This is a genomic window from Mesorhizobium sp. M4B.F.Ca.ET.058.02.1.1 (assembly GCF_003952505.1).
Lineage (GTDB): Bacteria > Pseudomonadota > Alphaproteobacteria > Rhizobiales > Rhizobiaceae > Mesorhizobium.
In genome coordinates, this window is record NZ_CP034450.1 from 4,968,464 (window position 1) to 5,025,128 (window position 56,665).

52 protein-coding genes, 1 tRNA gene and 2 pseudogenes (1 of these 55 only partly in view) are annotated in these 56,665 nt (G+C 62.9%); 43 read left to right on the plus strand and 12 right to left on the minus strand.

Annotated features, from left to right (window positions below):
- Positions 1-98: 98 nt before the first annotated feature.
- From trbG to EJ073_RS24100, 3 genes are read left to right on the plus strand one after another with little or no spacing between them, the layout of a single operon-like run.
- Positions 99-1,124 (plus strand): P-type conjugative transfer protein TrbG, encoded by a 1,026-nt coding sequence (gene trbG, locus EJ073_RS31740; protein ID WP_127232321.1) that lies wholly within the window; start codon positions 99-101, stop codon positions 1,122-1,124.
- Positions 1,121-2,335, plus strand: a complete 1,215-nt coding sequence (locus EJ073_RS24095; RefSeq protein WP_126057785.1) for a TrbI/VirB10 family protein — start codon at positions 1,121-1,123, stop codon at positions 2,333-2,335. Before trbG ends, EJ073_RS24095 begins: the two co-directional genes overlap by 4 nt.
- Positions 2,336-2,347: 12 nt before the next feature.
- Positions 2,348-2,590, plus strand: a complete 243-nt coding sequence (locus EJ073_RS24100) for a DUF2274 domain-containing protein (protein ID WP_126057786.1) — start codon at positions 2,348-2,350, stop codon at positions 2,588-2,590.
- A gap of 235 nt (positions 2,591-2,825) precedes the next feature.
- On the opposite strand, the gene hemN is transcribed toward EJ073_RS24100, so the two are convergent.
- Entirely contained in the window at positions 2,826-4,175 is a 1,350-nt protein-coding gene (hemN, locus tag EJ073_RS24105; protein WP_126059321.1) for an oxygen-independent coproporphyrinogen III oxidase, read from the minus strand.
- Between the two features lie 152 nt (positions 4,176-4,327).
- Between hemN and EJ073_RS24110 the strand changes: the two genes are divergently transcribed.
- The 13 genes from EJ073_RS24110 to EJ073_RS32560 all read left to right on the plus strand — a co-directional run bounded on the left by EJ073_RS24110 (position 4,328) and on the right by EJ073_RS32560 (position 18,092).
- Positions 4,328-5,071, plus strand: a complete 744-nt coding sequence (locus EJ073_RS24110; protein WP_126057787.1) for a Crp/Fnr family transcriptional regulator — start codon at positions 4,328-4,330, stop codon at positions 5,069-5,071.
- A 496-nt stretch (positions 5,072-5,567) separates the two neighbouring features.
- Positions 5,568-7,187 (plus strand): cytochrome-c oxidase, cbb3-type subunit I, encoded by a 1,620-nt coding sequence (ccoN, locus tag EJ073_RS24115; protein WP_126057788.1) that lies wholly within the window; start codon positions 5,568-5,570, stop codon positions 7,185-7,187.
- Complete coding sequence (gene ccoO / locus EJ073_RS24120) at positions 7,187-7,918, plus strand: cytochrome-c oxidase, cbb3-type subunit II (protein WP_126057789.1); 732 nt, start codon at positions 7,187-7,189, stop codon at positions 7,916-7,918. Before ccoN ends, ccoO begins: the two co-directional genes overlap by 1 nt.
- Before the next feature lie 11 nt (positions 7,919-7,929).
- Entirely contained in the window at positions 7,930-8,079 is a 150-nt protein-coding gene (locus EJ073_RS24125; protein ID WP_024502864.1) for a cbb3-type cytochrome c oxidase subunit 3, read from the plus strand.
- A 2-nt stretch (positions 8,080-8,081) separates the two neighbouring features.
- Complete coding sequence (gene ccoP, locus EJ073_RS24130) at positions 8,082-8,945, plus strand: cytochrome-c oxidase, cbb3-type subunit III (protein WP_126057790.1); 864 nt, start codon at positions 8,082-8,084, stop codon at positions 8,943-8,945.
- A gap of 166 nt (positions 8,946-9,111) precedes the next feature.
- Entirely contained in the window at positions 9,112-10,671 is a 1,560-nt protein-coding gene (ccoG, locus tag EJ073_RS24135; RefSeq protein ID WP_126057791.1) for a cytochrome c oxidase accessory protein CcoG, read from the plus strand.
- On the plus strand, positions 10,668-11,165 hold the full coding sequence (locus EJ073_RS24140; protein WP_126057792.1) for a FixH family protein: 498 nt from the start codon (positions 10,668-10,670) through the stop codon (positions 11,163-11,165). The genes ccoG and EJ073_RS24140 overlap by 4 nt, the downstream gene beginning before the upstream one ends.
- Positions 11,162-13,435 (plus strand): cation-translocating P-type ATPase, encoded by a 2,274-nt coding sequence (locus EJ073_RS24145; protein ID WP_126059322.1) that lies wholly within the window; start codon positions 11,162-11,164, stop codon positions 13,433-13,435. Before EJ073_RS24140 ends, EJ073_RS24145 begins: the two co-directional genes overlap by 4 nt.
- Before the next feature lie 5 nt (positions 13,436-13,440).
- Positions 13,441-13,596, plus strand: a complete 156-nt coding sequence (gene ccoS, locus EJ073_RS24150) for a cbb3-type cytochrome oxidase assembly protein CcoS (RefSeq protein ID WP_081714250.1) — start codon at positions 13,441-13,443, stop codon at positions 13,594-13,596.
- Between the two features lie 612 nt (positions 13,597-14,208).
- On the plus strand, positions 14,209-14,553 hold the full coding sequence (locus EJ073_RS24155; RefSeq protein WP_126057793.1) for a hypothetical protein: 345 nt from the start codon (positions 14,209-14,211) through the stop codon (positions 14,551-14,553).
- Between the two features lie 280 nt (positions 14,554-14,833).
- Positions 14,834-16,015, plus strand: coding sequence for a 5-demethoxyubiquinol-8 5-hydroxylase UbiM (gene ubiM, locus EJ073_RS24160; protein WP_185928959.1), 1,182 nt, complete (start codon positions 14,834-14,836; stop codon positions 16,013-16,015).
- Positions 16,016-16,269: 254 nt separating this feature from the next.
- Positions 16,270-17,433, plus strand: coding sequence for a GGDEF domain-containing protein (locus tag EJ073_RS32555; protein WP_245455339.1), 1,164 nt, complete (start codon positions 16,270-16,272; stop codon positions 17,431-17,433).
- Complete coding sequence (locus EJ073_RS32560) at positions 17,427-18,092, plus strand: EAL domain-containing protein (protein ID WP_245454739.1); 666 nt, start codon at positions 17,427-17,429, stop codon at positions 18,090-18,092. Before EJ073_RS32555 ends, EJ073_RS32560 begins: the two co-directional genes overlap by 7 nt.
- A gap of 1,453 nt (positions 18,093-19,545) precedes the next feature.
- Here the strand turns inward: EJ073_RS32560 and EJ073_RS24170 are convergent.
- Both EJ073_RS24170 and EJ073_RS24175 read right to left on the minus strand, forming a co-directional pair.
- Positions 19,546-20,868, minus strand: a complete 1,323-nt coding sequence (locus EJ073_RS24170; protein ID WP_126057794.1) for an integrase — start codon at positions 20,866-20,868, stop codon at positions 19,546-19,548.
- A gap of 114 nt (positions 20,869-20,982) precedes the next feature.
- Positions 20,983-21,072 (minus strand) — tRNA-Ser (locus EJ073_RS24175).
- Positions 21,073-21,466: 394 nt separating this feature from the next.
- Between EJ073_RS24175 and EJ073_RS24180 the strand changes: the two genes are divergently transcribed.
- The 3 genes from EJ073_RS24180 (at position 21,467) to EJ073_RS24190 (ending at position 23,229) form a co-directional block, all read left to right on the plus strand.
- On the plus strand, positions 21,467-22,150 hold the full coding sequence (locus tag EJ073_RS24180) for a 50S ribosomal protein L21 (protein ID WP_126057795.1): 684 nt from the start codon (positions 21,467-21,469) through the stop codon (positions 22,148-22,150).
- A 101-nt stretch (positions 22,151-22,251) separates the two neighbouring features.
- Complete coding sequence (rpmA, locus tag EJ073_RS24185; protein ID WP_126057796.1) at positions 22,252-22,521, plus strand: 50S ribosomal protein L27; 270 nt, start codon at positions 22,252-22,254, stop codon at positions 22,519-22,521.
- A gap of 120 nt (positions 22,522-22,641) precedes the next feature.
- Positions 22,642-23,229 (plus strand): GNAT family protein, encoded by a 588-nt coding sequence (locus tag EJ073_RS24190; RefSeq protein WP_126057797.1) that lies wholly within the window; start codon positions 22,642-22,644, stop codon positions 23,227-23,229.
- A 178-nt stretch (positions 23,230-23,407) separates the two neighbouring features.
- Here the strand turns inward: EJ073_RS24190 and EJ073_RS24195 are convergent, their stop codons facing one another.
- Entirely contained in the window at positions 23,408-24,271 is an 864-nt protein-coding gene (locus tag EJ073_RS24195; RefSeq protein ID WP_126057798.1) for an endonuclease/exonuclease/phosphatase family protein, read from the minus strand.
- Between the two features lie 294 nt (positions 24,272-24,565).
- Between EJ073_RS24195 and obgE the strand changes: the two genes are divergently transcribed.
- Positions 24,566-25,594 carry a GTPase ObgE gene (gene obgE / locus EJ073_RS24200; protein WP_126057799.1) on the plus strand — a complete coding sequence of 343 codons (1,029 nt, stop codon included), beginning with the start codon at positions 24,566-24,568 and terminating at the stop codon, positions 25,592-25,594.
- A 2-nt stretch (positions 25,595-25,596) separates the two neighbouring features.
- Positions 25,597-26,718, plus strand: coding sequence for a glutamate 5-kinase (gene proB, locus EJ073_RS24205; protein ID WP_126057800.1), 1,122 nt, complete (start codon positions 25,597-25,599; stop codon positions 26,716-26,718).
- A gap of 85 nt (positions 26,719-26,803) precedes the next feature.
- On the opposite strand, the gene EJ073_RS24210 is transcribed toward proB, so the two are convergent.
- The gene (locus EJ073_RS24210; RefSeq protein ID WP_126057801.1) at positions 26,804-27,319 is read right to left on the minus strand and encodes a hypothetical protein; all 516 of its coding nucleotides are present in this window, start codon (positions 27,317-27,319) and stop codon (positions 26,804-26,806) included.
- Here EJ073_RS24210 and EJ073_RS24215 point away from each other — a divergent pair.
- The 4 genes from EJ073_RS24215 to EJ073_RS24230 all read left to right on the plus strand — a co-directional run bounded on the left by EJ073_RS24215 (position 27,302) and on the right by EJ073_RS24230 (position 31,369).
- Entirely contained in the window at positions 27,302-28,582 is a 1,281-nt protein-coding gene (locus EJ073_RS24215; protein WP_126057802.1) for a glutamate-5-semialdehyde dehydrogenase, read from the plus strand. The genes EJ073_RS24210 and EJ073_RS24215 overlap by 18 nt on opposite strands.
- Before the next feature lie 22 nt (positions 28,583-28,604).
- The gene (locus EJ073_RS24220; RefSeq protein WP_245455340.1) at positions 28,605-29,237 is read left to right on the plus strand and encodes a nicotinate-nucleotide adenylyltransferase; all 633 of its coding nucleotides are present in this window, start codon (positions 28,605-28,607) and stop codon (positions 29,235-29,237) included.
- Positions 29,234-30,004 carry a galactosyltransferase Lgt5 gene (locus tag EJ073_RS24225; RefSeq protein WP_126057803.1) on the plus strand — a complete coding sequence of 257 codons (771 nt, stop codon included), beginning with the start codon at positions 29,234-29,236 and terminating at the stop codon, positions 30,002-30,004. The genes EJ073_RS24220 and EJ073_RS24225 overlap by 4 nt, the downstream gene beginning before the upstream one ends.
- 75 nt (positions 30,005-30,079) lie before the next feature.
- On the plus strand, positions 30,080-31,369 hold the full coding sequence (locus tag EJ073_RS24230) for an MFS transporter (protein ID WP_126057804.1): 1,290 nt from the start codon (positions 30,080-30,082) through the stop codon (positions 31,367-31,369).
- Positions 31,370-31,384: 15 nt separating this feature from the next.
- On the opposite strand, the gene EJ073_RS24235 is transcribed toward EJ073_RS24230, so the two are convergent.
- Positions 31,385-32,242: a mechanosensitive ion channel family protein gene (locus tag EJ073_RS24235; RefSeq protein WP_126059325.1), complete on the minus strand. Its 858-nt coding sequence runs from the start codon at positions 32,240-32,242 to the stop codon at positions 31,385-31,387.
- 243 nt (positions 32,243-32,485) lie between these two features.
- Between EJ073_RS24235 and rsfS the strand changes: the two genes are divergently transcribed.
- The 8 genes and pseudogenes from rsfS (at position 32,486) to EJ073_RS24275 (ending at position 41,021) form a co-directional block, all read left to right on the plus strand.
- On the plus strand, positions 32,486-32,863 hold the full coding sequence (gene rsfS / locus EJ073_RS24240) for a ribosome silencing factor (protein WP_126059326.1): 378 nt from the start codon (positions 32,486-32,488) through the stop codon (positions 32,861-32,863).
- A gap of 63 nt (positions 32,864-32,926) precedes the next feature.
- Complete coding sequence (gene rlmH, locus EJ073_RS24245; protein ID WP_126057805.1) at positions 32,927-33,409, plus strand: 23S rRNA (pseudouridine(1915)-N(3))-methyltransferase RlmH; 483 nt, start codon at positions 32,927-32,929, stop codon at positions 33,407-33,409.
- 124 nt (positions 33,410-33,533) lie between these two features.
- A complete protein-coding gene (locus EJ073_RS24250; protein ID WP_126057806.1) occupies positions 33,534-34,880 on the plus strand; it encodes a murein hydrolase activator EnvC in 1,347 nt (448 codons plus the stop codon).
- 1 nt (position 34,881) lies between these two features.
- Positions 34,882-36,207: a S41 family peptidase gene (locus EJ073_RS24255; protein WP_187331394.1), complete on the plus strand. Its 1,326-nt coding sequence runs from the start codon at positions 34,882-34,884 to the stop codon at positions 36,205-36,207.
- A 188-nt stretch (positions 36,208-36,395) separates the two neighbouring features.
- Complete coding sequence (locus EJ073_RS24260; RefSeq protein ID WP_126057807.1) at positions 36,396-37,583, plus strand: divergent polysaccharide deacetylase family protein; 1,188 nt, start codon at positions 36,396-36,398, stop codon at positions 37,581-37,583.
- 258 nt (positions 37,584-37,841) lie between these two features.
- On the plus strand, positions 37,842-38,357 hold the full coding sequence (locus EJ073_RS24265; protein ID WP_126057808.1) for an RNA pyrophosphohydrolase: 516 nt from the start codon (positions 37,842-37,844) through the stop codon (positions 38,355-38,357).
- Between the two features lie 82 nt (positions 38,358-38,439).
- Positions 38,440-39,584 (plus strand): annotated as a pseudogene (alr, locus tag EJ073_RS24270) (alanine racemase).
- A 180-nt stretch (positions 39,585-39,764) separates the two neighbouring features.
- Entirely contained in the window at positions 39,765-41,021 is a 1,257-nt protein-coding gene (locus EJ073_RS24275; protein ID WP_126057809.1) for a D-amino acid dehydrogenase, read from the plus strand.
- A 67-nt stretch (positions 41,022-41,088) separates the two neighbouring features.
- On the opposite strand, the gene EJ073_RS32565 is transcribed toward EJ073_RS24275, so the two are convergent.
- The 4 genes from EJ073_RS32565 to EJ073_RS24290 form a co-directional block, all read right to left on the minus strand.
- On the minus strand, positions 41,089-41,571 hold the full coding sequence (locus EJ073_RS32565; protein ID WP_245455341.1) for a phosphatidylserine/phosphatidylglycerophosphate/cardiolipin synthase family protein: 483 nt from the start codon (positions 41,569-41,571) through the stop codon (positions 41,089-41,091).
- The gene (locus tag EJ073_RS24280; protein ID WP_245455342.1) at positions 41,568-43,253 is read right to left on the minus strand and encodes a phosphatidylserine/phosphatidylglycerophosphate/cardiolipin synthase family protein; all 1,686 of its coding nucleotides are present in this window, start codon (positions 43,251-43,253) and stop codon (positions 41,568-41,570) included. Before EJ073_RS24280 ends, EJ073_RS32565 begins: the two co-directional genes overlap by 4 nt.
- Entirely contained in the window at positions 43,250-43,690 is a 441-nt protein-coding gene (locus tag EJ073_RS24285; RefSeq protein ID WP_126057810.1) for a hypothetical protein, read from the minus strand. The genes EJ073_RS24280 and EJ073_RS24285 overlap by 4 nt, the downstream gene beginning before the upstream one ends.
- Before the next feature lie 104 nt (positions 43,691-43,794).
- Positions 43,795-44,676 carry a LysR family transcriptional regulator gene (locus EJ073_RS24290; RefSeq protein ID WP_126057811.1) on the minus strand — a complete coding sequence of 294 codons (882 nt, stop codon included), beginning with the start codon at positions 44,674-44,676 and terminating at the stop codon, positions 43,795-43,797.
- 222 nt (positions 44,677-44,898) lie between these two features.
- On the opposite strand from EJ073_RS24290, the gene EJ073_RS24295 reads away from it, so the two are divergent.
- The 3 genes from EJ073_RS24295 to EJ073_RS24305 all read left to right on the plus strand — a co-directional run bounded on the left by EJ073_RS24295 (position 44,899) and on the right by EJ073_RS24305 (position 47,569).
- Positions 44,899-46,395 (plus strand): CoA-acylating methylmalonate-semialdehyde dehydrogenase, encoded by a 1,497-nt coding sequence (locus EJ073_RS24295; protein ID WP_126057812.1) that lies wholly within the window; start codon positions 44,899-44,901, stop codon positions 46,393-46,395.
- A 308-nt stretch (positions 46,396-46,703) separates the two neighbouring features.
- The gene (locus EJ073_RS24300) at positions 46,704-47,009 is read left to right on the plus strand and encodes a hypothetical protein (RefSeq protein WP_126057813.1); all 306 of its coding nucleotides are present in this window, start codon (positions 46,704-46,706) and stop codon (positions 47,007-47,009) included.
- A 239-nt stretch (positions 47,010-47,248) separates the two neighbouring features.
- The gene (locus EJ073_RS24305; RefSeq protein ID WP_126057814.1) at positions 47,249-47,569 is read left to right on the plus strand and encodes a hypothetical protein; all 321 of its coding nucleotides are present in this window, start codon (positions 47,249-47,251) and stop codon (positions 47,567-47,569) included.
- A gap of 12 nt (positions 47,570-47,581) precedes the next feature.
- Here the strand turns inward: EJ073_RS24305 and EJ073_RS24310 are convergent, their stop codons facing one another.
- A complete protein-coding gene (locus EJ073_RS24310) occupies positions 47,582-48,241 on the minus strand; it encodes a GntR family transcriptional regulator (protein ID WP_126057815.1) in 660 nt (219 codons plus the stop codon).
- Positions 48,242-48,342: 101 nt separating this feature from the next.
- Between EJ073_RS24310 and EJ073_RS24315 the strand changes: the two genes are divergently transcribed.
- The 3 genes from EJ073_RS24315 to EJ073_RS24325 all read left to right on the plus strand — a co-directional run bounded on the left by EJ073_RS24315 (position 48,343) and on the right by EJ073_RS24325 (position 51,712).
- Positions 48,343-49,278, plus strand: coding sequence for a dihydrodipicolinate synthase family protein (locus EJ073_RS24315; RefSeq protein WP_126057816.1), 936 nt, complete (start codon positions 48,343-48,345; stop codon positions 49,276-49,278).
- Positions 49,279-49,293: 15 nt separating this feature from the next.
- On the plus strand, positions 49,294-50,610 hold the full coding sequence (locus tag EJ073_RS24320) for an FAD-dependent oxidoreductase (RefSeq protein WP_126057817.1): 1,317 nt from the start codon (positions 49,294-49,296) through the stop codon (positions 50,608-50,610).
- 100 nt (positions 50,611-50,710) lie between these two features.
- Positions 50,711-51,712 carry a 4-hydroxyproline epimerase gene (locus EJ073_RS24325; RefSeq protein WP_126057818.1) on the plus strand — a complete coding sequence of 334 codons (1,002 nt, stop codon included), beginning with the start codon at positions 50,711-50,713 and terminating at the stop codon, positions 51,710-51,712.
- Positions 51,713-51,733: 21 nt separating this feature from the next.
- On the opposite strand, the gene EJ073_RS24330 is transcribed toward EJ073_RS24325, so the two are convergent.
- Positions 51,734-52,621 (minus strand): LysR substrate-binding domain-containing protein, encoded by an 888-nt coding sequence (locus EJ073_RS24330; RefSeq protein ID WP_126057819.1) that lies wholly within the window; start codon positions 52,619-52,621, stop codon positions 51,734-51,736.
- Positions 52,622-52,795: 174 nt separating this feature from the next.
- Here EJ073_RS24330 and EJ073_RS24335 point away from each other — a divergent pair, with 174 nt between their 5' ends.
- The 4 genes and pseudogenes from EJ073_RS24335 to EJ073_RS24350 form a co-directional block, all read left to right on the plus strand.
- Complete coding sequence (locus EJ073_RS24335) at positions 52,796-53,182, plus strand: ectoine synthase (RefSeq protein WP_126057820.1); 387 nt, start codon at positions 52,796-52,798, stop codon at positions 53,180-53,182.
- A gap of 416 nt (positions 53,183-53,598) precedes the next feature.
- A complete protein-coding gene (locus tag EJ073_RS24340) occupies positions 53,599-54,501 on the plus strand; it encodes a branched-chain amino acid ABC transporter permease LivH (protein ID WP_126057821.1) in 903 nt (300 codons plus the stop codon).
- 4 nt (positions 54,502-54,505) lie between these two features.
- Positions 54,506-56,101 (plus strand): high-affinity branched-chain amino acid ABC transporter permease LivM, encoded by a 1,596-nt coding sequence (gene livM, locus EJ073_RS24345; protein ID WP_126057822.1) that lies wholly within the window; start codon positions 54,506-54,508, stop codon positions 56,099-56,101.
- Positions 56,101-56,665 (plus strand): annotated as a pseudogene (locus tag EJ073_RS24350) (ABC transporter ATP-binding protein); its annotated part runs 443 nt beyond the window's last position; the annotation flags it as partial. The gene livM and the pseudogene EJ073_RS24350, both read left to right, overlap by 1 nt.

Here is a 56,665-nt window from a genome sequence, read left to right on the forward strand (position 1 = left end):
CGCTCGGCGTCTTCATCAATGCCATTGACTGGTCACGCGAGCTCGACAGCGCCGTCCCAGCCCCCTTTCTCCGACGGAGTCCACCAATGAAAGGTAAAATGTCACCGATTCGTGCCGTGCTGATCCTATCGGTGTCGGCAGCGGTCGTTTCCGCTTGTGCATCGAAGAAGGTGCCGCCGCCTGAGATTTCCTATGACGCTGCCGACTTCAAACCGGCCGCGATCGAAAAAGCGCCGGAGAGGCCGATTAGAATTGTCGAGGTGCCAAAACCACTGCCGCTGCCTGGCCAAATGCAGCCCGAGCCCGGCAAGGCCGAGGACAAGCGCCCTCCTGAAGAACGCGTCGCTGATGCCAACAAAGCCGCGACCCAGCAACCCACCAAGTACGGGTATGTTAATGCAGTGCAAGTCTACCCCTTCACCGATGGCGCGCTTTATCAACTCTATGCCGCGCCGGAGCGCGTGACCGACATCGCTCTGCAGCCGGGCGAGAAACTAACCGCCGTGTCGGCTGGCGACACCGTGCGCTGGGTCATTGGCGATACCGCAAGCGGCACCGGTGACAATCAGCGCACCCATGTTCTGGTAAAACCCTTCGCGCCGGGTCTTGCCACCAATGTCGTCATTACGACGGACCGGCGGACCTATCATTTGCAGCTTCAAAGCACCGAGAAGACCGCAATGGCGGCAATCTCCTGGACCTACAGCCAAGACCAGATCATCGCGCTTCGCCAGCGCAATGCTCAAGCCGAGGCAGTTACACCGGTCGCGTCGAACATCGCGCTCGAAAACCTTCGCTTTCGCTACTCAATCAGTGGCGACACACCGCCCTGGAGACCGACGCGAGCCTTCGACGACGGCAGCAAGGTCTATATTGAGTTCCCTCGTCGCATAGATCAGGGCGAGGCGCCACCACTCTTCATCGTCGGCGCAGATGGGAGCAGCGAGCTCGTCAACTATCGCGTGCGCGGCAACTATTACATCGTCGATCGGCTCTTCGCCGCGGCCGAACTTCGCCTCGGCACCAAGCGGCAGCAGGTGATCCGCATCAGCAGGATTGACGGCAGGCAACCGCAACGGCGGATCTCGCTCTTTCGCGGCAGCCGGCGAGGTGAGGGCTCATGATCGAAAATTCCCGCTCTGGCATCCCGCCGAAACTGGATCCCGAGGAACTGCAGCTTCGGGCCTCTCCCCGCCGCGTGGTGCGGTTCAGGCGCGGTGTGATCATCGCTATCGCAGCGCTCGGATCCGGCGCTGTCTTCGGCGTTACCATGATCGCCCTCCAGGGGCCGGCCCTTCGCATCAGGGATCAGGCGGAAGATCTCTACAACACTGAGCGCAAACCAACCGCCGAGGGACTCGATACGCTTCCCCATGACTATTCCGGCATGAAGCCAAAGCCTCCCGTCCTTGGGCTACCTTTGCCGGGCGACCTCGGCCGCCCCATCCTCGAGCGGCAGCGCCAGCTCGGCATCGTGCCGGGCCAAGACATCTCGGCCGAGGAGCAGCGTCTAGCGCAGCAGGCGATCGAAGCGCGTGAATCGCGGGTGCTTTTCCGCGTCGAAAATCGAGCTCAACAGACAGATGTCGGAGAGAGCGTGCAAACTGCTCAGCATCCATTTGAGGCGCTTCCCCAATCCGAAGCAGGACGCGCGTCAGCCTCGGTGGCGGCGGCGGAAGGCGACCAGAACAATCAGCAGCGAAAGCTTGATTTTCTCAGCCAGCGGAGCACTGGCGGGATCTACAATCCGCATGCGCTTCAGACGCCGATCTCGCCATATCAACTGATGGCTGGCAGCGTGATTGCCGCCAGCCTGATCACCGGCATCAATTCCGATTTGCCGGGCCTTGTCGTCGCGCAAGTCACCGAAAATGTGCACGACACGGTCACGGGCAACATATTGCTGATTCCGCAGGGCTCACGTCTTATCGGCGTCTACGACAGCGTCGTCGCGTTCGGGCAAAAGCGAGCGCTGCTGGTCTGGCAGCGCATTCTGCTGCCCGACGGCTCGTCGGCCGAAATCGACAATCTGCCCGCGAGCGACACCGCCGGCTACGCAGGGCTGGAAGACAAAGTCGATTTCCACACTTGGCAGATGATCAAGGGAGTGGCGCTTGCCACATTGCTCGGTGTCGGCACAGAATTCAGCCTCGGCGAAAACGAGAGCGATCTGGTCAAGGCGATCCGGGAATCAGCCCAGCAGAACGCCAGTCGAGCCGGCCAGCGCATCACCGAAAAAAACCTCAATATCCAGCCCACCATCGTCGTCCGCCCAGGTTGGCCACTGCGCGTCATCGTGCACAAGGACATCGTGCTGCGGCCATACGCCAGTTGAGCAGGAGTTATCATGGCTGACCTGAAACTTGGAAAACTTCCGGACCGAACAGCTTCGAAGATCACCATTACCGTCAGCGCGGAGCTGAGCCAAACACTCAAGGAGTATGCTGCACTTTACCGTCAGACCTATGGTCAGTCTGAAACCGTGGCAGAACTCATCCCTTTCATGCTGGCGGCGTTTCTGGAAGGCGACCGAGCCTTTGCCAGGGCCAGAAAAGAACGTCTGCCGACGGAGCTTGCCGGAAAATCGTGACTCCTCCGCTAGGGCAGCTGGAACATTGCCTAGCTGTCGCGACCTACCTGCTCCTCGCGAAGCATAGGATCAAACCCCTTGGAATGTAGGTATGCGCAAGAGAGGATGTGGAAGGAGATACCGCGCAACAGCCTAAGTTTGCATTTTCGATTTGATGCGGTAGTCGCCTATGAGCGGTCAAAACGAACGCAGCTGGTTCGCCGATCGACCAAACGGCGAGCGCACTGTGCTTTGCTCAGACCGCCACCGAGTGCCTCGCCGTTCCCCCTTTGAAATATGTATCGAACTTGGCCGCGATGGTTCGAATGAAGGGGCGACTTTCAGTCCGTACGAGGAAACTGTCACCATCGAATTCAAGCGCTCGGGCAGGATCGTGGAGTGCGATGGACCTCGAGCGATGAAGGAGCTGCTCGCCGGCTTTGCCGAACCGCTCCACCAGATCGACTGCCGAGAAGGCAAAATCACACATCAGCCGCTCGATGATCCAGCCACGGACGCGATCGTCGTCGGAAAGGGCAACGCCGCGGACGGCAGCCAACCCGCCATCCGCAACCATGCGCCCGTACCCGGCAGTCGAAGCCATGTTTTGCACGTAGCCTTGGCGAAAACGACCGATGGACGAAGGGCCAAGTCCGATCAGTGTCGGGCAGCGATCCTCAGTGTAGCCCTGAAAATTGCGATGCAAAACCCCTGCGCGGGCCGCTATGGCCAGCGCATCGTCGGGCTTCGCGAAATGATCGAGTCCTATTGCCTCATATCCCTTGGCGACAATTGCCCGCGCCGCGAGTTGAGATTGGGCGAAACGCTCAGTGGGACTCGGCAGCCATGCCTCGTCGATCATCGTCTGATGCTTCTTGAACCAGGGCACATGTGCGTAGCCGAACAGGGCCATCCGGTCTGGCTCCAAGGTCAGTGCCTGCGCCACCGTGGAACAGATCGTCTCGCGTGTCTGATTCGGGAGCCCGTAGAGCAGGTCCAGATTGACCGATTCGACGCCCCGCGAACGAACCCCGTCGACGACTGCCTTGGTCTGCAAAAAACTCTGCTCACGATTAATTGCTTTTTGCACTTGCGGATCGAAATCCTGCACGCCGAGGCTCGCCCGGGTTACGCCGATTTGAGCAAGTGCATCAAGGCGCGCCTTGTCCATGTCGTTGGTTTCGATTTCGATGCTGACCGTAGCATCCGGGAGAAAGTCGAAGCTGTCCCGCAAGGCCGCTCCAAGAGCAACCATATCATCGGGCCTCAGAATAGTTGGCGAACCGCCACCGAAGTGGATTGCACGGACATGTGCCTTGCCGCTCAGCAGACCGGCAATCGTGACGATTTCGGCATTCAGCGAGCGCAGATAAGCGGCCACCGGCTCATATTGGTGCGTCTGCTTGGTGTGGCAGGCGCAGAACCAGCAGAGCTTGTCGCAGTAAGGAATGTGCAGGTACAGCGAGATTTCGTCGCCGCTTTCCAGCGTCTCCAACCAGCCACGGTAAATGGCAGCATCGATCCCCGAATGGAAATGCGGCGCCGTCGGATAGCTGGTGTAGCGTGGGACGTTCTCGCTGAGTTTGACAGCTATTTCCGATTGCATCTCGCGTTCACCGTGTTGCCCGCCGGAACACTGCACGCATCGCTGAAGCAGACCCTGATCTCGATCAGCCGCGCTCATGGACAAACCGCCGCAGGATTTCTCTACCCTGGATGGGTATCCTGCCGGCAGTTAGGATCGGGTAAGGCGAACGCATGACCTTTCGGCAAGACATTCATAGTTCCGGCATTCCTGTTCTTTGCTTCCCTTGCGAGGCACGGCGTCGCGGTGTCTGCGGTGCGCTCGATCCAGACAATTTGGTTGGGCTCGCCAAGACTTGCTCGCGTCGCCGGATCGAGTCAGGAATGGAGTTGACCGGCGAGGCACAGAACGTCGACAGCTACTCCAACGTGCTTTCAGGCGTTGTAAAGCTATCAAAGAGCCTGTCGGATGGGCGCCAGCAGATCGTCGGTCTCCAGTTTGCACCGGATTTTCTGGGACGTCCTTTCAAGGTGGAAAGCTCGATCAATGCGGAAGCGGCAACAGCAGTCACGCTGTGTTCGTTTCCGCGAGCGGCCGTCGAACGGATGATGAAGGCGTCACGGGAATTCGAGCATCGCCTGCTCAAACAGACGCTGAATGAACTCGATGAGGCGCGCGAGTGGATGGTGACGCTGGGGCGCAAGACAGCTCCGGAAAAGGTAGCGACTTTTCTCCTCATGATGGCCCGGAATATCGATTCCAGTCTCGATGCGGCTTCCGGGTCGGCGTCCTTCGATCTGCCGCTGACGCGTGTCGAAATGTCTGATTTCCTTGGAATCACCAACGAGACCGTGAGCCGCCAACTGACGCGATTGCGGGCTGACGGGGTGATTCGGATTGAGAACGCACGCCATGTGACGGTGGACAGCATAAGCCGTCTGGAGAAGCGCTGTGGCGGCGGACGCGAGCGGCCCTAAGCGGCGAGGCCATGTCGCATGACTCCGGGGCGGGCCGTGTTTGCCTTTTAATGCGATGTTGCCGCGCCTTCGACGAAGCGGCGTCACGGTCGAGACAAACAGCTTTCGGGCTTTGATAGGAACGTGACCAATCGCCAGGTGTGTTTCGGCACATACCGGCGAAGCATGGTCCTTAATCTGCCACGGCTCGGCGGAACGATCGCGTTCGTTTCCAATGGGATCCGAACAACGTTTGGCAGGGCATCGGCAATAGCATCCAACGCGCGCAGGGCCTCAGCTTTCGCCTCAGCGATCGCGTCTGCGCCCGCCCAACCCAGGGAACGCCTTCCATGAGGGGGGTGAGCCCGCGCTGCGTTCCTCGTTCATTCGCCACCTGCTGATTGCGCCGCCGACACAAAATCTTGCGGCCTGACATAGATCAGGGCGAGGGGGCGGCGGCTGCGCGATTAGTGCGCTGCGGATTTGGCATCCACCAGATTCGAGATCGGGATCTGCAATGAAATTCGGCACAGAGATCGTCCTTCTAAGCGTGTTCGCTTTTGCGGCCCTGGTGGCCGCCGGCTTCGGCGTGGATGAACCTTTCCGCCGACACATGTGGGTGTTGTTCTTCGCAGTGGCTGGTTTCACTGCGATCCTGTTGCGCAACACGGAGTTCAAGCCAGCAGCTCCGATTGACCCATCCGCTTACATGGATGGTCCGATCCGCTACGGCGCGATCGCCACCGTGTTCTGGGGTGTCGTCGGCATGCTGGTCGGCGTGGTGATCGCGCTGCAGCTCGCCTACCCCGATCTCAACATCCAGCCCTGGTTCAATTTCGGTCGTTTGCGGCCGTTGCACACATCCGGTGTCGTCTTCGCCTTCGGCGGCAACGCGCTGCTTTGCACGTCTCTGTATGTCGTGCAGCGCACCTGCCGCGCCCGCCTCTTCGGCCGTGATCTGGCCTGGTTCGTCTTCTGGGGCTACCAGCTGTTCATCGTCATGGCCGCGACCGGCTACCTGCTCGGCATCACCGAGGGCCGCGAGTACGCCGAACCCGAATGGTATGTGGATGTCTGGCTGACCATCGTCTGGGTCGCCTACCTCATTCTGTTCCTTGGCACGATCCTGAAGCGCAAGGAACCGCATATCTACGTGGCCAACTGGTTCTACCTGTCGTTCATCGTCACCATCGCGATGCTGCATGTGGTCAACAACCTGTCCATACCAGTCTCGTTCCTGGGCTCCAAGAGCTACTCCGCCTTTTCAGGGGTCCAGGACGCCTTGACGCAATGGTGGTACGGCCACAACGCGGTCGGCTTCTTTCTCACCGCCGGCTTCCTCGGCATGATGTATTATTTCGTGCCCAAGCAGGCGAACCGGCCAGTCTATTCGTACCGGCTGTCGATCGTCCATTTCTGGGCGATCATCTTTCTCTACATCTGGGCCGGGCCGCATCACCTGCACTACACCGCCTTGCCCGATTGGGCGCAGACGCTCGGCATGGTGTTCTCGATCATGCTGTGGATGCCGTCCTGGGGCGGCATGATCAACGGCCTGATGACGCTGTCCGGCGCCTGGGACAAGCTGCGCACCGATCCGATCATACGCATGATGGTGATGGCCGTCGCCTTCTATGGCATGTCGACCTTCGAAGGCCCCATCATGGCGATCCGGGCGGTCAATTCGCTGTCGCATTATACCGACTGGACGATCGGCCACGTCCATTCGGGCGCGCTCGGCTGGGTTGGCATGATCTCGTTCGGCGCAATCTACTACATGGTGCCGAAGCTCTGGAACCGGCAACGGCTCTACTCGTTGCGGCTGGTCACCTGGCATTTCTGGCTGGCGACACTTGGTATCGTTGTCTACGCCGCGGTGATGTGGGTATCCGGCGTCATGCAGGGCCTGATGTGGCGCGAATACGACGAGCAGGGCTTCCTGGTCTACTCCTTCGCCGAGACCGTCGCCGCCATGCACCCCTACTATGTCATGCGCGCCATCGGTGGGGCCATGTACCTCTCCGGCGCGCTGATCATGGCCTGGAACATCACCAGGACCATCCTCGGCCACCAGCGCGAGGAGGAGCCGATGCCGAGCCCCGTCGCCATCCGACCTGCGCGATCAGGAGCCAGGTAATGGGCTTGATGGACAAACACGCAATCATCGAGAAGAACGCCACGCTTCTTCTCGTTGGCTCGCTGCTCGTGGTGACGGTCGGCGGCATCGTCGAGATCGCGCCTCTCTTCTATCTCGACAATACGATCGAGAAGGTGGAAGGCATGCGCCCCTATTCGCCGCTCGAACTTGTCGGGCGCAACATCTATATGCGCGAGGGCTGCTACCTCTGTCATAGCCAGATGATCAGGCCGTTCCGCGACGAAGTTGAGCGCTATGGCCACTACAGCCTAGCTGCCGAGTCCATGTACGATCACCCCTTCCAGTGGGGATCGAAGCGCACCGGGCCGGATCTCGCCAGAGTTGGCGACCGCTACTCGAATGCATGGCATGTCGCGCATCTTACCGACCCGCGCTCGGTGGTGCCGGAATCGATCATGCCGAGCTATGGGTTCCTGAAAGACACGCCGATCGACGTGAAGGATTTCTCAACGCATCTGGTCGCCAACAGGCTTGTAGCCGTCCCTTACACCGATGACATGATCGTCCACGCCAATGCGGATCTGGCGGCGCAGGCCGATCCCAATGCCGACACATCAGGCCTTGAGGCGCGTTACCCAAAAGCCAAGATCGGCGACTTCGACGGCAACCCGCAACAGGTCACCGAAATGGATGCCCTGCTCGCCTACCTGCAGATGCTTGGCACACTGGTCGACTTCAAAAATTACGACGAAGCCGCCGGCTACCGCTGAGGAGAACGCTGATGACCTACAATTTGATGCGGGCGTTTGCCGACAGCTGGGGCCTGGTTGCGATGGCGCTGTTCTTCGTGGGGTGCATCGCCTTTGCCCTACGCCCCGGCAGCCGAAGGCTGGCCGACGAAGCGGCCCGCATTCCGCTCGAGGACGAGTGATCATGAGCGACGAGCATATCGATGAAATCTCTGGCGTCTCGACCACCGGCCACGAATGGGATGGCATCCGGGAGCTGAACAACCCGCTTCCCAGATGGTGGGTTATCACCTTTTACGTCACCATTGTCTGGGCGATAGGCTACACCATCGCCTATCCAGCATGGCCTCTGTTGCACTCGGCGACGAAGGGTGTGCTCGGCTATTCCAGCCGCAACGAGGTCAGGAACGAGCTGACTGCGGCTGAGGCCGCCAAGGGCAAATATATCTCGGCGGTGGAGTCCAAGAGCGTCTCGGAGATCTCCGCGGACGACGGCCTGCGCGAATTCGCAATCGCCGCCGGTGGCGCCGCTTTCAAGGTCAATTGCGTACAATGTCACGGCTCCGGCGCCCAAGGTTCCAAGGGCTTTCCCAATCTCAACGACGACGACTGGCTATGGGGCGGCAAGGCCGAGCAGATCCAGCAGACGATTACGCACGGCATCCGCTTCGCATCCGATCCGGACACGCGCCTGTCGGAAATGCCGGCCTTCGGCGACATCATTACCGCCGACCAGATCGCACAAGTCAGCGCCTACGTGGCCAGCCTTTCCGGCAAGGTCCGCGATGCAAGTCTGATCCAACCCGGCGCCAAGGTCTTTGCCGAGAACTGCGTCGCCTGTCACGGCGACAATGCAAAAGGCAACAGGGAATTCGGCGCCCCCGACCTGACCGATGCGATCTGGCTCTATGGATCCGGTGAGACAGCCATCGCCGCACAGGTCCGTGCGCCAAAACAGGGCGTCATGCCGGCCTGGGTTGGCCGTCTCGGCGAGATCAAGGTCAAGGAACTTGCAGTTTATGTCCATTCGCTTGGCGGCGGAGAATAGGAATGGAAGTCCTATTCTTCGGTCCCCCCTGCCAAGCGGACGAGGCCCGGCGTGAGCCGGGCCTCGACACCATCCCTAATGCGATCTGCACAACCCGGCAAGGCTATCCTACCGCGAGGCTTTACGACAGGTGCCCCTGACATTGGCTGGGAAAGTGGAGTTGCACATGCGTGATAAGACGCAGTTGACACGGCTCGAAACAGAAACTGTCAATTCCGCCAAAACCCGCAAGCCGCTTTATGCCGCGCGTCAAAAGATCTTTCCGAAGCGCGCCTCGGGCAACTTTCGTCGCTTCAAATGGCTGGTGATGACGATCACACTTGGCATCTACTACCTGGCTGCGTGGCTGCCTTGGGCTCGCGGTCCATTTGCCCCGGACCAGGCAGTCCTGCTCGATCTCGCGAACCGGCGCTTCTACTTCTTCTTCATCGAGATATGGCCCCAGGAATTCTTCTATGTGGCCGGCCTCCTGGTCATGGCGGGCGTCGGTCTTTTCCTGATCACCTCGACTGTCGGCCGTGCCTGGTGCGGCTATGCATGCCCTCAGACGGTGTGGGTCGATCTGTTCCTCGTCGTCGAACGTGCGATCGAGGGGGACCGCAACGCCCGCATGAAACTTGACGCAGGTCCCTGGACCGCGCGCAAGCTCATGCTGCGTGTGTCCAAGCACACCATCTGGCTGGTCATAGGGGCGGCGACTGGCGGCGCCTGGATCTTCTACTTTGCCGATGCACCGACGCTGCTCGGCGAGCTCTTCACCGGCACTGCGGCGCCCGTCGCCTACATCACTGTCGCCGTCCTGACGGCTACCACCTACACGTTCGGCGGTCTGATGCGCGAACAGGTCTGCACCTATATGTGCCCGTGGCCCCGCATCCAGGCGGCCATGCTCGATGAAAATTCCCTCACTGTCACCTACAATGACTGGCGCGGCGAACCGCGTTCGCGCCACGCCAAGAAGGTGCTGGCCGCAGGCCAGCCCGTGGGCGACTGCGTCGACTGCAATGCCTGTGTCGCGGTCTGCCCGATGGGGATAGACATTCGCGACGGCCAGCAGCTCGAATGCATCACTTGCGCGCTCTGCATCGACGCCTGTGACGGCGTCATGGACAAGCTCGGCAAGGAGCGTGGGCTGATCGCCTATGCGACGCTCTCCGACTACAACGCCAACATGATGCTGGCGACTGCAGGCGGGTCCAGCTCAGTCAATCCATCGCTGATCAGGACCGCTGATGGCCTGTTCTCCGACAAGGTGGCGCATTTTCACATCCGCAAGATCTTTCGGCCGCGCACCTACGTCTACATGGGCTTGTGGTCGCTGATCGGCCTCGGCCTGCTCTATTCGCTGCTGACGCGCGATCGGCTCGAACTGAACGTATTGCATGATCGCAATCCCCAGTTCGTCACGCTGACCGACGGATCCATCCGCAATGGCTATACCGTCAAGCTGCTCAACATGATCCCCGAGCCGAGGACGATCGTCGTAACCATGCAGGGCCTTGAAGGCGCTGACATGGTCGTCGTCGGCGACGACATCCCCGCAGGCCGTTCCTTCGCCATTCCGGTCGAACCCGACCGCCTGAAAATGCTGAGGGTCTTCGTTCGCCAGCCGGCGGACCAGATCCGCGCTCCGGCACAGACCTTCAAGTTCCGCGTCGAGGACAGAGCCAGCTTTGAGTCGAACGAGTACACCGCCACCTTCAACGCGCCGGAGCCCCTCAGATGACTGCCAATGTACAAAAGCCTCGTGAATTCACCGGCAGGCACATGCTGGTCATCATCCTGGCCTTTTTCGGCGTGGTCATCGCAGTCAATCTGACCATGGCAACGCTCGCCAGCACAAGCTGGACTGGCCTCGTCGTCGAAAACACCTATGTGGCGAGCCAGCAATTCAACAAGAAGGCCGAGGAAGGACGGGCGCAGGCAGCACTTGGCTGGACCGGCAAGCTGACCATCGCATGGGGCGAAGTTCGCTATGGCCTCGCCGACGTCGCCGGCAAGCCGGTTCCCTTGCACGGCGTCAAGGTGCTGTTTCGCCATCCCGCGTACGAGAAGGAGGACAAGTCGGTCACCCTCGCACCCGCCTCGGGCCAGGAATTCGCAGCCCAGCACATGCCGAAGGACGGCGTCTGGATTGTCGAAGTCGACGCCGACGCCGGTCTGGACAAACCGTATCGCGACGTCCGCCGGATCATGATTTCCAATGGAGCGCTGCAATGAGTTGTTGTGCACCGGGCGCCGAAATGGCGCTTGATCTGGTCAACACCGGATCGGTCCTGCCGTCCAGCCAGGAGATCAGGCTGGCGAGCCGATCGCTTGGCGATGATCTTCACCAGACCGATCTTTCAGTACCGACGGTTCATTGCGCAGGCTGCATCCAGACGATCGAGACGGCGCTGGGAAAGCTCGATCGCGTCGAGAGCGCCCGCGTCAACCTGTCGACGAAACGGGTCTCTGTCCGGTGGCGTGGTGACGAGGTCCCACCGTTCGTCGTCGCGCTTGGGCGGCTAGGCTACCAGGCGCATCTCTTCCCTTCCGAGGTCGGCGACAAGGACAGGACGTTATCGGATTTGATCCGCGCGGTCGCGGTTGCCGGCTTTGCGGCGGGCAACATCATGCTGCTTTCGGTCTCGGTCTGGTCCGGCGCCGAAGGTGCTACCCGCGACCTGTTTCACTGGGTCTCGGCGCTGATCGCCATTCCTGCCCTCGCCTTCGCCGGCGGCATCTTCTTCCGTTCGGCCTGGAATGCTTTGCGCCATGGCCGCATGAATATGGACGTGCCGATCGCGGTCGGTGTTTCGCTCGCCTACGCCATGAGCCTCTACGAGACGATCAACCATGGCGATCACGCCTATTTTGACGCGTCGGTATCGCTGCTGTTCTTCCTGTTGATCGGCCGCACGTTGGATCACGTGATGCGCGAACGTGCCCGGACCGCTGTGAAAGGCCTGTCCCAGTTGGCCGCACATGGCGCCATGGTGCTGCGCAGCGACGGCGCGCGCGACTATTTGCCGGTCGGCGAGATCGAACCAGGCATGCGGTTGTTGATCGCAGCCGGTGAGAGGATCCCCGTCGACGGCAAGATCATCCAGGGAACGTCGGATCTCGACTGCTCGCTGGCCTCAGGCGAAAGCACGCCGAAAAACGTGGCGCCGGGCGAAGCAGTTCAGGCCGGCGTGCTCAATCTTACCGGCCCGCTGACGATTGAGGCGACAGCCGCCGCGAAGGATTCGTTTCTGGCGGAAATGGTTCGTCTTATGGAAGCCGCAGAGGGCGGCCGCGCGCATTATCGCCGGATCGCCGATCGCGTTTCAGCGCTCTATGCCCCGGTGGTTCATCTCACAGCCTTCGCGACGTTCCTTGGCTGGATGGCGGTGACCGGCGACTGGCACCGGGCGATAACCATCGCCATTGCCGTTCTGATCATCACCTGCCCGTGCGCGCTCGGCCTCGCCGTACCGATCGTTCAGGTGGTCGCCGCGCGGCGCCTGTTTGAGAACGGCATCATGGTAAAGGACGGTTCTGCCATGGAGCGCCTGGCGACGATTGATACAGCGGTGTTCGACAAGACCGGAACGCTCACGCTCGGCCAGCCCCGGCTGGTCAATGCATCGTCGATCGATCCGGCCATGCTGGCAGTCGCGGGAGACATGGCTACGCATTCCCGCCATCCTTTTTCAAAGGCCATAGCCGGTTTTGCCCATCCCGGCGGGCAGTACAAATTTGATGCCGTCACCGAGCATCCAGGGTTTGGAATCGAAGCCACTGGAGCCGGAAGCACCTGGCGGCTAGGCCGACGCGGATGGGCTGGATGGAGAGCCCGGACCGGTGGTGAAGGCAAACATGGCGGAACCGTGCTGACAAAAGACGGGTTCATTGTCGCGACCTTCGATTTTGAGGACGCGCTGCGCGCAGACGCCAAGGCGGCGATCGGGCAATTGAGCCATGCCGGGGTGTCAGTGGAAATGCTGTCGGGCGATACTGCGGGTGCCTGCGGTGAAGTCGCAGAAATGCTGGGTGTCAAGGACTTCGTTCCGTGCCTGCTGCCATCCGGCAAGGTCGAGCGCATCGAGACCCTGGCGAAAGACGGACACAAGGTTCTGATGGTTGGCGACGGCCTCAACGACACGCCGGCGCTCAGCGCGGCGCATGTCTCGATCGCTCCAGCTACCGCCGCCGACATTGGCCGCAATGCCGCCGACTTCGTATTCCTGCGCGAAAGCCTTCTGGCAGTGCCTCTCGCGCTGGACGTCTCGCGCAAGGCGGGACACCTGATCCGCCAGAACATCGCGATTGCGATCGTCTACAATGCGGTGGCAGTACCAATCGCCATCCTCGGGCACGCCACGCCTTTGTTAGCGGCGATTGCCATGTCTGCCTCATCGGTGCTTGTTATTGGAAACGCATTGCGCTTGCACGGCTTCGGGGCGAATGCGACGCTGCAAGTTATTCAAAAAGTCGGACGCTCCGCAGTCAGCTATTCGGCATAATCCTCGTGACGACGTTGCTCTATCTCATACCAGTGGCCCTTTTTCTGGGTGCACTGGGTGTGTCCGGCTTCGTCTGGGCATTGCGAAGCGGTCAATACGAAGATCTCGACGGAGCCGCCGAGCGGATACTAATTGATCGGGACGACAAACCGGAACGCTGATTTCAATCCGCTGTGCATAAGATGCGCGGATCGCGCTCGTCAGTCGAGCCGGCTCGGTCGGGAACAAGCTGTCCATGCTCCATGCTCCATGCTCCATGACCATCTTGACCTAAGCTGCACACTACATTTGTGAAAAGCCTCTGTCGTGCGAAGGACTGCCTCCCATTGCACCCAGTATGAGGCGGCTGATGCCACGAGAGTACCTCGCGTGGCCGGACGAGAGCTTGGCCATGTGCGCACGGGTTCCAAAGTGGAACGTCACGGTCGATCACCTGACCGTGAACCGCCAGTGCCGATTGGTCATGTCTGGCTGATCCAGATCAGGGTCATACTCATCGGTGTGTTCTATTGACCAGTCTTCGACGGAGAAATGCATGACTTACGGAAAGATTGGTCGTCATTATCAGCACCTTCACGGTTCTGGGTTTTCTGTCGTGTGGTCGGCCATGCCTTGTGCTTACGGCGCAGCCATTAGCTGACCGGCGTCGTGTGTATCTCGCTTGCTGGCTGACCATCCGCGTGGCTGCGCGGACACGGGGGCCGATCAACAGCTTTCGCCTTTGATGGGTTGTGTGCGTCGAAAGTGGCCTTCTTTGGGCTGACTTCGTAGAAATGTTCCAGGGCTCGCATCCAGCGCCGAAGATCCTCGTGATGTCAACGTGCTGCGGAGCATCATCGGGGTTGGGACGTGCGTTTTCGAGATCGATCAACCGTCCGAAGTTGATCATTGGTTCGAGTGACGCGCGCTATTTCGACGACTATGTCGCCGCGTGGGCTTTGCTCTATCGGCGACTGAATTGCAAGGACATCGACATCGAAGCCATGCAGCAGGTTCTTGATGAGATATGCGCGGTCGTGGATAAAAGTTTCCGCTACCTTGGCTGGGATGACGAGAGAGAGCGCTACGTTCGATACCCTCGCAAGAGAGCCCGCTTCGACGTCGTGGAGCGTGAGTAGTATGCGCAAGGGTTCCAGGTGGAATGTGGCGATCGATGCGGCGCGGCCGTGGCTGACCAGCGTCGCGAGTGTCTCGCTTGCTGGCGGCGATCTGCGCGGCTGCGCGGCCAAAGGGCGGGATCGGTTAGCCGCATCCACCTCTGAGCGCTTTGAGTGCTTCGTTGCCGATCGATGCGAATCTCCCGGCCCAGCGCCTTTAGGCAATGCGGCGGCCACGGAGCTCATGTCACTCGGCTCAGTTCCACCGTTACACGAGGATAGGCGACCGGATGGCGGCACGCTGATGGGCTCTGACGATAATTTTGACATCGTTGTCGTTGGAGCCGGCCCGGTCGGCCTTTCGTTCGCTGCGTCGCTTGCCCAAAGCGAACTCAAGGTGGCAGTTGTTGAACAGAACACATTCGATAGTCTGGCGAATCCGGCTTTCGATGGTCGCGAAATCGCGCTGACCAACGCTTCGATCAGAACCCTTCGCGAGCTCGGCGCCTGGGATGTCATCCCGGCTTCGGACAAATCAGCACTTCAAGGCGCGCGCGTGCTCAACGGCTCGAGCGCATTCGCTCTTCGTTTCGATCCTCCCAGCAACTCTGGAGAACCGCTGGGGGTTTTGGTTCCAAATTGCCGGATCCGCGAGGCGCTGTTCAAAATCGTCCGCTTGCAGGATCGCGCCCGGCTGTTGTGCGGCCACTCGGTCGTCGATGCAACAAACAGCCAAGAAGGAGCAGTCGTAACGCTCTCTAATGGCGCGCGTTTAACTGCTCGGCTGGTTGTTGCCGCGGATTCGCGTTTGTCCGCCACGCGTGATCTGCTAGGCATCGGCGCCGATATCAACCGGCTTGGCCACTCGATGCTGATTTGCCGAGTGAGGCACGAGCGCGCCCACCACCAGATCGCCATCGAATGGTTCGATCACCATCAGACGATAGCGATGTTGCCCCTCGCGGAGGGCATGTCGTCGCTGCTGCTCACATTGCGCTCAAACGAGGCCTATAGACTGCTTGCCTTCGATGATGATTTGTTCCTGTCGGAGTTGACGAAACGGTGTCGAGGGCGCCTTGGAAAAATGACCTTGGCAAGCAAGCGCCACACCTATCCGCTGGTCACGACCTGGGCGCACAAATTCCGGGCGCCGAGCGCCGCACTCATCGGCGACGCTGCCATCGGCATGCACCCGGTGACCGCTCACGGATTCAACATCGGTCTCAGCAGCCAGAAGCAACTCGCCCGTGGAATCATGACTGCGTGCCGCGACGGCCGCAATGTTGGCGACCCCGACATGCTGCATATATACGAAAGGCGGCTGCGCCTGTCGGCGGCGCCGCTCTACCATGCAACGAACATATTGATTGGACTCTACTCCAGAGACCACCTGGCGGCACGGCTTGCAAGGCATCTGGGGCTTCGCTTTGCCCAACATGTTCCCCTTGTCCGGCATGGGATATCGGCGGAGCTCCAGCGGTGATACTGCACCAGCAGTCGCATTTTTGCGCGTGCTGGGCGAGCGATGGGAGAGAGTGCATGATGCACCGGAGTAATCCTGCTCCCCGACGCTGATCTCCGATTGAAGAATTAACCCGTCCTTCAGGGGGGCTGCATAGGCTGCGGACAAGCAGGAGTAAGCAAGCTGACCCGTCCAGCCTTGGAAAAGAAGATCCGCTGGAGGCGAGAATCCTTCAGGACCAGCTCGCTGATCTGAGGGCAGGCCTTTTCGTCTCAATGCCGATAAGCATTGTGCTGTCCGGGCTGATTTTGACCGTGCAGGCCCTTTCCGGGAACGGTCTTGCTGGCGCGGCCTGGTTTTCGGTCGTTAATGCGATAAATGCCGCCCGCCTTGCACTCGCCCGTCATCAGCTGAAGGAACCCGGAGTCCAGGATGATCTGACACGGGTTTGGCTGCGGCTTCGCTGGTTTGGCAGGCTTGCTCTTCTGGCGGGATTCACCTGGTCATTCCTTGCCATCCTAACGGCTGGATACACGACGTCTCAAGCATCGCTGCATCTAATAATTCTGGCGGGCATTTCAGCTGGCGCGGTCACGTACGGCAGCTCATATGCTGCGGCAGCGATATGCTTCATCACACCGCCACTCCTCATTGCCGCCGCATGTTTGCTGACGAAGGGAGCCCCGGAAAACTACATTCTGGCTTTTGCCGTCCTGCTTTTCGAGGGCGGCCTGGTTCGATCCTCGTTCGTTGGACAAGCGCGCTTCCGTGACGCGAGCCGCCTGAGACATCAAGCCGAGCGGCTTGCCGCGGAAATGGAGCGCAATTCCAGGGAGGACCATCTTACCGCGCTCCTCAACAGGCGGGGCCTCGAACATGCAATCGATCAGTTTGAGAACACCGATGGACCCTTTGTGGCCATGCTGATTGATCTGGACGGGTTCAAATCTGTCAACGGTACCTACGGTCACAGAACGGGTGACGAGCTGCTTGCCAGGATCGCCCGCCGAATAGAGGAAGAAGCACCGGAGGGCTCAACGCTCGCCCGCATCGGTGGGGATGAATTCGTGCTGGTTTTTTCTTCGCGAAAGAATTCTCCTTCTCCCACCAATCTCGCGTCCAATCTCATAGCCAAGCTTGCTCGCCCCTATCCTGGGATCGCATCCGTCCGCATTGGAGCGTCTATAGGAATCTACTTGGCTGAAAACCCCGGACTGACGGAAATGTTGTTGCGGGCCGACATCGCCCTTTACACAGCTAAGCGCCGCGGCAGGAATGAATTTTGTCTGTTCGGTGCCGAGCTAGCCCGGGAACTGCAACGCCGCCAGTCAATCGAACGCGATCTTCATTCGGCGATAACGATGAGAAGCTTGGTCGCTTGGTTTCAGCCAATCGTAAGACTCGAAACTGAAGCGTCGTCGGTTTTGAAGCCTTGCTAAGATGGTCTCACCCGCTTCACGGTCCCATTTCTCCGCCCGAGATCATGACAGCGGCACGCGAAACTGGAATGCTTCAGCTGCTAACTCAAACGGTATTCGCCGACTGTTGCGCTCTTATCGAGGGCTTGGTCAAAGCTGACCGTCGTGATGTTCGTGTGGCGATGAATGTTTCACCGCGCGAGTTGGAAGCTGGCGATATTGACGAGATGATTCTTAATGGTCTGGCGGCAAAAGACCTCCCTGCAACGATGTTCGACATCGAGATTACCGAAGAAGCCCCAGTGGATCCGGACAGAGTGGATGAAAAGCTCGGCCAGCTTTCACATGCTGGCATTTCTATCGCGCTCGAGGACTTCGGCACCGGTTTTTCGACGTTGGCATCGCTCAAGGACAGTCGGATCAGGAAAGTGAAAATAGATCAGGGCTTCATTCGCGGCTTAGCCAAGTCCCGGGAGAATCGGCTGCTTGTCAAAGCGGTGATTGACCTTGGTAGGACGCTCGGGATCGAGGTCATGGCCGAGGGCGTTGAAACAGAGGCAGATCGGCAAACTCTGTACAAGCTTGGCTGCAGAACCGCGCAGGGCTTCCTGTTCTCTAAGGCAGTGCCTCTCCATTTGGCACTTGATTCGGTAGTAAAAGAGCACGCGAAGGAGTTGTGACCGGCCTCTCCGTCCGTGCTGCTCGCGGAACTTTCATGTGGGGTGGACCTGACGCGCGAAAGCCGTTTCGGACGGTAGAGTTATTACGGGGGCGAAACTGAGCACGTGGTTTGGATAGCAGCAATCCGGTCCACCGGCGCACATGCAGCGGCTTCATACAAGCGTTCAAGTTGCGAGATGAGCTTGAGTGAACGACGTCGGAGAATTGCGTCCCTTGGACGCTGGTTTCGCGGTTCCCGTAGGATTCGATTACGGGAAGCGTTCTTGGCTGCTTCTCGGCTCAGCGCTCATCTGGATGAACAACGTACCCGCGGTCAAGGTTTTCGCGACCTCAACCCAGTCACCATCCCGCAACAGCAGCGGTCGGGTCCTGATCAAGCGCTCAGCCTCAGCACAGGTGCTGGAGCAACGGTAGAGCGCGGAAAACGTGTATCGGAATGCGCTGGCTCACCATAGGAAGCTGCCACGGCATGTCGAATGTCCCCAGGGGCGGGACCGTTCCCTTGCATTTGTCTCGATGACGGGCTCTCAAAGCTAAAGCCAAGAGAGCTTTATAAAAATCGCACCCGATCGGCTGCGCAACGACGACCAGCTGAGGCCCGATCGGGTGCTAAGGTCGTGCCAAAAAAGGCGCGTCACTGTCGCATTTCTAGCCGGCTTGCGATCGGACGTCATCTCTTGGCGATCGTTGCCCCTTCTCTCAAATGCGCTTAGCGGCGCCGACGGCGAATAGCGCAAGCTTTTCCACCCGTTTCTACTCCACTACCGAGACTCGTCACCAACCTCCTTTTATTCGCTTCCATATGGCCCATCCTGTCTCCAATCGAGGAGGAGCGCGAACATGGGCCAAGCCGTAGAACGTCTCAGTCTCGGGAATTCTTCTGCTCGCCAAACTGCCGTTGTCACCGGCACCATATTTGGCAGGGTGACAGTGAACGACAAGATATCAGGCGTTCTTGTCTGGGCTGAACTATGCTTGCAAGCCATAACCCAAAAATCGCCGATCCCTTTGAATTCGAGCCGGATGAATGGGTGTTTCAAAATTTTTGGCGGTTTTAGGCAGAACCCTCCGATGGCCCGCGTACCGGTCAAGCTTCGTGAGCACTTTAGGTTCGTCGATCAGGCATAGGTTTGTATCCCATGCCACATGCTGGCCGTTTGCCTAGTTCGGAAGCCCTCGAGAGGCGTTGCTCGTCTTGGTATGGCGTCGCCCCTTTTTCCGATCCATCGGCCACGGAGCTAGAATGCTGTCTAGCTGTTGCCGCCTACTTGGTCATCCGGCATGGAGATGCCTATATACCGACCTTCGAAAGGCTGGAATACGAGGTCGAACAAATGCGGCGGAAGCTCGGAAATCGCGAGCGAGCGCAGCGCGTGCTGGCCACGCTCAACCTAAATGGCTCGGACAGCTGGAGCCGTGAGGTTGGTTCTCAAGGCCTGGATGGCGCCGCAATCACATTCGCCCGGGCGGGGTAAAAGCGATTTTTTGAAGCCACTCGCGCTTTTGCGCTAACGAAGGTCCCGCGCCGTATTTGGGCCGGATCCATTTGTGGCCCATCAGAGAAGCAATTACCTTCTCCGGCGCCTCAACTGCCGTCAGCCGGTCCTCGAAAGTGTGTCGCAGGCTATAAAGACTATGCTCGGAAGTCGGCAGAAGTTCCTTGCTGGCGAGCACCTTGTTGACGAGCGCTGAAAGTGACGCGGCCTTGTCGCGATAACGAGGAAAGCCGTCCGGATGGAGCTTGATGGCTGCAAGTGCGCCGCCAACCAAGGGAATGTCACGGGCTGAATGACCGGTCTTCAAGCGACGGCCATTGGGGCGCACCCGCACATGCGGGATTTCTTGATCGAGGTGGATTGTTTCGGTGGTGAGGTTTGCCGCTTCAGAAAGCCTGAGTCCGGTATCGGCAATCACATAGATTAGATGGCGGGCTTCGTCATTGAGTCCGTCGAGCGCGCCTTCAGCGAGTATCTTCTCCTGAATGAACTCCGCTGTGAACGCAGCGCGTTGCCCGGGGACGGCGCCGGAAAGACGCAGGTTTCGAAAAACCGGCTCCAGCTTGAGCTGGTGAGTCAGATCGACGACGCGCAGCATTTTCGAAACATGGCCGATGTCCTTGTTGGCCGTACCGATATCAAGTCCATCCTCAACGATCCGCTTTTGCCACCACTCGCGGAACGCGATTGCGTCGTCCCGAGTGAGGCTTGCGATCTCCTTGTCGCCAATGACTCCAACCAGATTGGCAACTGCGCGCTTTTTGGGGTTACGCCATTTCTTGATTTGGTTAGGCGACATGGTCAGCAAGTTCTGTTGCTCGATCGTCTCGAATTCCTTGATAAGACCGCTCAGGCGGACCGCTGGCCGCTTCTCCCCACCCATGACGGCCGAGACGTCCTGCGCGTCCTCGATCGATTTTTTGTCGAGGAGCAGCTTGATACGGGCCATGAGTTCGTCGAGCGGCCCCGCTGCTAGTTCCTCGTTAGAGCGATAGGCCAATCCAAATGACCGCGCGCGCTTCCTCGCGGCTTCGAAACGCAGCCCCGCCTCGGCGGATTGGCCTTCCCGCAGTCTACGCCAATACGCCTCCAGCCCCGCGCCGAGGCTTTGCACTGCATCTCGCGCCCGTACACCGCGGGGATCGTCAGCCACGGCGACGCCCGTGGAAATGCGTACTAGGCAGCGGCGATCAAACGCCGCGAATTCCTTCGGCACCCTGCGGACGAGATACCAGATGCCTTCACGTTTATGCGGCTTTGGCGCTGCGGAACGTCGCATTATCTTTCTCTAATGTTACACAGTTTGTTACACAGTCTAAGATAAGTTTCGCTTCGCGCTGGTCAAGCGCAACAAGGAAGCTTTTGAAAGGAAACGATTATTATGGAAGCTAAATGGCGGAGAGGGAGGGATTCGAACCCCCGATGCCCTTGCGAGCATGCCGCATTTCGAGTGCGGTGCATTCGACCACTCTGCCACCTCTCCGCGGTCATGGTCGGCCGTTGCCGGCGCGGCGCACTAGATAACGACTGGACGTAAAGGTTACAAGGCCAAATCTGCCGGATGAGCGGCTTCTTTGACGCGGTGTCGATTTGGTCACGGCCAGGCGGCTCCGACGGGCCGGCAGACGGCCAGTCCGCGAGCGTCATGGTCCGCCTCGCATGCGGGCGGCAGCCGGCCCGGGCCTCGCGAACTGCCGGACGTTCATGGTGTCGGCTGCTTGCCTTGACTTTGACCGGACCTTCGGTTAGGGAACGCGCGCAATCGGCGTGGAGGGTTCTTCCGCGCCGCTTGTTTTTTGAACCCGCAGACTGACAAAAAGACGGCCGATCCGCTCGATGCGGCTCATCGAGGCCGACCGAACAGCGAAAGGCAAAAAATGTTCGCAGTCATCAAAACGGGCGGCAAGCAGTACCGCGTCGCCGCCAACGATCTCCTGAAGATCGAGAAACTCGAAGCCAAGGTCGGCGACATCGTCGAGATCGGCAATGTGCTGGCGCATGGCGAGGGCGAGAACGTCACCTTCGGCGCGCCGTTCGTCGATGGCGCTCTGGTCACGGCCGAAGTCGTCGAACAGGGCAAGAACCGCACCGTCATCGCTTTCAAGAAGCGCCGCCGGCAGAATTCGCGCCGCAAGATCGGCCACCGCCAGCTTCTGACCACCGTCAGGATCGCCGAGATCCTGCTGGGTGGCGCAAAGCCGGCGAAGAAGGCCGCCGCCAAGCCGGAAGCCAAGGCCGAGGCTGCTGTCGAGGCGAAGGCCGAAGCCGCTCCGAAGGAGGCCAAGGCCAAGAAGGAAGCTGCTCCGAAGGAGGAAGCCAAGGCCGAAGCCGCTGCTGCGCCGCTGTTCAAGGCGCCGAAGGGCGAGCCGGACGACCTGACCGTGATCAAGGGCATCGGCCCGGTCGCCGCCAAGGACCTCAACGAGCAGGGCATCATCACCTTCGCGCAGCTCGCCAAGCTCTCCGACAAGGATGTCGCCAAGATCGACGAGCACATGCCGTTCAGCGCCGACCAGATCAAGGACTGGCGCGAGCAGGCCAAGGAGCTGGCGAAGAAGTAAGGCGCATCCGGCGAAACGATCGCCGGATCGGACTTGAAACGGAACGCGAACGCGTTCATAAGACCATTCAAACGCCCTCGCGGCGTATCGGAGTTAGTTAGATGGCACACAAGAAAGCTGGCGGTTCGTCGCGCAACGGTCGCGACTCGCACTCCAAGCGGCTCGGCGTGAAGAAGTTCGGCGGCGAAGCCGTGATTCCGGGCAACATCATCATTCGTCAACGCGGCACCTCGTGGCATCCGGGCACCAACGTAGGCATGGGCACGGACCACACCCTGTTTGCGCTCGAAGCCGGCGCAGTCGCCTTCAACAAAAAAGCCAACGGCCGAACCTACGTCTCGGTGAACCCGATTACCAAAGCAGCGGAATAGCCGGTTTCCGCACCACAACACCGGCACCCATCTCGGGAACCGGTGTCTGGCCAGGCCAGGAAAAGGATCAGGGGAGATGGGTTTCCATCTCCCCTTTTTTCTTTGCCTGGAGGACTGAAAATGGTTGCCGAAGCGGAAGACACGGACGACGAAAGTTACGCGATAGACTGCCCGGTGCTGGCCACCGAGCGGCTGGTGATGCGCGCCCCGCGCGACAGCGACATCGGGCAACTGGTGGCGCTCGCCGACAATCGTCACGTGGCCGAGATGCTGGTTCGCATGCCGCATCCCTACGGCGAGGCCGAGGCACGCGCCTTCCTCGCCATGGCAGCGTCGCGCCGCGCCGGCATCGTCTACGCGCTGACGCTTGCCGGCACCGGCACCTTCGTCGGCTGCGCGGGGCTCAACACCACCGATCGCGGGCTGGAGCTCGGCTATTGGATCGGTGAACCTTACTGGAAGCGTGGCTACGCCACGGAAGCGGCGCACGCGCTGGTCGACCTCGCCTTCCAGAGGACCTCGATCCAGGTGCTGCAGGCCTCGACCCGGGTCATTAACCCGGCCTCTCGCCGGGTCATTCACAAGTGTGGCTTCCAGTATGCCGGCCAGGGCATGCTGAACTCGATCGTCGCCGGCCAGGTGCCGGTCGAGCGCTACCGGCTCGATCGCAAGACGTGGACCAGCTTGCGCAACTGGGTCCACTTTTGATGTGTGCCGATATTCAGGTGAGGCCGGTCTGCAAACGTTGGTTTCCTGTGCTTCCGGTGCTCACGTGCCTCAAGCACGCTCCGCTCCGGTTCTCGGAAACCAGCGTTTTCGACTCGGCCTGACCTGAATCTCGACACACATCAGCGCATCGCTTCGACAGTTCGGAAAGTTTTCCAGGTCAATCCAATTCGGCCCAGACCGGCAGATGGTCCGAACCCACCGCTTGCCGGTCGACCCAGAGGCGCTTCAGCGATCTGGCGAGCGAGGCGCTGGTGAAGATGTAGTCGATGCGCTTGTGGCGGCTCGCATCGTCGGGCCGTTTCGGGTCGACCCAGGTGGCGAGATCCGGGACGCCGAGGCGCTCCGCGACATCGACAGCGAGATCGGCGGTGAGCGGCATGCCGAATTCGTGGTCCGGGCGGCCGGCAAGGTCGACATATTCGGGCGAGCCGGGCAGCATGTTGAAGTCGCCCATGACGATGAAGGCTTCCGGGTAGGGCAGATCCGGCAGGCCGATCTCGGGAATGCCGGAAAGGCCGCCGCCCTCCAGCGCATAGTTCAACAGGCGCTGACGCAGGAACCGGATCTGGCTTTGACGTTCGACAGGGCTGCGATGGTCGAGATGCGTGGAGTAGAAGCGGATAAAGCCGAGCGGTGTCTCGATCAGCGCCTCGAGCGCGCCACGCTGGAAATTCATCGCCTCCAGGCTGCGGCTGCGCGGAAGGAGAAGGTTGCGCGACAGATGAATGGGTGTCTTCGACAACACCATGTTGCCGAGCTGGAAGGTGGTCGTGATGGCGCGGCCGGCCTCCAGGCGCGAGCTGATATTGACCTCGAAATTGCTGCCATAGGCGGCAAAGTAGTCAGGCAGCGCCTCGCCGAGTTCGGCCACCATGTCGCGGTTGTTGTTCCTGGGGTTGTTGCGGGTGACCTCCTGCAGCGCGATCACGTCGGCGCCGCGCACGGCATCGGCGATGCGGGAAACATCGTAACGGTCGTCGAGACCTATGCCATACTGGATGTTGTAGGTGACAAGCTTCATTGCCGCGCCCCTTCAGTCCCGCCCGCCAACAGTGCTACCGCGTCCTTTGCAAAAGGGCATCCGGCGCTTTAGTCGCAAATCGGCCTCGCGCTGTGCCCCGCCTTGGTTTAAGGCATGTCGAGATTCAGGTGATGCCGGCCTGCAAATGCCGGTTTCCTGCGCTTCCGGTGCTCGCGTACTCAAATACGCTCCGCTCCGGTTCTCGGAACTCGCCATTTTCGGCTCGGCCTGACCTGAATCTCAACATGCCTTAGAGCAATCGCTCAAGGCCATCAGCAGAAACTCGAAACGACGATGAAATTTCTCGACCAGGCAAAGGTTTATATCCGCTCCGGCGACGGTGGCGCCGGCTCGGTGTCGTTCCGGCGCGAGAAGTTCATCGAGTTCGGCGGGCCGGATGGCGGCGATGGCGGCCGCGGCGGCGATGTCTGGGCGGAGGCGGTCGACGGACTGAACACGCTGATCGACTATCGCTATCAGCAGCACTTCAAGGCCAAGACCGGCACGCACGGCATGGGCCGCAACATGACCGGCGCCAAGGGCGCCGACGTCACGCTGAAAGTGCCGGTCGGAACCCAGATCTTTGCCGAGGACAATGAGACGCTGATCTGCGACATCACAGTGGTCGGCCAGCGCTTCCTGCTTGCCAAGGGCGGCAATGGCGGCTTCGGCAACCAGCATTTCAAGACCTCGACCAACCAGGCGCCGCGCCGCGCCAATCCCGGCCTGCCGGGCGAGGAGCTCAGCATCTGGCTGCGGCTGAAGCTGATCGCGGATGCCGGCCTGGTCGGCCTGCCCAATGCCGGCAAGTCGACCTTCCTCGCCGCCGTCACCGCCGCCAAGCCGAAGATCGCCGACTATCCCTTCACCACGCTCTATCCCGGCCTCGGCGTCGCCCGCATCGACGGCCGCGAATTCGTCATCGCCGACATCCCCGGGCTGATCGAGGGCGCGCATGAGGGCGTCGGTATTGGCGACCGGTTCCTCGGCCATGTCGAGCGCACGCGCGTCTTGCTGCATCTCGTCTCCGCCCAGGAGGAGAATCCTGGCAAGGCATACAAGACCGTGCGTGCCGAGCTCGAGGCCTATGGCCATGGGCTGGCCGAGAAAGTCGAGATCGTGGCGCTCTGCCAGATCGACATCCTCGACGCCGAGGCGCGCAAGAAGAAGACGGCCTCGCTGAAGCGCGCCGCCGGTCGCGCGCCGATGCTGTTGTCGGCCGTCACCGGCGAAGGCGTGGAAGCGGTGCAGCGCGCGCTGATGGCTGTCGTGGCCGAGGCGCGCGACGCGGTTCCCGCTCCCGTCGACACGCGCTGGCAGTGACCATGCAGTCGCTGAAGAAATACCGGCGCATCACCGTCAAGATCGGCTCGGCGCTGCTTGTCGACCGCGGCACGGGGCTGAAGCGCGACTGGCTGGATTCGCTGGCCGACGACATTGCGGTGCTTGCCCATGGCGGCGCCGAAGTGCTCGTCGTCTCCTCGGGCGCGATCGCGCTCGGCCGCACTATCCTCGGTCTTGGAAAGAGGGCGCTGAAGCTGGAAGAGAGCCAGGCCGCCGCCGCCGTTGGCCAGATCGCGCTCGCCGGTGCCTGGTCGGACGCGCTCGGCAAGGGCGGGCTGAAATCCGGCCAGATCCTGCTCACGCTCGGCGACACCGAGGAGCGCCGCCGCTACCTCAACGCCCGCGCCACCATCTCGACGCTGCTCAAGATGAAGGCGGTGCCGGTCATCAACGAGAACGATACGGTCGCGACCTCCGAAATCCGCTATGGCGACAACGACCGGCTGGCGGCGCGGGTGGCGACGATGATGGGGGCCGACCTTTTGGTGCTGCTCTCCGACATCGACGGGCTCTACACGGCGCCGCCGGCCAGGGATCCGCAAGCCAAATTCATCCCGGTGGTCGATCGCATCACCCCCGACATCGAGGCGATGGCGGGTGCCGCCGCCTCCGAGCTGTCGCGCGGCGGCATGCGCACAAAGCTCGACGCCGGCAAGATCGCCAATGCGGCCGGCACCGCCATGGTCATCACGTCGGGCACCAGGCTGTCGCCGCTGATGGCGATCGAACGCGGCGAACGCGCCACTTTCTTCAAGCCGAGCACCAATCCGGTGAAGGGCTACAAGACCTGGATCGCCGGGCAGCTCGAACCGGCGGGACGGCTCACCGTCGATGCCGGCGCCATCGGCGCGCTGCTATCGGGCAAGTCGCTGCTGCCGGCGGGCGTCAAGCTGGTCAGCGGCAATTTTTCGCGCGGCGATACGGTGGCGATCCTGTCGCCCGAGGGCCGCGAGATCGCGCGCGGGCTGGTTGCCTACGACGCCGCCGATGCCGTAAGGATCGCTGGCCTGAAGACGGCCGAGATCGAAACCGTGCTCGGCTATGAGGCACGCTCGGCGATGATCCACCGCGACGATCTGGTGGTGAGCGGCGCCGCCAACTGAGACGTGGCCCGCGATTATGGGCGCTCGGGCTCCGGCGGCCATTGGGGTGGATTGCGGTACCTTTCCTCAACATCGCGTTGCGTTTTCAGCAGCTCGCTGCAGCCCCCATCTCTGTTTCGATGCCGGCCTTGGCTCGTCGGTCGATCTCGGTTTGAGCAATGCCCGTATCGTCTCCGGCAACGGCGTCGCGAATAAGTTCGTCGGTTGTCGTTACTTTCGCGGGGGCATCGCCCTTCGCCCTCTTTTCCATCTCCGCTTCAAGCCGAGCGCGCGGCCCACATCCGTGAAATTCCTCGACAACGATGGCGATCCGAGAGGGCGGTGTCGCCGGCGCGCCGCAATAGCGCTCGGCAAGCGCCAGCTGCACCATCAAACTGTACATAACCATGGCCTTGCCGTCGGGGCTCTCCCCGGGCTCGAGCTTGTCGTCGCAGTAATCGGCGGCGCGTAGGGCTGTCGGCGCCAGCATCGCGCCGAGAGCAAACAGGATTATGGCGCTCTTCATGCTGCTCCCCCAAATTTGCAGCCATTGCCGCGAGGGCCGGCCGCGTGTAAATCCACCAAGCTTCACCGGAGCGGTCAAATGCTGAACAAACACCAAGGCGAAGATGTAGCCAGTTTGATGGCACGGACAGGCCGCCAGGCGCGCGCCGCGGCCCGACCGCTGGCCATTGCCACCACCGCCGCCAAGAACGCCGCGCTTGTCGCCATGGCCGAAGCCATTCTTCGCAACGAGCAGGCGATTCTCGACGCCAACGCAATCGACGTCTCGAATGGCGAGGAATCCGGCCTTTCCGGTTCCTTCATGGACCGGTTGAAACTGACACCGTCGCGCATCGAGGCGATGGCCGACGGCATTCGCGAGATCGCCGCGCTAAAGGATCCGGTCGGCGACGTGATCGCAGAATGGGACCGGCCGAACGGACTCCACATCGAGCGAGTGCGCACGCCGCTCGGCGTCGTCGGCGTCATCTATGAAAGCCGGCCGAATGTGACGGCCGATGCCGGCGCGCTCTGCCTCAAGGCCGGCAATCCGGTGATCCTGCGCGGCGGCTCGGATTCGCTCAATTCGTCGGCGGCGATCCATGCCTGTATGGTAGCGGGGCTGAAAGCGGCTGGCCTGCCGCAGGATGCCATCCAGCTGGTGCCGACCACCGACCGCGCCGCCGTCGGCGAGATGCTGAAGGGCCTCGGCGGCAATCTCGACGTGATCATTCCGCGCGGCGGCCGCAGCCTGGTCGAGCGTGTTCAGAGCGAGGCGCGGGTGCCGGTCTTTGCCCATCTCGAAGGCATCTGCCATGTCTATGTCGACCGATCGGCCGATCTCGACATGGCGGTGACGATCGCCGTCAATGCCAAGATGCGGCGCACCGGCGTCTGCGGCGCGGCCGAGACGCTGCTTGTCGACCGCGCGGCGGCGGCGACCCATCTCGTGCCCATCCTCGTAGCCTTGCGGGCGGCGGGCTGTGAGATCCATGCCGACGGAGAGGTGCTGAAGGCGTTCTCCGACGCTAGTCCCGCGACCGATGCCGACTGGGTGACCGAGTATCTCGACGCCATCATCGCGGTGAAGCTGGTCGATGGCGTCGCGGGCGCGATCGAGCATATCGAGACCTTCTCCTCGCACCACACCGAAGCGATTCTCGCCGAGGACACGCAGGCGGTGGAGCGCTTCTTCAACGAGATCGATTCGGCGATCCTGCTACACAATGCGTCGACGCAGTTCGCCGATGGCGGCGAGTTCGGCATGGGCGCCGAGATCGGCATCGCCACCGGCAAAATGCACGCGCGCGGGCCGGTCGGCGTCGAGCAACTGACCTCGTTCAAATACCGCGTGCGCGGGTCGGGACAGGTGAGGCCGTGACGTTTTTCGCCGGAAGAGCCTGATGCTGTCCTCTTCCGAGCCCGCCGTCCCATCGCACTATCTACGCATGCCGCATGCCGGCAAAGGGGTTGCGGTTGGCCTGTTCGGCGGCTCGTTCAACCCGCCGCATGCCGGACATGCGCTGGTCGCCGAGATCGCGCTCAGACGCCTGGCGCTCGACCAGCTGTGGTGGATGGTGACGCCGGGCAATCCGCTGAAGAGCACGCGCGAGCTGGCGCCGCTCGCCGAGCGCATCGAACTCTCCGAAAAGACAGCCCGCAACCCGAAGATGAAGGTCACCGCCTTCGAGGCCGCGCATCATTTCCGCTTCACCGCCGACACGCTGGCGCTGGTCAAGGCGCGCAATCCCGGCGTCGACTTCGTCTGGATCATGGGCGCCGATTCGCTGCGCGCCTTCCACCGCTGGCAGCGCTGGCGCCAGATCGTCATGACCTTCCCGATCGCCGTCATCGACCGCCCGGGCGCCACGCTCTCCTTCCTGTCCTCGGTGGTCGCCAAGACCTTCGACTATGCCCGCGTCGACGAGGGCGACGCGCCGCGCCTAGCCCGCATGAAGGCGCCGGCCTGGACCTTCATCCACGGCCCGCGCTCGTCGCTGTCGTCGAGCGCCATCCGCAAGCTGGCGAAGCCATGACCGATCCCGGACTGCCCGCGGTTCATGCTTTCTGGATCGGCGGGCCGCTCGGGGCAATGCACACCGCCTGCCTGAAGTCCTTCGTCAGGGCAGGCCACCGCACGCTGCTGCATGTCTATGACGACCCCGGCGACGCGCCGGCTGGCGTCGAACTCGTCGATGCGACAAGAATCCTGCCACGTGAGCGCATCATCAGGCATCGCAATGGCGGCCTGGCGCTGTTCGCCGACATCTTCCGCTACAAGCTCCTGGCCACCGGCGCCGAGATCTACATCGACTGCGACATGTATTGCGTGCGGCCGCTGTGCCGGCGACCCTATCTGTTCGGCTGGGAAAGCGAGACACGCATCAACAATGCGGTGCTGAGCCTTCCCGTTGGCTCGCCGATCCTCGCCGATCTGGTCGAGACGGTCGACCACCCTAAGCGGTTTCCCGAATGGTATTCGTGGACCAAGCGGCTGCGCTTCGGCGCTTTGCGGGCGCTCGGTAGGGTGAGGGGATTCCAGGACCTGCCGCATGCCTCGATCGGCCCACCCCTGCTGACCTATCTGGCGCGCAAGCACGGGCTGCTGGGCGAGGCTTCGCCGGTGGATGTGTTCTATCCCAATGTCGAGGGCGCTGGCACGCTGCTAGATCCCCGGAAATCCATCGCCGATGTGGTGAAGCCGGAAACGCTGGCGATCCATCTTTGGCACGGCTCGCTTTGGAAGCTGCGGCTGGCCGATGTGCCGCCGAGCTCGCCGTTGGGCGAAATTCTGGCCATGTGAGGTCGGCGCCGCTGCCCGTCCGGCGATGTCGCTTTTGCGGCGGCCTTTCGCCGTGCGGTGGGCGATGCTGCACGAATGCTTGAGAAGAACCGCACCACCATCGAGCGAGAGGATAGCAAGCAGCCGGCGCCGCTGATCGCCATTGCCAGCGTTGTCGTGTCGATGGCGCTGATCGCGATCGGCAACGGGCTGATGTTCGCCTTCATCCCGGTGCGACTCGGCGCCGACGGCTTCGATCCGACCTGGGCCGGGCTGATCGTCACCGGGCTGTCGGCCGGCGGGCTCGCCGGCTGCATCCTGACTGGCCCGCTGGTGCGCCGGGTCGGGCATGCGCGCGCCTTCATGGTGCTTTCGGCGCTGATCGCGCTCTCCAACGCCGCGATCGGCGCAGGGCCGATCCCGCTCATCTGGATCGCGGCGCGCGCGCTCTACGGGTTCGCCATATGCGGCCTGTTCATCGTCGCCCAGAGCTGGCTGAACGATGCCGTGGCCAATGCCATACGCGGCCGCGTCATGGCGGTGTTCTATGTTGCCTATGTCGCGGGCCTCGGTGTTGGCTATGCGACGCTCGCCGCCATCGACATCCGGACGTCGGCAGCGCCGCTGATCGGCATCGCCTTCACGGCGCTGTCGATCCTGCCGGTCGGCATGACGCGGCTGGCGCAGCCGCCACCGCCGCAGGCGGCATCCGTCGCGCTTGGTCGCGCTTGGCGGATCTCGCCGGTCGGCGTCGCCGGCATGCTCGCCGTCGGCGGCCTGTCGATGATCATCTCCGGTTTCGCGCCGATCCATGCCACCGCCAAGGGCTACAGCCAGGCGGATGTGGCGCTGCTGTTGTCGGCCATGCCGGTCGGCACGCTGATCCTGCAGATACCGCTCGGCTGGATCTCGGACCGGACCGACCGGCGCTATGTGCTGATCGGCGCGGCACTGCTTGCCCTCGTTGCCAGCCTGTTCGCCATCACCTTCGACGGCGGGGCGCTGGGCGTTCTGCTTGTGGTCTATCTGATCTGGGATGGGGCGTCGGAATCGATCTATTCGCTATCCAGCGCGCACGCCGCCGACCGCGCGGGCAAGGATGACCTGCTGGCCCTGTCGAGCTCGATGCTTTTTGCCTGGTCGCTGGCCGGGTTCGTGGTGCCGGGCATCGTGACGGCGCGTTCCGCGGTCTACGGCACCGGAACCTTCATCTATGTCGGGATCTTCATTGCCTCGGCGTTCTGCCTGTTCGTCTTGTGGCGGATGCTGGCGGCACGGCCGGTTCCGGCCACCGCGACCGGCAGCTTCGCGCCGATGTGCGCGCAGGCGCCGCTGCCGGTGGAGCTCGCCTTCGCGCCGGACGAGCAGCGTCGCTCCGGCAATTAGCGTTGAGCCTGCGTCCTACTGCCTGGTCACGGACGGTTCCTGGCTCGGCGCTTCCGGTGGCGGCGCCGGGACCGAAATGCCTTCGGCGTCGAAGGCCTGCTTGGCGCGTTTGGTAAGATCGATCTGAGTGGCGAAGAAATCGGCGGCCGAGGTCCAGTAGCGCAGGCTGATGGCGACGCCGCTGTCTCCGACGGTGGAGACGAAGGCAATCGGGACCGGCTCGCGCCTGACGCGCCGCTCTGTGGCGGCGACGCCGAGCATCACCTTTTGCGCCAGGTCGATGTCATTCCAGGAACCGATGGTCAGCGTGACATCGCCACGCCGCACACCGTTGCGCGTATAATTGCGCACCGGCTGGTTCCAAAGCGTCGAATTGGGCGCCAGCACATAGACGCCGTCGACCGTCCTCAGCCTGGTGGCGAACAGGCCGATCTCCTCCACGGTGCCGGAGATGGGGCCGACCTCGACATATTCGCCGATGCGGAAGGGTCTCAGCGCAAGCAGCATGATGCCGGCGGCGATGTTCTGCAGCGTGCCCTGCAGCGCCAGCCCGATGGCGAGGCCGATGGCGCCGATAGCGGCAATGATCGAGGCCGTCTGCACGCCGAACTGGCCGAGCACCATGATGACGACGAGGATCAGGATGGCGTAGCGCACAATCTTCGAGAAGAAGTGGCGCAGCGTCGCGTCGAAACCATGGATATGGCCGAGCCCGGCAAAGATCGAGCGTTCGGCAAGGCCGGCGACGAGATAGCCGACGACCAGCAATATGACGGCGCCTATGGCCGAGAAGGAGTAGGAAACGATCAGACTGCTGAGCTGCGCAAGGCTTGCCTGCACGGCGAGGAGGGTATCCTGGGGATCGATCGGCATCATGGGAAATCCGGTTGGTGGGCGAGCCGATAACCCATGCGGACGCGATGGGTTCCCGATTTTTCCCGGCCAGCGGAACCAATCGGAAGAGGTCGCGTTTGCGGCGGCACGGGTCGCCGTCTTGAAACTGCAACGGAACTCTGCCTATCTAAGTGGTGTCGCCCTGATTTGGCGGGTGATTTGGTTGTTCTTGCTGCGAAAGGAAAGACACTGAGAACAGCACTGCGGAAGAAGGCCGACATCGTGCCTTCGCCGGCCGGGATCAGCGGAAACGACGCCGTGTCCCGCGCCATCAAGACAGTCCTTGCCAGTCTGGAAGACTCCAAGGCCGAAAACATCGTCTCAATCGACATCCAGGGGAAATCGAGCCTCGGCGACTACATGGTCGTCGCCTCGGGCCGATCGCACCGTCATGTCTCGGCTGTCGCCGATCACCTCCTCAAGGCGCTGAAAGATGCCGGACTCGGCATGGCGCGCGTCGAGGGGCTGGCCGGCGCCGACTGGGTCCTGATCGATTCGGGCGATATCATCGTCCATGTCTTCCGTCCCGAAGTCCGCGAATTCTACAATCTCGAAAAGATGTGGCAGGCGCCGGACCTCGAGGAAGAGACCCTTCACTGAGCCGTATTTGGTGCGTGTCCCCCATCCCTGGGTGACATGCATTTGCGGCTCTTCGAGGCAGGGATGAAGATCACTGTTCATGCCGTGGGCCGGATGAAAGCCGGCCCCGAGAGAGAACTCGCCGACCGCTATTTCGAGCGCTTCGCCAAGAGCGGCCCGGTGGTGGGGCTGGAATATGCCGGCCTTGTCGAGATTGGAGAAGGCCGCGCCCAGACCGCCAATGAGCGCCGGCGCGAGGAAGGCCAGAAGCTGCAGACGATGCTGCAGCAAGGCACGGCGCTGGTCCTGCTCGACGAGCGCGGCAAGAATTTCTCCTCCGAGGATTTCGCCGGCCGCCTCGGCTTGCTGCGCGACGGCGGCCGGAAGGCGTTGGTGATCGCCATCGGCGGCGCCGACGGCCACGACCAGTCGCTGCGCGACCAGGCCGATCTGGTTCTGTCCTTCGGGGCGCTGACTTGGCCGCACCAGCTGGTGCGGGTGATGCTGGGCGAACAGCTCTATCGGGCGGCCACTATCCTTTCCGGGCACCCCTACCATCGTTCGTAGAGCGAAGGCTGTGGATCGGCGCGGGCCCGCCCGGATTTTCGCCCCATTGCGGGACAAGGCTGCCCGCGGTCGCCGAACATGGTTGATGGTTCGTTAACGAAGCCGCAGTTAGAGTCGACGCCTGATGTCTGAAGGCTGGAAATCGAAAACGAGCTCCTGGCGCGCGCGCTGTGGTTTGACCGCGGCCGCGATCGTGCTGTCGCTGGGCCCCGTGATGGCCGAGAACACGCTCGACCCGGCGCCCGATCCCGACCAGAGCCGGGCCGAATATGAGCAGGTCTCGAAGGAAATCACGCTTTCTTCCGAGCGGCTGGCCAAGCTCGCTGCCGACATAGCGGCGGTCAAGAAGGATCATGCCTCGATCACAGCGGCGCTGATCCAGTCGGCGATGACCGAGCAGAAGCTCGGTCAGGACATCGAGGATATCGGCGCCAAGCTGGAAGGGCTGAAAAGGGAAGAGCAGAAGATCCGTGCCTCGCTGGCGGCGCGACGCGACGTGCTGGCCGAAGTGCTGGGCGCGCTGCAGCGCATGGGACTCAATCCGCCTCCGGCGATCCTGGTCAAACCGGAGGATGCGCTGTCGTCGGTGCGCAGCGCCATCCTGCTCGGCGCGGTGGTCCCGGAATTGCGCGAGCAGACCGAAATGCTGCTTGCCGACCTCAAGGAGCAGACGCGGGTGACGGCCTCGATCGAGGCCGAGCGGGCACGGCTGACCACGGCGGTCGGCGAACAGACGGCCGAAAAGAAGCGGCTGAGCATGCTGCTCGAGGCCAAGCAGAGGCTTCAGGCCGACACCGAGACGGAGATCGCCGCCGAGAAGCAGCGCTCGCAGGCGCTGGCCGCCAGGGCGGGCAGCCTGAAGGAGCTCATCGCCTCGCTGGAAGCAGACAAGACACGCAAGGCGGCGGACCAGGCCAAGGCGGCCGAGCGGAAATCGGCTGATGGCGACCAGGCGGCACCGAACGGGGCGCCGGCCTCGACGGAACTCGCTTCGCTGCCGGTGCCGGAAGGCAACCGACTCACGGCCGCGGCGCCGTTCTCGGCGCTGCAGGGACAGATCGCGCTGCCGGTCACCGGCAAGATCAAGCGGCGCTTCGGGGCCGATGACGGTAACGGCGCGGTGATGCAGGGCGACATGGTTGCGACACAATCGGGAGCCATCGTCACCGCGCCGGCGGATGGAAATGTGCTTTATGCGGGGCCGTTTCGCTCTTATGGTCAACTCTTGATCCTCAATGCCGGCGACGGGTATCATGTCGTCCTGGCTGGGATGAGCAGAATCAGTGTCGCGACTGGCCAGTCGGTGCTCGCAGGAGAACCGGTCGGCGCGATGGGAGAGGCCCGGGTGGCGAGCACCTCGGCCTCGCAGAATGGAAATGCCACGCCGGAGCTCTATGTCGAGTTCCGCAAGGATGGGAAACCCGTCGATCCGACCCCATGGTGGGCGGACCGTTTTTCTGGAAGGACGTGAAATGATGCGGAAACTTTCGCTTCTGTTCGCCGGCGCGCTGATGGGCGCGTCAGCGATGAGCCTGGTCTACGGCGCGCCAGGCTCGACGGCGAACGCAGCGGGCTCCGAGACTTACAAGCAGCTGGCGATCTTCGGCGATATTTTCGAGCGTGTGCGGGCGCAATATGTGACGCCGCCGGACGACAAGTCGCTGGTCGAGAACGCCATCAACGGCATGCTGGCCTCGCTTGATCCGCACTCGTCCTACATGAACGCCGAGCAGGCGCAGGACATGCGCGTGCAGACCAAGGGCGAGTTCGGCGGCCTCGGCATCGAGGTCACCATGGAGAACGACCTGGTCAAGGTGATCACGCCGATCGACGACACGCCGGCCGCCAAGGCCGGCGTGCTGGCAGGCGACTACATCGCCAAGATCGACGGCGAGGAGGTGCGCGGCCTGACCCTCAACGACGCCGTCGAGAAGATGCGCGGACCGGTCAACACGCCGATCAAGCTGACCATACTGCGCCAGGGCGCCGACAAGCCGATCGAGCTGACGGTGGTGCGCGACATCATCAAGGTCAAGGCGGTCAAGTTCCGGGTCGAGAACGACGTCGGCTACATGAAGATCACCTCGTTCACCGAGAAGACCTATGACGATCTCGAGAACGCCATCGACACCATCAAGAAGCAGGTGCCGGCCGACAAGCTCAAGGGCTATGTGCTCGATCTGCGCCTCAATCCGGGCGGCCTGCTCGACCAGGCGGTGAGCGTGTCGGATGCCTTCCTCGACCGCGGCGAGATCGTCTCGACGCGCGGCCGCGATCCGAAGGACGTCACCCGCTTCGACGCGAGGGCGGGCGACGACATCGGCGGCAAACCGCTGATCGTGCTGGTCAATGGCGGTTCGGCGAGCGCGTCGGAAATCGTCGCCGGCGCGCTACAGGACCTGCGCCGCGCCACCGTGGTCGGCACGCAATCCTTCGGCAAGGGCTCGGTGCAGACCATCATCCCGCTCGGCGAGAACGGCGCGCTCAGGCTGACGACGGCGCTCTATTACACCCCGTCCGGCAAGTCGATCCAGGGCAAGGGCATCACGCCTGACATAAAGGTCGAGCAGCCGCTGCCGGCGGACCTGCAGGGCCGGGACCTGACGCGCGGCGAATCGGACCTCAAGGGCCATATCAAGGGCGCCGACGAGAGCTCGACCGGCTCCGGCTCGGCCGCCTATGTGCCGCCGGATCCGAAGGACGACTTGCAGCTGATCTATGCCGAGCAGCTTTTGCGCGGCCAGAAGACCGATCCGGCGTTCCCGCCGAATCCGCAGAAGGCCGTGCTCAACCAGTAAGGATTCGGCGGACCAGACCAAGGGGTCTGGCTGCGATGCTGCCGGGACCGCGAGGTTCCGGCAGTTTGATTCGGGGACGCGGCTGGCGCGCCGCGCCCGAGGCGTGGCAGGCGCCGAGAAGGCTTGGATTGGCGTTGGCGTTCCGGGAGGTGACCCACCTGCCGGTCCCAATGCATCGGGGTTGCGGCTTGGTGGACATCGGCAAGGACATAGAACGACCACTCGGGCAGGCTCTCAGGCCGCAGCGTGTTGCGTCGCGCGGCATCAGCACCGGCGCGGTCGCGGCGACGCTCGCCGTGCTTGCGGTGATCGGCGTCTCCGGCGCCATCGCGTTGCGCGAAAAACCGTTCCGCAAGCCGCAAGAGGTCGCGGTGTCGACGCCGAAGGTGGCGCCGGCCCCGGCCGCAACGCCTGCCCCGGCACCCGCCGCGGAGGCGGCGACGGCGGCACCCAAGGTCGAAACGCCCAAGGCCGGCGGACCGCAGATCATCCATGTCCAGACCGAGGAAGGCGACGGCCCGCCCAAGGCGGCCATCGTCATCCGCGATCCTTCCGCGATCGGCCAGAACCTGAAGATCGCGCATATCCCCGACAAGGCGTTGATCGAAGCCAGCGACACCGGCCCGCTGCCGGCCCGCGCCGCCGACGGCAGGCGGCCGTTCGACGTCTATGCGCGGCCATGGTCGGGATCGCGCGGCGCACGCGTGGCGATCGTTATCGGCGGGCTCGCCGTCTCCCAGACCGGCACGCAGGCGGCCATCGCCAAATTGCCGGCCGAGGTGACGCTGGCGTTCGCGCCGCAAGGCAACAGCATCGGCCGCTGGATGCAGGCGGCGCGGCAGAGCGGGCACGAGATCGTCTTGCAGATCCCGCTCGAACCGTTCGACTATCCCAACATTAATCCCGGCCGTAACACGCTGACTGTGGCGGCGAGCCCGGACGAGAACCTGAAAAGCCTGCACTGGGCGCTGTCGCGGACGACCAACTATACCGGCGTCATGAACTATATGGGGGCGCGGTTCTCGGCCGACGCGGCCGCGATGGCGCCGTTCATCGCCGAGCTCGGCAAGAGGGGTCTCGCCTATGTCGACGACGGCTCGTCGGCGCGCAGCCTGGCGCCGGACCTGGCGCTGAAGGACGGCGTGCCGTTCGTCGCCGGCGACACATCGATCGACGCGGTGCAGGATCGCGGCGCGATCCTCAAGAAGCTGGACGAGCTGGAGGCCACCGCGCGCGCGAAGGGCACCGCCGTCGGCATCGGCTCGGCCTTCGATCTCACGGTCGACACGGTTTCGGCCTGGGTGGCCGAGGCGAAAAAACGCGGCATCGAGATCGTGCCGATCTCGGCGGTAGCGATCGATCCGCAAAAAGGCTAACAGCCGTCCCGATAATTTTACTCCGGCGGGCATCTGGCGACGTTTTCTGCGCGTCTATAGCGCCGCGAGTCCTTTGGATGGGCAAAGGACGCTATAGCTTTTTTGATTTGCGTATGATCCTTTCCGAAACATCGGTTTGGATTTTCGGGGTCATACGCGCTGTTCACGTACTTTAAGTACGCTCCGTTCCGGTTCTCGAAATCGCTCGCCACCTGCCTCGCCGGAGCGAATTCTCAAAACGGCTGGAAACCTTCATTTATGGCCAAAAACGTCGATCCCGAAACCCTGCCTTACCGTCCATGCGTCGGCCTGATGATCCTCAATGGCGACGGGCTGGTCTGGGTCGGCCATCGCATCGCCGAGTCGGACAGCGAGTTCTCCGGCGCGACGCAGCTCTGGCAGATGCCGCAGGGCGGCATCGACAAGGGCGAGGAGCCGCTCGAGGCGGCGGAGCGGGAGCTCTACGAGGAAACCGGCATGCGCTCGGTCTCGCTGCTCGCCGAGGCGCCGGACTGGATCAACTACGATCTGCCGGCGCATCTGGTCGGCGTCGCCCTCAAAGGGCGCTATCGCGGCCAGACGCAGAAATGGTTCGCCTACCGCTTCCATGGCGATGTCGGTGAAATCCAGATCAATCCGCCGCCGGGCGGCCACACCGCCGAGTTCGACAAATGGGCGTGGCGGCCGATGCAGGACCTGCCCGGCCTGATTGTGCCGTTCAAGCGCCAGGTCTATGAGGAGGTGGTTGCGGCGTTCCGGCACCTGGTCTCATAAGGCGCAAACACGTCTTTCCAAAAACCGGGTTCCAACTTTTAGCGATCATGCTCTATTGATGGCCGATGCAATGGGGGCCGGCATGGACGACGCCGCCGAAAGGCCTATCCCGAACACAGAAGCTGCCGGGCCGGTCAGCGAGGCCGTGGCCGGGGCGATCCTGAGCATCGATCTCGGCGCCATCAGGGAGAACTACCGGCGGCTGAAAGCGCGGGCGGGCAGCGCCCATTGCGCCGGCGTGGTCAAGGCCGACGGCTATGGGCTGGGCGCCGCGGCGGTGGCGGCGACGCTGGCGGCGGAAGGCTGCACCAGCTTCTTCGTCGCGCTGCTCCCCGAAGGCATTGCGCTGCGCAAGGCGCTCGGGCCCGGCCCGGTGATCCATGTGCTGAACGGGCTCCCGCCGGGCTCGGAAAACGAGGCCGTCGAAGCCGGCCTTTGCGTCGTCATCAACAGCTCCACGCAACTCACGGCCTGGAGCGAGGCTGGTCAACAGGCCGGCCGCAAGCTGCCGGCCGCGATCCAGGTCGACAGCGGCATGTCCAGGCTCGGCATGCCGCCGGCGGAGGTCGAAGAGCTGAGCCACAAGCCCGATTCCTTCGACGGTATTGCGGTCACCCTGGTCATGAGCCATCTCGCCTGCGCGGACGAGCCGGCACATCCGGCCAACGAGCGGCAGTGGCTGACGTTCGAGCGCTTGCGCAAGATGCTGCCCGAGGCGCCGGCTTCGCTGGCCAATTCCTCCGGTATCTTTCTCGGGCCGGCCTTCCAGTTCGATCTCGTCCGCCCCGGGGCGGCGCTCTACGGCATCAATCCGACACCGGCGGATCCGAACCCGATGCTGCCAGTGGTGCGGCTGCAGGCCAAGGTCGTGCAGACGCGAAGCGTCGAGAAGGGGCAGGCGTCGGCTACGGCCACACCTATCGCGCGCAGGATGCGCTCAGGCTGGCGACGATTTCGCTCGGCTATGCCGATGGCTGGCACCGGCGCGCCGCCTCGGCTGCCTGGTTCGAGAACGTGCGGTTGCCCTTTGTCGGAAGGGTGTCGATGGATTCGATCATACTCGACATTTCCGCCTTGCCGCCCGGCAGGCTCGGCGAAGGCGATCTGGTCGAACTGCTTGGTCCGTCACAGAGTGTCGACGACGCGGCCGGCCATGCCGGCACGATCGGCTACGAGATCCTGACCAGCCTCGGACCGCGTTTTCACCGGCGCTATGTGGGCGGCTGAGGTTTTTCAATATCGCGGCCTGGCGCGGCCACTTGGCGGACGCCGCAAAATCCGGCAGACAAGTGGGCGACGACCCCGGCCCGCGCATGGCTCCGAAAATCGACAACGATCTTCGCGCAAGGATCATGCGCCACATAACAGTGAGAGCCCTGACCAGACGTCGTCGTGGAGAGCGATGCGATGAAGATCTTCGTGCTGGGCGGCGGTGTGATCGGGGTCACCACCGCTTACTTCCTCGCCGAGGCCGGCCACGAGGTGACGGTGTTCGATCGCCAGAAAGGTCCGGCACTGGAAACCAGCTTCGCCAATGCCGGCGAGGTCTCGCCAGGCTATGCCTCGCCCTGGGCCGGCCCGGGCATCCCGCTGAAGGCGATCAAATGGCTGCTGATGAAGCATGGCCCGCTGGTGGTGCGGCCGGCCTTCGATCCGCATATGTGGACATGGCTCTTGAAGATGCTGCGCAACTGCACGGCCGAGCGCTATGCGCTCAACAAGTCGCGCATGGTGCCGCTTGCTGAATACAGCCGCGATACGCTGAAGACGCTGCGCCAGACGACCGGCATCGCCTATGACGAGCGGGTTAAGGGCACGCTGCAGCTTTTCCGTACGCAAAAGCAGCTCGACGGCACCGGCGGCGACGTCGAGGTGCTGAAGAAATACGGCGTTCCCTATGAAGTCCTCGACGCCGAGGGCTGCATCGCCACCGAGCCGGCGCTGGCCGGCGTGCGCGGAAAATTTGTCGGCGGTCTCAGGCTGCCGGGCGACGAAACCGGCGACTGCAAGATGTTCACCGACCGGCTGGCGGAGCTCTGCGTGGCGCGCGGCGTCACCTTCGAATACGACACCGTGATCAGGCGAATCATCCGCAGCCGCAACCGTGTGCACAACATCCACACCAGCAAGGGCTGGAAGGCGGCGGATGCCTATGTGATGGCGATGGGCAGCTATTCAGCGCAGGCAATGCGCCGGGTGAAACGGCCAATCCCGGTCTACCCGGTCAAGGGCTATTCGATCACCGTGCCGATCAAGGATGCCGATGCCGCGCCCGTCTCGACGGTGATGGACGAGACCTACAAGGTGGCGATCACCAGGCTCGGCGATCGCATCCGCGTCGGCGGCACGGCTGAGATTTCAGGCTTCGATATGAGGCTGCACGAGTCGCGCCGGCGTACGCTGGAGCATTCGGTCGGCGATCTCTTCCCGGGCGGCGGCGATCTCAAGACCGCGACCTTCTGGTGCGGCTTGCGGCCAATGACGCCGGACGGGCCTCCGCTGGTCGGCCGCAGTGAGCTGTCAAACCTCTATCTCAACACCGGCCACGGCACGCTCGGCTGGACCATGGCCTGCGGCTCGGCCAAGGTGCTGGCCGACATCATCTCCAGCCGGGTGCCGGAGATCAACGCGCACGACCTCGGGCCGGAACGCTACCTGAAATAGTGCGGCGGCCTTAAGCTTTGTGCATGTCGTTGTCCGAAAATCGCTGCATGCTTTTGGGCGACATGCATCAAAATGCCTGCTTCACCCAGCTCTGGTTGAACAGCAGCCTGTAGGCCCAGGGGATCGTCACATTGGTGGCGACCGGGTTCGAGTGCGCGAGGTAGTCGTCATAAACCGGCCTCATCCTGGCATTGAAGGCGGGGTCGAGAACGGTCATGCCGTTCTCCGAGTCATGGAAGAAGCTGCGGTTGTTGAGGTTGACCGACGAGATCGCCACCAGCCGCTCATCGATCATCATGATCTTGGAATGCAGCACCACGTCGGGCGCCTTGAATTCGCGGATGTCGATGCGGTCGCCGTACTTCTCGACGAACAGCTTGTTGAGCGCGGTGAGGAACTTGCCGCCGATATCGCCCTTGAGGTCGATGCGGCCGACAATGTCGATCCTGACGCCTCTCGCCAGCGCCCGGTCGAAGGCCAGCGCGAGCTTCGGCGTCAAATTCAGGTAAGGATTGACGATCTGGATATGGTGCTCGGCGGTGTCGATCAATTCGACGAAATAGTTCTCCAGCGCGTGCCCGTCCTCATAGGGCGCGGAGATGAAATGCCGGGCGACGCTTGCGGGAGCCGGCCGCTGGCGCGGACCGGAATCGAAAACGGCCGCGAGATATTGGTGTCGGCATCGCGCAGCCATACGGTCGACAGATGCGCGGCGAGCGTCTGGACCGTCGCCGGATCGGCGAACTCAATGTCGAAGTCGCTCCAGTTCGAATAGTAGTTCAGCGAGAAGCCGTCGGTCCTGCCGTATTGCTGCAGGTCCGGATAGCGCGACAGGTCGACCGGTCTGTGGAACAGGAAGCCGTCATGGATGTTGCGGCCGCCGATGATGACGCGCGAACGGCCGGGATCGTCGGCCAGCGCCGCCAGCATCTTGACGTGATGGGTCTTGTGCAGCTGTGAGATCTGCTCGTCGATCGGCGCGCCATGGTCGGCCCGCCAGCGGTATTCCTGAAGCTGGACATTGGGGAATTCCGCCGCCAGCCGGTGCAGCAGGGCGTCGTCCTTCTCGCGCTCCAGCACATCGGTGACCAGGATGCGCACCTTGGTGCCCAAGGCGGCATGGTGGCGGACCAGCCGCTCCATGACGCGGCCGGAAAAGTCCGCCTTGAACTCCAGTGACGACAGATAGATCAGCCTGAGTTTCGGCGCATGGGTGAAGTCGAGCGGCAGCTCCGGATCGGCCTTGTCGAGGGCGCTGTCGGAAAGCCTTGTGCCCAGCAAGGCCTCGACCTTGGCGTTGAACCCATCGCGCGACTTGCGCAGCAAAAGCGGTTTGCCGAGCGGCAGCGCGCAGGTCTGCGACAGCCAGCGGCCGGCATAGAACACACGGTCCAGTTCCTTCAGCCCCGACGGATCGGGCACCGGACAGCGATCGTAGCGGCTGTCGAGCGCGGCGACCCATGGGTCGGCGACCTCCTCGCGCAGGATGGTCAGCGGTGCGCCGGCGGGGGCGAGGTCGGAGCGGACACGCAGGTCGCAGCGGGTCAGCGCTTCACCGGGAAACAGGCTTGCTGATGTTTCTGCCGCCGGCAGGCTGAGATGAAACGCCGAGCCCGCCGCAATGCTGCTTGATCGTCCCGAGGCGCGGATTGCCAGCGGCCCGTCGCAGGAGCCACCTATGTCGATCGGCTTCCGGCCGGCCTGACGAAGCACGATCTCGACCGAGCGCGCCTCCAGTCCGGAAAAGCTGAATATCCTCGGCGCGAAAGGCCGGGCGGCGGCATCGAGATAGAGCGTCTGGCGCGACATGCGCCAGCGCCCGGTGAAATGATCCTCGCCGGGCTTATCGCGGGTTGGCGTCAGCTCGGTCTTGTCGAGCGGCCTCGCCAGCCGCTGCAGCGTCCGGTAGGTCGCCTGGAAACGGCTGTTCTGGACATCACGCCAGTCATGGCCGAAACGGCCGGTGCCGTTCGTGCGATCGAGCGCGTCGAGCCGGCTCTGGGCGAGCAGCGCCTGGAACCGCTTCTCGTAGGCGCCGTTGTCGTCATTCCCGAAGTATTGTGCGGTTGCGATCTCGGTGCCGGTGGTGTCGGCCGAGACCGGCGGCCGGTCGCAGGTATCATCGCCCGGAAAGAAAGCGCAGGCGGAACGGCCGGGCATGCCGGCGCAGCCGGCCGTTGCCGCGAGCGCCAGCCAGAGCAGGGCCAGGCATCCGAAATTGCGCCGCGTCACCCGGTGGCCCCGTTCATGGCCTTGAGCTGGGCGGGATCGCGTGGCGGCATGAAGCCCTGCGGGAAGATCTTGCAGACGGGGACGGCGAACGTGGCGATCAGGAGTTCGGCCTCGTCGCGCATCGCCCTCGTCGCGCTCTTGTCGTCGCGGATCGCTCGCGCCGAGGCGACAAGGGCGCCGTCGCAGTCGCAATGGTTGTGGCGGGCGATGTAGCAGGCGTCGTGGACCTGGCACGCGGCGTCGAGACGGTCGACCGGCCGCAGCGACAGGTCGCCGGAGCGGGTGCCCGGCCCGCAATAGTTGCCGATGACGAAGGGCGAAGGGCGCGCCATCGCAGTGCGGATCGGCTTTGGCAGCTCCGCCTCCGGCACTTTCGTCCACGGGTTGGCGCAAGCCGAGAGGAAGGCCAGCGGCAGGATGGCAAGAACGGCTCGCATTTTCTCCGCGCCAGCTTTCCGAAAAGTCCCCGCCCGGGCTTTAAAGCCGCTCAATAGGCGGATGCCACACTCGCCGATTTTGTGGCAAGCGCAAGGCGGGCGAGTCAGACGAACAGAGCGCGCTCCCTTTCCACCGCCCGGGTGATGAAGTTGGCGACGATCTGCACCCGGCGCAGCGGCCTCACCGATTCGTGATAGACCAGCCAGTAGGCGCGGCGGATCGGCGCGACGATGTCGACGAGAACCAGTTCCGGCATCGAGCGGGCGACGAACGTGTGCAGGATGCCGATGCCTGCGCCGGAACGCACCGCCTCGGCCTGGCCGAGTGCCGAGGAGATGGCAAAGCTGGTGCGCCAGTCGGCGCTGAACTCGGCGGCATAGTCGAGCGAGGGGCTGACGATGAGGTCCGGCACGTAGCCAATCAGCGTGTGCCGGCCGAGCTCGGCCGGCGTCGTCGGCAAGCTATGGGCCTCGGCATAGGCGCGCGAGGCGAACAGGCCGAGCGTGTAGTCGACCAGCTTGCCCGCCACCAGCCGGCCCTCGGTCGGGCGTTCGACGGTGATGGCGATGTCGGCCTCGCGCCTGGACAGCGAGAAGGAGCGCGGCACCGGCACCAGCTGGATGGTGAGCTCGCGGTGAAGGGCGGTCAGTTCTCCCAGCCGTTTCGCCAGGAAGGCAACGCCAAAACCGTCGGGCGCGCCGATGCGCACCGTGCCCGAGATATCGTCGCCTTCGCCGGCAACGGTCGAGCGCGCGGCGATCATGTCGCTCTCCATGCGCTCGGCTATGTCGAGGAAGCGTTCGCCGGCCGGCGTCAGCTCGCTGCCCGTGGTCAGGCGGCGGAAAAGCTTCGTCCGCAGCGCCTCCTCGAGCGCCGCGATCCGGCGCGAGACGGTGGCGTGGTTGAGCTCCAGGCGTTTCGCCGCGCCGAGGATCTGGCCGGCGCGCGCCACGGCGAGAAAGATGCGGACGTCATCCCAGTTCATGCCGGATGGTCCGGATTAGTCGCGAGCACTGCCTTTGCCGCCTGTCCCCTTTGTCCAGCCTGCAATCTTCGATCCCTTTCAGCAACTCGCCATTTGCGACAATTAATGCACAGCTGCCCATCGTTGTCTATTTTTTGCACAACGGTTGCGTTTTCGCTCGCGTTGCCTTCGCTCCGGCAAAGGCGGACAATGCGCCATCATCAAAACACAGGGAGAGAAACCATGATCGATTACGGTCATTTCATCGGCGGCAAGCGTGTCGCCGGGACCAGCGGCCGCAAGCAGGACGTGATGCAGCCGATGGACGGTTCCGTGCGCGGCACGGTGGCGCTGGCTTCGCAGGCGGAACTGCGCGCGGCTGTCGAGAACGCCAAGGCGGCGCAGCCCCAGTGGGCGGCCACCAACCCGCAGCGGCGCGTGCGCGTGCTGATGAAGTTCCTCGAACTGGTGCAGCGCGACTATGACGAACTGGCCGACATCCTGGCGCGCGAGCATGGCAAGACGATCGCCGACGCCAAGGGCGACATCCAGCGCGGCCTGGAAGTGGTCGAGGTCTGCATCGGAGCGCCGCACATGATGAAGGGCGAGTTCACCGACGGCGCCGGCCCCGGCATCGACGTCTACTCGATGCGCCAGCCGCTCGGCGTCGTCGCCGGCATCACGCCGTTCAATTTCCCGGCGATGATCCCGCTGTGGAAGATTGCGCCGGCGATCGCATGCGGTAACGCCTTCATCCTGAAGCCTTCCGAGCGTGATCCGGGCGTGCCGATCCGCATTGCCGAACTGTTCATCGAGGCCGGCCTGCCGGCCGGCATCCTCAATGTCGTCAACGGCGACAAGGAAGTCGTCGACGCCATCCTCGACGATCCCGACATCAAGGCCGTCGGCTTCGTCGGTTCGACGCCGATCGCCCACTACATCTATTCGCGTGGCACCGCGGCCGGCAAGCGCGTGCAGTGCTTCGGCGGTGCCAAGAACCACATGATCATCATGCCCGACGCCGACCTCGACCAGACGGTCGACGCGCTGATCGGCGCCGGCTACGGCTCGGCCGGCGAGCGCTGCATGGCGATCTCGGTGGCGGTTCCGGTCGGCAACGACACCGCCAACCGGCTAATGGAAAAGCTCATACCGCGCGTCGAAAGCCTGAAGGTCGGCCCGTCGACGGATTCGTCCGCCGATTTCGGCCCGCTGGTGACGGCGCAGGCGCTGGAGCGCGTCAAGGGCTATGTCGATATCGGCGTCAGGGAAGGCGCCAAGCTCGTCGTCGACGGTCGCGGCTTTACGATGCAGGGCTACGAGAATGGCTACTATATGGGCGGCTGCCTGTTCGACAATGTGACGGCCGACATGCGCATCTACAAGGAAGAGATCTTCGGGCCGGTGCTCTCGGTGGTGCGCGCGCCGACCTATGAGAACGCCATCAAGCTCGCCAACGATCACGAGATGGGCAATGGCGTCGCCATCTTCACCCGCGACGGCGATGCCGCGCGTGACTTCGCCTCGCGTGTTCAGGTCGGCATGGTCGGCGTTAACGTGCCGATCCCGGTGCCGATCGCCTACTACACCTTCGGTGGCTGGAAGGCGTCGTCCTTCGGCGATCTCAACCAGCACGGCCCGGATGCGTTCCGCTTCTACACCAAGACCAAAACGGTCACCTCGCGCTGGCCGTCCGGCATCAAGGACGGCGCCGAGTTCGTCATCCCGACGATGAACTGACCGGACGTCTCCTGGTTTGCGCGTCCTCGCCGCGATGCGGCTGCGGGCGCGCGGCAGGCATCAAGGACGGCGCCGAGTTCGTCGTCCCGACGATGAACTGATCCAGGAATCGGGAGATGATCAGAGGAAGGCCCGGGTCGTATCCGGGCCTTTTTCGGATTTTTGCCGATACGCTTGTTCGCGAATCTACAAAGTGGATGGAACCAAGCGGGTGCCCTCCGTCTTAGCCTATATCCCTGCCAAGGTGCAGGCCAATCAAACAGCGCCGGTTGCAGCCGGGGTTCTCGTCTGGCGCGAGGAGGTGTCAGATGGCACGATATCTCGTGGCAACGACGGTCGTTGCCGCCGCCGCGATGTTCGCGGCAGCCGGCCAGTCAAACGCGGCCGGGCAATGCGCGGCGCGGACCGACATCATCAAGGCGCTGGGCGAGAAGTTCCATGAAAGCGAGACCGCGCGCGGCCTGGTCAACCGCAGCGTCATCCTCGAGGTTTTCGTTTCCGAACAGGGCACCTGGACCATCCTGGCAACCGACACGCACGGGCTGAGTTGCGTTATTTCGGCCGGGGAAGGCTGGGACCATACAACGCAAGTGGCCGCGCTGCCGGGTACCTGAGCACGCTTCTGCTTTGCTAGCATTAGAATCGGCAAGCGCCTGACGAGGCACCCGCTTGCGCTTTGCCGTTGCCGTCACCATATATGGAACATAATGGGAACATCCAGAAGTTCCCATTAGTGGCAGACCGGAACGCAGAAAGGAACGACGCGATGATGACGTCGGAACCGGCCTGGGTGGCTCCGGCAAAATGAGGCTGTCTCCTTTTGCCGGGACGCGATGGCAAAAGGAGGTGCCCCATGGCACGCAAGTCCTTTTTGGGTTGGGTGAGAAACCTGGTCCTCGCCGGCGCGCTGGCGATGGGTACGAACAGCTCGGGCGCTCAATACCAGCACTGTGTCAAGCATAGCGCTCTGGTTGCCCATCTAAGCGAGAATTTCCAGGAACGGCAGTTTGCCTTCGGGTTGATCGGCCAGGTCGCGATCATGGAAGTGTTCGTCGGCCAGAGCGGAACCTGGACCATCATCGTCACCGACGTCGACGGCACGAGCTGCATCATCGCGGCCGGCAACAGTTGGGAAAGCGTGGCTGCGCCGACCGGCCATGACGCGCGATACTGAGATCGGGAGCGCTCAGCGCGTGGCGGCGACCTCCGCATGGCCGCGCAGCAACGCCATCAGGCGCTTGGCATCCTTGGCGGCGGCTTCCTCGTCGCCGGCGAGGATCGAGCGGATCAGCGCGACGTGGTGCTCGGCCGATTCGGCAAGGCCGGTATCCGACTTGTAGCGGAACCAGAAACGTCGGCTGTGCGTCTGCAGGGGCGCCGCCACCCGCGCGGCGAAGGGGTTGTCGGCGGCCAGCGCGAGTGCCTCGTCGAGCGCCTTGTCGGCCTGGATGAAGGCCAGCACATTGCCCGAGATGACCGCCTTCTGCATGGCAAGCGCGGCGTCATGAAACAGGTCCGCCGCCTCGCGGGTGACGAAGCGGGCGGCCGAACGCGCCAGCACCACCTCGACGCCACGCCTGGCATCGATCACGCGCAGCCAGTCTCCGGGATGAAGCGGCGCGATCGCGATGCCGGCGCGGGGCCTGACGTCGAGCAGACCCTCCCAGGCCAGACGCTGGATCGCCTCGCGCACCGGCGTGCGGCCGAGCCCGAGACGCTCGATCAGCGCGCCCTCGGTGACGAAGCTCGCCGGCGCCAGCTCGAGCGTGACGATCATATGCTCGAGCGCGCGATAGGCCTTCGCAGCCGCGGGCTCGAAATGAGATATATCTTCCAACAGAGCCATCGCGTCTCCTGATATATTTTCCATATATCATAACGGATTCCGCATTGACAGACCGTTTCTTACTAGATATATCACTGATATATCAGATTGGAGACGCTGCCATGTGGACTGGAGTTTTTCCCGCCGTCACGAGCAAATTCACCGAGGACGACCGTCTCGATCATGCCGAAATGGAGCGCTGCTACGCGCTGCAGATGGAGGCCGGCTGCGACGGCATCATCGTCTGCGGCTCGCTCGGCGAAGGGCCGATGCTGTCGCATGACGAGAAGATCGAGGTGCTCAAGACGGCGCAGAAGGTCGCCGGAGGGAAGCCGGTGCTGCTCACCGTGAACGAGCCCGGCACCCGCGAGGCGGCAAGCATCGCGCGCCGTGCCGGGCAGGCCGGGGCCAGCGGGCTGATGGTGGTTCCCAGCCCGATCTACCATACCGACCCGGAAGAGACGGTCGCCGCCCTGCGCGCCGTGGCCGATGCCGGCGACCTGCCGGTCATGATCTACTCGAACCGGCTGGCGTACCGGGTCGACGTCACAGTCGACCAGATGGAGGAGCTGGCGTCCGACGCGCGCTTCGTCGCCATCAAGGAATCCTCCGACGACATCCGTCGCTCGACGGAGATCATCAACCGGCTCGGCGACCGCTACGATCTGTTCACTGGCGTCGACAATCTTGCCTTCGAGGCACTGTCGGTCGGGGCCGTCGGCTGGGTGGCGGGGCTGGTCACCGCCTTCCCGCGCGAGACGGTGGCGATCTACCAGCTGATGAAGCAGGGCCGGCGCGAGGAGGCGCTCGAGATCTATCGCTGGTTCCGGCCGCTGCTCGACCTCGATGTCTCGACCTATCTGGTCCAAAACATCAAGCTTGCTGAAGTGCTGGCGATCGATACCAATGATCGCGTTCGGATGCCGCGCCGGCCGCTGTCGGGCGAGCGCCGCAAGGCGGTGGAAAAGATCGTTCGGGATGCGTTGGCAGTGCGGCCGAAACTGCCGGCGCTGCAGGCGTCTCCTCGATCGCCGGACAAGCTGGTGGCAGCCGAATAGAGGAATAGCATTCGCGTGCAGGAAAATTCCGATGAGACCGAGGAGGGGCGCCGCCCCTCATCCGCCCTTCGGGCACCTTCTCCCCGTGAACGGGGAGAAGGTGAAGACATCGCCATCATCGGCGGCGGTATCATCGGCATCTGCGCCGCCACCTATCTCGCCGAGGCCGGGCGCAACGTCACGATCTTCGATCGGACGGGCATCTGCGAGGAAACGAGCTCGGGCAATGCCGCCGCCTTCGCCTTCACCGACGTGCTGCCGCTGGCGCACAAGGGCATGATCCGGCAATTGCCGAAATGGCTTGCCGATCCGCTCGGCCCGCTCAGCATCCCGCCGGCCTATCTGCCGAAGCTGCTGCCATGGTTGGTCCGCTTTTGGCGCGCCGGGCGCGGCGACCGCTACGAGACGAGCCTCGCCGCACAGGCCGCGATGATGAGGCTTGCCGAAGCGGAGTGGATGGGTCTGCTCGACCGCTCTGGCACGAGGCCAATGCTACGCGAGGACGGCTCGCTGGAACTCTACGAGAGCGAGGCCGAGTTCCACGCCTCGCTGTCCGGCTGGGCGGCGCGTGAGCGCTACGGCATCGGCTTCAGCCATGTCGACGGTGCGGATCTCGCTGCGCTGCAGCCCGGCCTTTCGCCGCGCTTCATCAAGGGCACCTTCGTGCCGGGCTGGAAAACGGTCGCCGACCCCAGGCTGCTCGGCAAGGCGGTCTGGGCCCATGCCGAACGGCTTGGCGCCCGCTTCGGGCACGCACGCGTCGAGCGGATCGAGGCCGGAGCGGATGGCGCGACGATCGTGCTTGCCGACGGCACGACCCGGAGGGCAAACCAACTCGTCATCGCCGCGGGCGCATGGTCGCATCTTTTGGCCAGGGACGTCGGCGAGCACATCCCGCTGGAGACCGAGCGCGGCTACAACACGACGCTCCCCGTGTCGGCCTTCGACGTGAAGCGGCAGCTGATCTTCTCCGGGCACGGCTTCGTCATCACGCCGCTGGAAACGGGCGTGCGCGTCGGCGGCGCCGTCGAACTCGGCGGCATCGAGCGCCCGCCCAATTTCGCGCGGTCGAAGGCCATGCTGGAAAAGGCCAGGCGTTTCCTGCCGGGGCTCGATCCGTCCGGCGGGCGCGAATGGATGGGGTATCGCCCATCGCTGCCGGATTCGCTGCCCGTCATCGGCCGGGCGCGCGCGCCGAACATTTTCTACGCTTTCGGTCACGGCCACCTCGGCCTGACGCAGGCAGCGGCAACCGGGCGCTTGATCCGCGATCTCGTTCTCGGTCAGACTCCGCCCGTCGATCTCGCCCCCTTCGGCCCGCAGCGGTTTTGAACAGTCTTCTTGTCTTGACGCAATTCCGGACGGAAGGTTACGGCGAAGGCGCCGAACTTAACCGCTTCACACTTTTCCTGAAATTGCTCTAGGAAGCATCATGGCCAAAAAAACCTTCACCTGCATCGACGGCCATACCTGCGGCAATCCGGTCAGGCTGGTCGCCGGCGGCGGTCCGTTGCTCGAGGGCAAGACGATGATGGAGCGGCGGGCGCATTTCCTCGCCGAATATGACTGGATCCGCACCGGGCTGATGTTCGAGCCGCGCGGCCATGATGTGATGTCGGGCTCCATCCTCTACCCGCCGACGCGCGAGGACTGCGACATCGCCATCCTGTTCATCGAGACCTCGGGTTGCCTGCCGATGTGCGGCCACGGCACCATCGGCACCGTCACAATGGCGATCGAGCATGGGCTGGTGACGCCGAAGACACCGGGCGTGCTGCGGTTGGACACGCCGGCCGGCCTGGTCGTCGCGGAGTACAAACAGGTCGGCGAGTATGTCGAGGAGGTGCGCATCACCAACGTGCCGTCCTTCCTCTACGCGGAAGGCCTGACGGTCGAATGCCCCGGCCTCGGCGAGATCAGCGTCGACGTCGCCTATGGCGGCAATTTCTACGCCATCGTCGAGCCGCAGGCGAACTATCGCGACATGGCCGACCATTCGGCCGGCGACCTCATCGCCTGGAGCCCGGTTGTGCGGCAGCGGCTCAACGAGAAGTACTCCTTCGTGCATCCGGAAAGCCCCGGCATCAACCGGCTGTCGCACATGCTGTGGACCGGCAAGCCAACCAATCCGGAAGCCGATGCGCGCAATGCCGTGTTCTATGGCGACAAGGCGATAGACCGCTCGCCTTGCGGCACCGGCACCTCGGCGCGCATGGCGCAGCTGCACGCCAAGGGCAAGCTCAAGGTCGGCGACAGCTTTGTCCACGAATCGATCATCGGCTCGCTGTTCAAGGGCAGGGTCGAAAAGGAAGTCGTCGTCGCGGACAAGCCGGCGATCGTCCCTTCGATCGGCGGCTGGGCGCGGATGACCGGGTTGAACACCATCTTCATCGACGACCGCGATCCGTTCGCGCACGGGTTCATCGTCACGTGACGCCGTCGCTGCTCGAGGGCGTCAGGCTTCCTCGCCGTTCGTCGAGACCTGATCGCGGAACCAGTCGGCGAAGGTGATTTCGGCGGCCGAGGGTTGCGCCGACATCGTCAGGTAGTAGCCTTTGTCCTTGTCGGTCGCGATGTCGGAGACGACGACGAGATCGCCGCGCCGCAGTTCCTCGCGAAAAACCTCGATCGGGCAAAGCGCGACGCCGTGGCCGGCGATGACGGCCGTCGCCAATATGTTGAAATCGGCGAAGACGGGCCCGTTGCCGACATCGGCCCCGGCCATGCCGGATTGCGAGAACCATTCGCGCCAGCCGTGACGCGTCTCGTCATGCAAAAGCTCCGCCGCGGCAATCTCCGCCGGCGACCCGAGCCGGCCCTTGCGCGCCAGATAATGCGGGCTGCAGGCGGGCCGGCTTATGCGGGAAAAGAGCTTGAGGCTGGTGGCCTTGGGAGACGGGTCCGCGCCGAGCGTGATCAGGATGTCGTTGTCATCGTCTTCGAGTCGGTCCTCGGCCTTTGCATAGGCGACGCGGATCGCAATCTCGGGGTGACGCGCGGTGAAGTCCGGCAGGCGCGGCACCAGCCATCGGCTGGCAATGGATGGAATGCAGCCCACGGACAGCGATGCGACGGCCGCGTTTCTGCGGATGCGCCGGCAAGCGGCCGCAAGGTCGGAGAGCGCCGCGTTCGCCGAGGCCTGCAGGCTGAGGCCGGCATCGGTCAAGCGAACCTTGCGGGCATCCCGGTGGAACAGGGGCACGCCCAACCATTCCTCCAGCCGCCTGATCTGATGGCTGATCGCTGGATGGGTGACATGCAGCTCCTCGCCGGCGGCCGAGAAGCTGAGATGGCGCGCGGCGGCCTCGAAAGCGCGGATGGCGTTCAGCGGCAGATAGTCCATCTGTAAATTATTCTAATGCATCCAATGAAATTCGATCATTTGAAACCCGCCTCGGGTCGCGACATTCTGAAGGCTGCTTCGAATGCTGATCCAGAAAATAACAGCCAAAACAGCGCGAAGCCAGGTCAATCCGCCGTCGTCGTCGTTCCACGCCTTTCATAGAGAGAGAATGCCATGTTCACCAGGCAATTGGCCGATGTAGAAAAAACTGACTTCTTCGTCGACTGGGGCAACGGCACCAGCCACCGGCTGCTGACCCAGAGGGACGGCATGGGATTCACCGTCTGTCATACCGTGGTGCGGGCAGGGAGCGAGTCGCGCCTGCAATACCGGCGGCATCTCGAAGCCTGCTATTGCATTTCCGGCAGCGGCGAAGTCGAGGACATGTCCGGCGCCATCCATCGCATTGAGCCCGGAACCATCTACGTGCTCGATGCGCACGACGATCACTATCTGCGCGCCGACGGCGCTGGCGACATGGTGCTGGTCAGCGTCTTCAATCCGCCGCTCAACGGCACTGAACGGCACAGTCTGAGTGGCGAAGGCGGCTCCGCCTACTGAATTTCGCGCCCGGAACCACCACGGCGAGCAGGGCCGCTGGGGCACGCCGGCTCGCCGTCACATAAGTGTCATATCAGAAGAATCCCGAACGCTGTAGAAGGAGCGGATGCGCGAAACGCACGACTATCGGTGGCGCAAGAAATCTTCTCATCACCTAATCTTGACGGCGATTTCTTCGAAACTACGCGCATCATGCGGCTGAATCGTCAAAGACATTGCGTTATGCCAATGATAGGGTCCGCGATAGTCCAGGGGTCGGATAGCGAAAAACGGGCAATCGGACGGCGTGCTTCCAAAACACGCGAGGCGATTGAAAAATCACGTTGCAATCCGGGCTCGAAACTTTACGACTAGGGGAAATACGAAAAGGGAGTGCGACCCGGAAGCGGGCGACATTCCAGGGGAGCCACGGCAGTATGCAATACTTCGTCCAGCAGCTTATCAACGGGCTGACGCTGGGATCGATCTATGGGCTGATCGCGATCGGCTACACGATGGTCTACGGCATCATCGGCATGATCAATTTCGCCCATGGCGACATCTTCATGGTCGGGGCCTTCACCGCCCTCATCGTCTTCCTCATTCTCGGCGCGCTGTTTTATTCGGTGCCGGTCGTCATCGCGCTCCTGATCATGATGATCGTGGCGATGCTGTTGACCAGTCTCTACAACTGGACGATCGAGAAGGTGGCTTACCGACCGCTGCGCGGATCGTTCCGGCTGGCGCCGCTGATCACCGCGATCGGCATGTCGATCGCGCTGTCGAATTTCGTCCAGGTGACGCAAGGCCCACGCAACAAGCCGATCCCGCCGCTGGTCAGCCAGGTCTACACGTTCGCGGGCGTTAGCGTGTCGCTGAAGCAGATCATTATCGTGCTGGTCACGGTGGTGCTGCTGGCGCTGTTCTGGTACCTGGTCAACAGGACGGCGCTGGGCCGGGCGCAGCGCGCCTGCGAGCAGGACCGCAAGATGGCCGCGCTGCTCGGCATCGACGTCGACCGCACCATTTCGATCACCTTCATCATGGGCGCAGCCCTTGCTGCCGTCGCCGGCACGCTTTTCCTGATGTATTACGGCGTTGTGGTGTTCTCGGACGGCTTCGTGCCCGGCGTGAAGGCCTTCACCGCGGCCGTGCTCGGCGGCATCGGCTCGTTGCCCGGCGCCGTGCTCGGCGGCCTCTTGATCGGCTTCATCGAGAGCATGTGGTCGGCCTATTTCTCCATCGACTACAAGGACGTCGCCGCCTTCTCGATCCTGGCGATCGTGCTGATCTTCCTGCCGTCCGGCATCCTGGGCCGGCCCGAAGTCGAAAAGGTCTGAGCTCATGGCGGTCACAGTAAATCCGGAGCGCGACGCCGTCGCCACTCCCATCCAGCAGGCTTTCCGCGAAGCGCTCTATGCCGGCGCCATCGCTCTTGGGCTGTTCGTGCTGTTGATCGGTCTGAGGACCGACCAGAACATCTCCAACGAGCTGATCCTGGTGCAACGCTGGCGCCTGCTTGCCCTCGTGGTGATTCTCACCGCCGTCGGACGCTTCCTCTACATCGCCTATGTCCAGCCCTTCGTGGCCGGCCTGAAAGTCGCGGATGTCGATACCGGTTTGATGCCGTCCAGCTTGGCGACGCGATTTTTCAAATTGTCGTATTTCATTGCCGCCATCGTGCTAGCGGCTGTGCTGCTTGTGTTGGCCGGCTCCCTTGATGGGTTGCTGGGGCCGGATCTTGCCGGCTATGCACGGTTCTTGCGGGCGCTTGCCATCATCTATGCGTTAGCTTCGGTGCTGTTCTATTTCCGCAGTTTCATTCAAGCCCACTTCTCCGTATTGGGCGTTAGTGCGCTGGCGCTCTATCCGATTATCGTTGTCCTAGCGCTTGCGCTGTACACTGGGTCGATGGCCGGTGGATTCCAAGGCTCGCTAAAATGGGTCGACAATTTCGGTATCCAGATCCTGATCTATGTGATGCTGGCCTGGGGGTTGAACATCGTTGTCGGCCTGGCTGGCCTGCTCGATCTCGGCTACGTCGCCTTCTACGCGGTCGGCGCCTACGCCTATGCGCTGCTCGGCACGCATTTCGGCCTGTCGTTCTGGATACTGTTGCCGGCCGCCGGCTGCATGGCCGCCTTCTGGGGTGTCATGCTCGGCTTCCCGGTGCTGCGGCTGCGCGGCGACTATCTGGCGATCGTGACGCTAGCCTTCGGCGAGATCATCCGCCTGGTGCTGATCAACTGGCGTGAGGTGACCAACGGCTCGGCCGGCATTTCCGGCATTCCGAAAGTCTCCTTCTTCGGCCTGATGTCGTTCAACGTCTCGGATCCGAACTACATCGGCAAGGTATTGGACATCGCCGCTTCGAGCGCCTATTACAAAATCTTCCTCTATTACCTGATCCTGCTGCTCTGCCTGCTCACCGCCTTCGTCACCGTGAGGCTGCGCCGCCTGCCGGTCGGCCGCGCCTGGGAAGCGCTGCGCGAGGACGAGATCGCCTGCCGCTCGCTTGGCATCAACACCACCACGACCAAGCTGACCGCGTTTGCCACCGGCGCCATGTTCGGCGGCTTCGCCGGCTCGTTCTTCGCCGCGCGGCAAGGGTTCGTCAGCCCGGAATCCTTCGTCTTCCTGGAATCGGCGATTGTCCTTGCGATCGTCGTGCTCGGCGGCATGGGTTCGCTGGGCGGCATCGCGGTGGCGGCGCTTGTGATGATCGGCGGCACCGAAGCGCTGCGCGAACTCGATTTCCTAAAGCGAATTTTCGGTCCCGATTTCACACCGGAACTCTACCGCATGCTTTTGTTCGGCATGGCCATGGTCATCGTCATGCTTTGGAAGCCGCGCGGCTTCGTCGGCAGTCGCGAGCCGACAGCCTTCCTCAAGGAGCGAAGAGCCGTCTCAGGCTCCTTCACCAAGGAGGGCCACGGCTGATGAACGCGACCCCATCCTCGAACGAGTTCATCCTGCAGGTCGAGCATCTGTCGATGAAGTTCGGCGGCCTCATCGCCATCGGCGACCTGTCCTTCCAGGCCAGGCGGGGCGAGATCACGGCGCTGATCGGCCCCAACGGCGCCGGCAAGACCACGGTGTTCAACTGCATCACCGGCTTCTACAAGCCGTCGGAAGGCATGATCACGCTGAACCGCAGTGACGGCTCGAGCTACCTGCTCGAACGCCTGCCGAACCACGAGATCCCGGCGCGCGCCAAGGTGGCGCGCACCTTCCAGAACATCCGCCTGTTCTCGGGCATGACCTTGCTGGAGAACCTGCTGGTCGCGCAGCACAACAAGCTGATGAAGGCGTCGGGCTATACGATGCTCGGCCTGTTCGGCTTCTCGAGCTACCGCAAGGCGTCGGCCGAATCGATCGACCTGGCCAAGCACTGGCTGGAGAAGGCCAACCTGGTCGACCGCGCCGACGATCCGGCGGGCGACCTGCCCTATGGTGCGCAGCGGCGCCTGGAGATCGCGCGCGCCATGTGCACGGGCCCCGAGC

Coding starts and splice junctions, on each gene's coding strand:
- EJ073_RS24095 (WP_126057785.1), top strand. CDS start 1,121: ATGATCGAAAATTCCCGCTCTGGCATCCCGCCGAAACTGGATCCCGAG.
- EJ073_RS24235 (WP_126059325.1), bottom strand. CDS start 32,242: ATGCCGATCGATCCCCAGGATACCCTCCTCGCCGTGCAGGCAAGCCTT.
- EJ073_RS24195 (WP_126057798.1), bottom strand. CDS start 24,271: ATGAAGCTTGTCACCTACAACATCCAGTATGGCATAGGTCTCGACGAC.
- EJ073_RS24155 (WP_126057793.1), top strand. CDS start 14,209: ATGTTCCAGGGCTCGCATCCAGCGCCGAAGATCCTCGTGATGTCAACG.
- EJ073_RS24140 (WP_126057792.1), top strand. CDS start 10,668: ATGACTGCCAATGTACAAAAGCCTCGTGAATTCACCGGCAGGCACATG.
- EJ073_RS24315 (WP_126057816.1), top strand. CDS start 48,343: ATGTGGACTGGAGTTTTTCCCGCCGTCACGAGCAAATTCACCGAGGAC.
- ccoO (WP_126057789.1), top strand. CDS start 7,187: ATGGGCTTGATGGACAAACACGCAATCATCGAGAAGAACGCCACGCTT.
- EJ073_RS24170 (WP_126057794.1), bottom strand. CDS start 20,868: ATGCGACGTTCCGCAGCGCCAAAGCCGCATAAACGTGAAGGCATCTGG.
- EJ073_RS24250 (WP_126057806.1), top strand. CDS start 33,534: ATGTCTGAAGGCTGGAAATCGAAAACGAGCTCCTGGCGCGCGCGCTGT.
- EJ073_RS24325 (WP_126057818.1), top strand. CDS start 50,711: ATGGCCAAAAAAACCTTCACCTGCATCGACGGCCATACCTGCGGCAAT.
- EJ073_RS24100 (WP_126057786.1), top strand. CDS start 2,348: ATGGCTGACCTGAAACTTGGAAAACTTCCGGACCGAACAGCTTCGAAG.
- EJ073_RS24330 (WP_126057819.1), bottom strand. CDS start 52,621: ATGGACTATCTGCCGCTGAACGCCATCCGCGCTTTCGAGGCCGCCGCG.
- ccoP (WP_126057790.1), top strand. CDS start 8,082: ATGAGCGACGAGCATATCGATGAAATCTCTGGCGTCTCGACCACCGGC.
- ccoN (WP_126057788.1), top strand. CDS start 5,568: ATGAAATTCGGCACAGAGATCGTCCTTCTAAGCGTGTTCGCTTTTGCG.
- proB (WP_126057800.1), top strand. CDS start 25,597: ATGCAGTCGCTGAAGAAATACCGGCGCATCACCGTCAAGATCGGCTCG.
- ccoG (WP_126057791.1), top strand. CDS start 9,112: ATGCGTGATAAGACGCAGTTGACACGGCTCGAAACAGAAACTGTCAAT.
- EJ073_RS24290 (WP_126057811.1), bottom strand. CDS start 44,676: ATGAACTGGGATGACGTCCGCATCTTTCTCGCCGTGGCGCGCGCCGGC.
- livM (WP_126057822.1), top strand. CDS start 54,506: ATGGCGGTCACAGTAAATCCGGAGCGCGACGCCGTCGCCACTCCCATC.
- EJ073_RS24220 (WP_245455340.1), top strand. CDS start 28,605: ATGCTGTCCTCTTCCGAGCCCGCCGTCCCATCGCACTATCTACGCATG.
- EJ073_RS24285 (WP_126057810.1), bottom strand. CDS start 43,690: ATGCGAGCCGTTCTTGCCATCCTGCCGCTGGCCTTCCTCTCGGCTTGC.
- rpmA (WP_126057796.1), top strand. CDS start 22,252: ATGGCACACAAGAAAGCTGGCGGTTCGTCGCGCAACGGTCGCGACTCG.
- EJ073_RS24310 (WP_126057815.1), bottom strand. CDS start 48,241: ATGGCTCTGTTGGAAGATATATCTCATTTCGAGCCCGCGGCTGCGAAG.
- EJ073_RS24305 (WP_126057814.1), top strand. CDS start 47,249: ATGGCACGCAAGTCCTTTTTGGGTTGGGTGAGAAACCTGGTCCTCGCC.
- EJ073_RS24215 (WP_126057802.1), top strand. CDS start 27,302: ATGCTGAACAAACACCAAGGCGAAGATGTAGCCAGTTTGATGGCACGG.
- obgE (WP_126057799.1), top strand. CDS start 24,566: ATGAAATTTCTCGACCAGGCAAAGGTTTATATCCGCTCCGGCGACGGT.
- rlmH (WP_126057805.1), top strand. CDS start 32,927: ATGAAGATCACTGTTCATGCCGTGGGCCGGATGAAAGCCGGCCCCGAG.
- EJ073_RS32555 (WP_245455339.1), top strand. CDS start 16,270: ATGCCGATAAGCATTGTGCTGTCCGGGCTGATTTTGACCGTGCAGGCC.
- EJ073_RS24230 (WP_126057804.1), top strand. CDS start 30,080: ATGCTTGAGAAGAACCGCACCACCATCGAGCGAGAGGATAGCAAGCAG.
- EJ073_RS24110 (WP_126057787.1), top strand. CDS start 4,328: ATGACCTTTCGGCAAGACATTCATAGTTCCGGCATTCCTGTTCTTTGC.
- hemN (WP_126059321.1), bottom strand. CDS start 4,175: ATGCAATCGGAAATAGCTGTCAAACTCAGCGAGAACGTCCCACGCTAC.
- EJ073_RS24275 (WP_126057809.1), top strand. CDS start 39,765: ATGAAGATCTTCGTGCTGGGCGGCGGTGTGATCGGGGTCACCACCGCT.
- EJ073_RS24340 (WP_126057821.1), top strand. CDS start 53,599: ATGCAATACTTCGTCCAGCAGCTTATCAACGGGCTGACGCTGGGATCG.
- EJ073_RS24225 (WP_126057803.1), top strand. CDS start 29,234: ATGACCGATCCCGGACTGCCCGCGGTTCATGCTTTCTGGATCGGCGGG.
- EJ073_RS24295 (WP_126057812.1), top strand. CDS start 44,899: ATGATCGATTACGGTCATTTCATCGGCGGCAAGCGTGTCGCCGGGACC.
- EJ073_RS24335 (WP_126057820.1), top strand. CDS start 52,796: ATGTTCACCAGGCAATTGGCCGATGTAGAAAAAACTGACTTCTTCGTC.
- EJ073_RS24300 (WP_126057813.1), top strand. CDS start 46,704: ATGGCACGATATCTCGTGGCAACGACGGTCGTTGCCGCCGCCGCGATG.
- EJ073_RS24190 (WP_126057797.1), top strand. CDS start 22,642: ATGGTTGCCGAAGCGGAAGACACGGACGACGAAAGTTACGCGATAGAC.
- EJ073_RS24265 (WP_126057808.1), top strand. CDS start 37,842: ATGGCCAAAAACGTCGATCCCGAAACCCTGCCTTACCGTCCATGCGTC.
- EJ073_RS24125 (WP_024502864.1), top strand. CDS start 7,930: ATGACCTACAATTTGATGCGGGCGTTTGCCGACAGCTGGGGCCTGGTT.
- EJ073_RS24180 (WP_126057795.1), top strand. CDS start 21,467: ATGTTCGCAGTCATCAAAACGGGCGGCAAGCAGTACCGCGTCGCCGCC.
- EJ073_RS24255 (WP_187331394.1), top strand. CDS start 34,882: ATGATGCGGAAACTTTCGCTTCTGTTCGCCGGCGCGCTGATGGGCGCG.
- trbG (WP_127232321.1), top strand. CDS start 99: ATGTCACCGATTCGTGCCGTGCTGATCCTATCGGTGTCGGCAGCGGTC.
- EJ073_RS24145 (WP_126059322.1), top strand. CDS start 11,162: ATGAGTTGTTGTGCACCGGGCGCCGAAATGGCGCTTGATCTGGTCAAC.